Annotated in this window: 51 protein-coding genes (2 of these 51 only partly in view); 35 read left to right on the top strand and 16 right to left on the bottom strand. The window is 44.7% G+C overall.

Annotated elements, in window-relative coordinates:
* From MZ182_RS08545 to MZ182_RS08485, 13 genes are all read left to right on the top strand, one after another.
* Positions 1 to 1,103 carry the 3' portion of an isovaleryl-CoA dehydrogenase gene (locus MZ182_RS08545; RefSeq protein ID WP_248065941.1) on the top strand. 67 nt of this gene lie to the left of the window's left edge, so the window shows 1,103 of its 1,170 coding nt (coding positions 68-1,170); the start codon falls outside the window, past its left edge; the stop codon is at positions 1,101 to 1,103.
* A gap of 103 nt (positions 1,104 to 1,206) precedes the next feature.
* Positions 1,207 to 2,814 carry a carboxyl transferase domain-containing protein gene (locus tag MZ182_RS08540; RefSeq protein WP_248065943.1) on the top strand — a complete coding sequence of 536 codons (1,608 nt, stop codon included), beginning with the start codon at positions 1,207 to 1,209 and terminating at the stop codon, positions 2,812 to 2,814.
* Positions 2,815 to 2,873: 59 nt separating this feature from the next.
* A complete protein-coding gene (locus tag MZ182_RS08535; RefSeq protein ID WP_248065945.1) occupies positions 2,874 to 3,719 on the top strand; it encodes an enoyl-CoA hydratase-related protein in 846 nt (281 codons plus the stop codon).
* Positions 3,719 to 5,773 (top strand): acetyl/propionyl/methylcrotonyl-CoA carboxylase subunit alpha, encoded by a 2,055-nt coding sequence (locus MZ182_RS08530; RefSeq protein WP_248065946.1) that lies wholly within the window; start codon positions 3,719 to 3,721, stop codon positions 5,771 to 5,773. The genes MZ182_RS08535 and MZ182_RS08530 overlap by 1 nt, the downstream gene beginning before the upstream one ends.
* Positions 5,774 to 6,721 carry a hydroxymethylglutaryl-CoA lyase gene (locus tag MZ182_RS08525; RefSeq protein WP_248065947.1) on the top strand — a complete coding sequence of 316 codons (948 nt, stop codon included), beginning with the start codon at positions 5,774 to 5,776 and terminating at the stop codon, positions 6,719 to 6,721.
* Between the two features lie 68 nt (positions 6,722 to 6,789).
* Positions 6,790 to 7,494, top strand: coding sequence for a CoA transferase subunit A (locus MZ182_RS08520; RefSeq protein WP_248065948.1), 705 nt, complete (start codon positions 6,790 to 6,792; stop codon positions 7,492 to 7,494).
* Between the two features lie 127 nt (positions 7,495 to 7,621).
* Positions 7,622 to 8,278 (top strand): CoA transferase subunit B, encoded by a 657-nt coding sequence (locus MZ182_RS08515; RefSeq protein ID WP_011789601.1) that lies wholly within the window; start codon positions 7,622 to 7,624, stop codon positions 8,276 to 8,278.
* Between the two features lie 592 nt (positions 8,279 to 8,870).
* Positions 8,871 to 9,893, top strand: coding sequence for a hypothetical protein (locus MZ182_RS08510; protein WP_248065949.1), 1,023 nt, complete (start codon positions 8,871 to 8,873; stop codon positions 9,891 to 9,893).
* Positions 9,894 to 10,029: 136 nt separating this feature from the next.
* A complete protein-coding gene (locus tag MZ182_RS08505) occupies positions 10,030 to 10,632 on the top strand; it encodes a DJ-1/PfpI family protein (RefSeq protein ID WP_248065950.1) in 603 nt (200 codons plus the stop codon).
* A 38-nt stretch (positions 10,633 to 10,670) separates the two neighbouring features.
* Entirely contained in the window at positions 10,671 to 10,988 is a 318-nt protein-coding gene (locus MZ182_RS08500) for a hypothetical protein (protein ID WP_011789605.1), read from the top strand.
* Between the two features lie 192 nt (positions 10,989 to 11,180).
* A complete protein-coding gene (locus tag MZ182_RS08495; protein ID WP_248065951.1) occupies positions 11,181 to 11,939 on the top strand; it encodes a sulfite exporter TauE/SafE family protein in 759 nt (252 codons plus the stop codon).
* Between the two features lie 98 nt (positions 11,940 to 12,037).
* Positions 12,038 to 13,222 carry a PQQ-dependent sugar dehydrogenase gene (locus tag MZ182_RS08490; RefSeq protein ID WP_061782894.1) on the top strand — a complete coding sequence of 395 codons (1,185 nt, stop codon included), beginning with the start codon at positions 12,038 to 12,040 and terminating at the stop codon, positions 13,220 to 13,222.
* 101 nt (positions 13,223 to 13,323) lie between these two features.
* A complete protein-coding gene (locus tag MZ182_RS08485) occupies positions 13,324 to 13,770 on the top strand; it encodes a GNAT family N-acetyltransferase (protein WP_248065952.1) in 447 nt (148 codons plus the stop codon).
* Between the two features lie 133 nt (positions 13,771 to 13,903).
* Here the strand turns inward: MZ182_RS08485 and MZ182_RS08480 are convergent, their stop codons facing one another.
* From MZ182_RS08480 to dapA, 4 genes are all read right to left on the bottom strand, one after another.
* On the bottom strand, positions 13,904 to 16,999 hold the full coding sequence (locus tag MZ182_RS08480) for an efflux RND transporter permease subunit (RefSeq protein WP_014610400.1): 3,096 nt from the start codon (positions 16,997 to 16,999) through the stop codon (positions 13,904 to 13,906).
* Positions 16,996 to 18,081: an efflux RND transporter periplasmic adaptor subunit gene (locus MZ182_RS08475; protein ID WP_011919165.1), complete on the bottom strand. Its 1,086-nt coding sequence runs from the start codon at positions 18,079 to 18,081 to the stop codon at positions 16,996 to 16,998. Before MZ182_RS08475 ends, MZ182_RS08480 begins: the two co-directional genes overlap by 4 nt.
* A gap of 354 nt (positions 18,082 to 18,435) precedes the next feature.
* Positions 18,436 to 19,533 carry an outer membrane protein assembly factor BamC gene (bamC, locus tag MZ182_RS08470; RefSeq protein WP_011789611.1) on the bottom strand — a complete coding sequence of 366 codons (1,098 nt, stop codon included), beginning with the start codon at positions 19,531 to 19,533 and terminating at the stop codon, positions 18,436 to 18,438.
* 3 nt (positions 19,534 to 19,536) lie between these two features.
* Positions 19,537 to 20,421 (bottom strand): 4-hydroxy-tetrahydrodipicolinate synthase, encoded by an 885-nt coding sequence (gene dapA / locus MZ182_RS08465; protein WP_011789612.1) that lies wholly within the window; start codon positions 20,419 to 20,421, stop codon positions 19,537 to 19,539.
* A gap of 172 nt (positions 20,422 to 20,593) precedes the next feature.
* On the opposite strand from dapA, the gene MZ182_RS08460 reads away from it, so the two are divergent.
* Both MZ182_RS08460 and bcp read left to right on the top strand, forming a co-directional pair.
* Positions 20,594 to 21,145, top strand: coding sequence for a glycine cleavage system protein R (locus tag MZ182_RS08460; RefSeq protein ID WP_011789613.1), 552 nt, complete (start codon positions 20,594 to 20,596; stop codon positions 21,143 to 21,145).
* 3 nt (positions 21,146 to 21,148) lie between these two features.
* On the top strand, positions 21,149 to 21,616 hold the full coding sequence (gene bcp, locus MZ182_RS08455) for a thioredoxin-dependent thiol peroxidase (RefSeq protein WP_248065954.1): 468 nt from the start codon (positions 21,149 to 21,151) through the stop codon (positions 21,614 to 21,616).
* Between the two features lie 213 nt (positions 21,617 to 21,829).
* Here bcp and MZ182_RS08450 read toward each other — a convergent pair whose 3' ends face one another.
* Positions 21,830 to 22,471, bottom strand: coding sequence for a LysE/ArgO family amino acid transporter (locus tag MZ182_RS08450; protein WP_011789615.1), 642 nt, complete (start codon positions 22,469 to 22,471; stop codon positions 21,830 to 21,832).
* 114 nt (positions 22,472 to 22,585) lie between these two features.
* On the opposite strand from MZ182_RS08450, the gene MZ182_RS08445 reads away from it, so the two are divergent.
* Positions 22,586 to 23,512 (top strand): LysR family transcriptional regulator ArgP, encoded by a 927-nt coding sequence (locus tag MZ182_RS08445; protein WP_014610396.1) that lies wholly within the window; start codon positions 22,586 to 22,588, stop codon positions 23,510 to 23,512.
* 78 nt (positions 23,513 to 23,590) lie between these two features.
* Here MZ182_RS08445 and MZ182_RS08440 read toward each other — a convergent pair whose 3' ends face one another.
* Together MZ182_RS08440 and MZ182_RS08435 are read right to left on the bottom strand one after the other, a co-directional pair.
* Positions 23,591 to 24,673, bottom strand: a complete 1,083-nt coding sequence (locus MZ182_RS08440; protein WP_011919163.1) for an AI-2E family transporter — start codon at positions 24,671 to 24,673, stop codon at positions 23,591 to 23,593.
* 177 nt (positions 24,674 to 24,850) lie between these two features.
* Entirely contained in the window at positions 24,851 to 25,084 is a 234-nt protein-coding gene (locus tag MZ182_RS08435; protein ID WP_248065956.1) for a sulfurtransferase TusA family protein, read from the bottom strand.
* A gap of 115 nt (positions 25,085 to 25,199) precedes the next feature.
* Between MZ182_RS08435 and MZ182_RS08430 the strand changes: the two genes are divergently transcribed.
* From MZ182_RS08430 to MZ182_RS08415, 4 genes are all read left to right on the top strand, one after another.
* Complete coding sequence (locus MZ182_RS08430; RefSeq protein WP_041420542.1) at positions 25,200 to 26,669, top strand: M48 family metalloprotease; 1,470 nt, start codon at positions 25,200 to 25,202, stop codon at positions 26,667 to 26,669.
* Positions 26,670 to 26,786: 117 nt separating this feature from the next.
* Complete coding sequence (gene arsC / locus MZ182_RS08425) at positions 26,787 to 27,137, top strand: arsenate reductase (glutaredoxin) (protein WP_248065957.1); 351 nt, start codon at positions 26,787 to 26,789, stop codon at positions 27,135 to 27,137.
* 45 nt (positions 27,138 to 27,182) lie between these two features.
* Entirely contained in the window at positions 27,183 to 27,563 is a 381-nt protein-coding gene (locus tag MZ182_RS08420; RefSeq protein WP_014610394.1) for a DUF2069 domain-containing protein, read from the top strand.
* A 225-nt stretch (positions 27,564 to 27,788) separates the two neighbouring features.
* Entirely contained in the window at positions 27,789 to 29,738 is a 1,950-nt protein-coding gene (locus tag MZ182_RS08415; protein ID WP_248065959.1) for a hypothetical protein, read from the top strand.
* An 82-nt stretch (positions 29,739 to 29,820) separates the two neighbouring features.
* Here MZ182_RS08415 and hda read toward each other — a convergent pair whose 3' ends face one another.
* Positions 29,821 to 30,531 carry a DnaA inactivator Hda gene (gene hda, locus MZ182_RS08410; protein WP_011919157.1) on the bottom strand — a complete coding sequence of 237 codons (711 nt, stop codon included), beginning with the start codon at positions 30,529 to 30,531 and terminating at the stop codon, positions 29,821 to 29,823.
* Between the two features lie 89 nt (positions 30,532 to 30,620).
* Entirely contained in the window at positions 30,621 to 31,712 is a 1,092-nt protein-coding gene (locus tag MZ182_RS08405; RefSeq protein ID WP_248065960.1) for a DUF2066 domain-containing protein, read from the bottom strand.
* Positions 31,713 to 31,917: 205 nt separating this feature from the next.
* Between MZ182_RS08405 and MZ182_RS08400 the strand changes: the two genes are divergently transcribed.
* The gene (locus tag MZ182_RS08400) at positions 31,918 to 33,156 is read left to right on the top strand and encodes a uracil-xanthine permease family protein (RefSeq protein ID WP_011919155.1); all 1,239 of its coding nucleotides are present in this window, start codon (positions 31,918 to 31,920) and stop codon (positions 33,154 to 33,156) included.
* Between the two features lie 148 nt (positions 33,157 to 33,304).
* On the opposite strand, the gene MZ182_RS08395 is transcribed toward MZ182_RS08400, so the two are convergent.
* On the bottom strand, positions 33,305 to 33,637 hold the full coding sequence (locus MZ182_RS08395; protein WP_011789626.1) for a Grx4 family monothiol glutaredoxin: 333 nt from the start codon (positions 33,635 to 33,637) through the stop codon (positions 33,305 to 33,307).
* 225 nt (positions 33,638 to 33,862) lie between these two features.
* Between MZ182_RS08395 and sodB the strand changes: the two genes are divergently transcribed.
* The 4 genes from sodB to MZ182_RS08375 all read left to right on the top strand — a co-directional run bounded on the left by sodB (position 33,863) and on the right by MZ182_RS08375 (position 39,505).
* On the top strand, positions 33,863 to 34,447 hold the full coding sequence (gene sodB / locus MZ182_RS08390; protein ID WP_011919154.1) for a superoxide dismutase [Fe]: 585 nt from the start codon (positions 33,863 to 33,865) through the stop codon (positions 34,445 to 34,447).
* Positions 34,448 to 34,708: 261 nt separating this feature from the next.
* Positions 34,709 to 36,643, top strand: a complete 1,935-nt coding sequence (locus MZ182_RS08385) for a PrkA family serine protein kinase (protein WP_011789628.1) — start codon at positions 34,709 to 34,711, stop codon at positions 36,641 to 36,643.
* 66 nt (positions 36,644 to 36,709) lie between these two features.
* The gene (locus tag MZ182_RS08380; RefSeq protein WP_014610392.1) at positions 36,710 to 37,978 is read left to right on the top strand and encodes a YeaH/YhbH family protein; all 1,269 of its coding nucleotides are present in this window, start codon (positions 36,710 to 36,712) and stop codon (positions 37,976 to 37,978) included.
* Positions 37,979 to 37,987: 9 nt separating this feature from the next.
* Positions 37,988 to 39,505, top strand: coding sequence for a SpoVR family protein (locus MZ182_RS08375; protein ID WP_011919151.1), 1,518 nt, complete (start codon positions 37,988 to 37,990; stop codon positions 39,503 to 39,505).
* An 86-nt stretch (positions 39,506 to 39,591) separates the two neighbouring features.
* Here MZ182_RS08375 and fadR read toward each other — a convergent pair whose 3' ends face one another.
* A complete protein-coding gene (fadR, locus tag MZ182_RS08370) occupies positions 39,592 to 40,308 on the bottom strand; it encodes a fatty acid metabolism transcriptional regulator FadR (RefSeq protein WP_011919150.1) in 717 nt (238 codons plus the stop codon).
* A gap of 313 nt (positions 40,309 to 40,621) precedes the next feature.
* Here fadR and nhaB point away from each other — a divergent pair, with 313 nt between their 5' ends.
* From nhaB to MZ182_RS08355, 3 genes are all read left to right on the top strand, one after another.
* Complete coding sequence (gene nhaB, locus MZ182_RS08365) at positions 40,622 to 42,208, top strand: sodium/proton antiporter NhaB (RefSeq protein ID WP_248065962.1); 1,587 nt, start codon at positions 40,622 to 40,624, stop codon at positions 42,206 to 42,208.
* Between the two features lie 99 nt (positions 42,209 to 42,307).
* Entirely contained in the window at positions 42,308 to 42,835 is a 528-nt protein-coding gene (gene dsbB / locus MZ182_RS08360) for a disulfide bond formation protein DsbB (RefSeq protein WP_014610390.1), read from the top strand.
* Between the two features lie 166 nt (positions 42,836 to 43,001).
* Positions 43,002 to 45,611 (top strand): PAS domain-containing protein, encoded by a 2,610-nt coding sequence (locus MZ182_RS08355; protein ID WP_248066016.1) that lies wholly within the window; start codon positions 43,002 to 43,004, stop codon positions 45,609 to 45,611.
* A gap of 101 nt (positions 45,612 to 45,712) precedes the next feature.
* On the opposite strand, the gene MZ182_RS08350 is transcribed toward MZ182_RS08355, so the two are convergent.
* Positions 45,713 to 47,425, bottom strand: a complete 1,713-nt coding sequence (locus MZ182_RS08350; protein WP_248065964.1) for an AMP-binding protein — start codon at positions 47,423 to 47,425, stop codon at positions 45,713 to 45,715.
* Positions 47,426 to 47,564: 139 nt separating this feature from the next.
* Complete coding sequence (locus MZ182_RS08345) at positions 47,565 to 47,945, bottom strand: DUF6508 domain-containing protein (RefSeq protein WP_011789636.1); 381 nt, start codon at positions 47,943 to 47,945, stop codon at positions 47,565 to 47,567.
* 286 nt (positions 47,946 to 48,231) lie between these two features.
* Between MZ182_RS08345 and MZ182_RS08340 the strand changes: the two genes are divergently transcribed.
* The 3 genes from MZ182_RS08340 (at position 48,232) to MZ182_RS08330 (ending at position 50,703) form a co-directional block, all read left to right on the top strand.
* Complete coding sequence (locus MZ182_RS08340; RefSeq protein WP_248065966.1) at positions 48,232 to 48,693, top strand: EVE domain-containing protein; 462 nt, start codon at positions 48,232 to 48,234, stop codon at positions 48,691 to 48,693.
* An 85-nt stretch (positions 48,694 to 48,778) separates the two neighbouring features.
* Entirely contained in the window at positions 48,779 to 49,117 is a 339-nt protein-coding gene (locus MZ182_RS08335; RefSeq protein ID WP_248065968.1) for a hypothetical protein, read from the top strand.
* A 311-nt stretch (positions 49,118 to 49,428) separates the two neighbouring features.
* Positions 49,429 to 50,703 carry a hypothetical protein gene (locus tag MZ182_RS08330; protein ID WP_248065970.1) on the top strand — a complete coding sequence of 425 codons (1,275 nt, stop codon included), beginning with the start codon at positions 49,429 to 49,431 and terminating at the stop codon, positions 50,701 to 50,703.
* 89 nt (positions 50,704 to 50,792) lie between these two features.
* Here the strand turns inward: MZ182_RS08330 and MZ182_RS08325 are convergent, their stop codons facing one another.
* Both MZ182_RS08325 and MZ182_RS08320 read right to left on the bottom strand, forming a co-directional pair.
* Entirely contained in the window at positions 50,793 to 51,587 is a 795-nt protein-coding gene (locus MZ182_RS08325) for a TIGR00266 family protein (protein WP_011789641.1), read from the bottom strand.
* A 200-nt stretch (positions 51,588 to 51,787) separates the two neighbouring features.
* The gene (locus MZ182_RS08320; protein ID WP_115015110.1) at positions 51,788 to 52,702 is read right to left on the bottom strand and encodes a LysR family transcriptional regulator; all 915 of its coding nucleotides are present in this window, start codon (positions 52,700 to 52,702) and stop codon (positions 51,788 to 51,790) included.
* A gap of 192 nt (positions 52,703 to 52,894) precedes the next feature.
* Between MZ182_RS08320 and MZ182_RS08315 the strand changes: the two genes are divergently transcribed.
* The 3 genes from MZ182_RS08315 to MZ182_RS08305 all read left to right on the top strand — a co-directional run bounded on the left by MZ182_RS08315 (position 52,895) and on the right by MZ182_RS08305 (position 55,957).
* Positions 52,895 to 54,055: a homogentisate 1,2-dioxygenase gene (locus MZ182_RS08315; RefSeq protein WP_014610385.1), complete on the top strand. Its 1,161-nt coding sequence runs from the start codon at positions 52,895 to 52,897 to the stop codon at positions 54,053 to 54,055.
* Between the two features lie 76 nt (positions 54,056 to 54,131).
* A complete protein-coding gene (hppD, locus tag MZ182_RS08310; RefSeq protein WP_025008076.1) occupies positions 54,132 to 55,172 on the top strand; it encodes a 4-hydroxyphenylpyruvate dioxygenase in 1,041 nt (346 codons plus the stop codon).
* 161 nt (positions 55,173 to 55,333) lie between these two features.
* Positions 55,334 to 55,957: a LysE family translocator gene (locus tag MZ182_RS08305; protein ID WP_248065972.1), complete on the top strand. Its 624-nt coding sequence runs from the start codon at positions 55,334 to 55,336 to the stop codon at positions 55,955 to 55,957.
* Between the two features lie 74 nt (positions 55,958 to 56,031).
* Here the strand turns inward: MZ182_RS08305 and MZ182_RS08300 are convergent, their stop codons facing one another.
* Positions 56,032 to 57,327, bottom strand: coding sequence for a GNAT family N-acetyltransferase (locus MZ182_RS08300; protein WP_248065974.1), 1,296 nt, complete (start codon positions 57,325 to 57,327; stop codon positions 56,032 to 56,034).
* A 108-nt stretch (positions 57,328 to 57,435) separates the two neighbouring features.
* Between MZ182_RS08300 and ggt the strand changes: the two genes are divergently transcribed.
* A protein-coding gene (gene ggt / locus MZ182_RS08295; protein ID WP_248065976.1) for a gamma-glutamyltransferase crosses the window boundary here: on the top strand, positions 57,436 to 57,671 show its start. Its footprint extends 1,504 nt past the window's final position; the window shows 236 of its 1,740 coding nt (coding positions 1-236); its start codon is at positions 57,436 to 57,438; its stop codon lies beyond the right edge, outside the window.

The raw sequence follows: 57,671 nt of genomic DNA, 5'->3' as shown, positions 1-57,671 counted from the left end.
TTCAAGATTTTGCCGCGAATGAAATCGCACCGATTGCCGCGAAAGTGGATCACGACAATGCCTTTCCCAATGAACTTTGGCCTGTGCTTGGAGGTATGGGACTGCTCGGCGTAACAGTACCCGAAGAGTTCGGCGGCGCGAACATGGGCTACCTTGCCCACGTCGTCGCAATGGAAGAAATTTCCCGCGCCTCGGCCTCTATCGGCTTAAGTTACGGTGCCCACTCCAATCTGTGCGTAAACCAAATTAACCGTAACGGTAATGCCGCACAAAAAGCCAAATACTTACCAAAGCTCGTCAGCGGTGAGCATATTGGCGCACTGGCTATGAGTGAACCCAATGCGGGTTCTGATGTGGTTTCAATGAAGCTACATGCCCGTAAAGAAGGCGACCGATTCATCTTAAACGGCAACAAGATGTGGATCACCAACGGTCCCGATGCCAATACCTATGTGATTTACGCCAAAACCGACTTAACCAAAGGTGCCCACGGCATCACCGCCTTTATCGTCGAGCGCGGTTTTAAAGGCTTTAGCCAAGCGCAAAAACTCGACAAACTCGGCATGCGCGGCTCTAACACCTGCGAACTGGTGTTTGAAGAGGTAGAAGTGCCAGAGGAAAACATCCTTGGTGGCCTAAACAATGGCGTAAAAGTGCTGATGAGTGGCTTAGATTACGAACGCGTAGTGCTCTCAGGCGGACCGCTGGGGATTATGAATGCCTGTATGGATATCGTCGTACCCTATATCCACGAGCGTGAGCAATTTGGTAAATCCATCGGTGAATTCCAATTAGTACAAGGCAAGTTAGCCGACATGTACACCGGTATGAATGCCGCCAAATCCTATGTCTATAACGTGGCAAAATCCTGCGATCGCGGTGAAACTACCCGCAAAGATGCCGCGGGCGCCATTCTCTACAGTGCGGAACTCGCCACAAAAATGGCACTGGATGCCATTCAATTGCTCGGCGGTAACGGCTATGTCAACGAGTACGCGACAGGCCGCTTACTGCGCGATGCCAAACTCTATGAGATCGGTGCTGGCACCTCAGAAATTCGCCGTATGCTGATTGGCCGCGAGCTCTTTAACGAATCGAAATAAGCAGCCCAGGGCGAACGATGCATAACTCGGCTTAAGTCCTTCATGCTCCCTCGCCCAACTAAGCCAACGGATACTGAGTTACCGCTTTATAAGGACAATCAAAGTGACGCAATTAAGCAGTCGTATCAACGCCCGTAGCGATGAATTTAAAGCCAAATCCGACGATATGGCCGCCCTAGTGGCCGATCTTAAAACCAAACTCGCCAGAATCGAACTCGGCGGCGGCCCTGTGGCGCTGGAGCGTCATGTATCCCGCGGGAAATTACTCCCACGTCAACGGGTTGAAAAGCTGCTCGATGCAGGTTCGCCCTTTTTAGAACTATCACAATTTGCGGCGTTTGAAGTTTATGACGAAGAAGTGCCCGCAGCGGGCATTATCGCTGGTATCGGCCGCGTGAGTGGTGTCGAATGCATGATCATCGCCAACGACGCTACAGTTAAAGGTGGCACTTACTACCCGATTACCGTTAAAAAACACCTCCGCGCCCAAGATATTGCCAGTCGTTGTCACTTGCCTTGTATCTATTTAGTCGACTCTGGCGGCGCCAACCTGCCCCGCCAAGATGAAGTCTTCCCAGACCGCGACCATTTTGGCCGTATCTTTTATAACCAAGCGCAAATGTCCGCTAAAGGTATCCCCCAAATTGCGGTGGTGATGGGCTTATGTACCGCAGGCGGCGCTTATGTGCCGGCCATGGCGGATGAATCGATTATCGTAAAAGATCAAGGCACTATCTTCTTAGCTGGGCCGCCGTTAGTAAAAGCCGCGACCGGTGAAGAAGTCAGCGCCGAAGAACTCGGCGGCGCCGAAGTGCACACTAAAATTTCAGGTGTCGCGGACCACTTAGCCCAAAACGATGAGCACGCGTTAGAGCTTGCCCGCCGTGCAGTGCTGCGTCTGAATCATCAAAAACAAATCAACAGCCTGCTAAGCCCAGTTAAGCCACCTAAGTTTGATATCAACGAACTCTACGGCATCGTCGGCACCGACTTGAAAAAGCCCTTCGATGTCAAAGAAGTGATCGCCCGTATCGTCGATGATTCTGATTTTGATGAGTTTAAAGCCAACTATGGCGCGACTTTGGTCTGCGGTTTTGCCCGTATTCACGGCTATCCAGTTGGGATTGTCGCCAACAACGGCATTTTATTCTCAGAATCGGCGCAAAAAGGCGCGCACTTTATCGAGCTGTGTTGCCAGCGCAAAATTCCACTGCTGTTCCTGCAAAACATCACCGGCTTTATGGTGGGTAAAAAGTACGAACACGAAGGTATCGCCAAGCACGGCGCCAAGATGGTGACCGCGGTTTCTTGCGCCAATGTACCTAAATTTACTGTGATTATTGGTGGCAGCTATGGCGCAGGTAACTACGGTATGTGTGGCCGCGCCTTCGAGCCAACCATGATGTGGATGTGGCCCAATGCGCGTATCTCTGTAATGGGTGGCGAGCAAGCCGCTGGCGTATTAGCGACTGTACGCCGCGACGGTTTAGCCCGTAAGGGCGAAGCATGGTCAGTTGAGGATGAAAAAGCCTTCAAGGCGCCGATTATTGCCCAGTACGATAAAGAGGGTCATCCCTACCATGCCAGCGCCCGCCTGTGGGATGACGGCATTATCGACCCGGCGCAAACCCGTGATGTGGTGGGCCTTGCCCTGTCAGCCGCATTAAATGCCCCTATCGAAGACACCCGCTTCGGCGTCTTCCGTATGTAACGCATCTTGCGATGCCTTACGTATCACTCATAGAGGGAATAACGATGACGGGAATAACAATGACTGACACACAACACCAGCACACTAGTACTCAATCCTTAGGCAATTTGCAGCACGTCAGCTATGCGCTCAATAACGGCGTGGGCGAGTTAATTCTTAACCGCGCTGAAGTGCACAACGCCTTCGATGAGGTGATGATCAGCGAAATGATCGCCGTCCTCGGTTATTTTGCCGAGCACGAAGATTGCAAACTGCTGGTATTAAAAGCCAATGGCAAAAACTTCAGCGCAGGCGCCGACTTAAATTGGATGCGCAAACAAGCCAAGATGGATTTTGAGCAAAACCTCAATGACGCCAAAGCACTGGCTAAGCTGATGCAGGATTTAGATACCTTTCCAAAACCCACTATCGCCTTAATCCAAGGTGCGGCCTTTGGCGGCGCGCTTGGGTTAATCTGCGCCAGTGATATTGCCATCGCCACCGAGCGCGCAAGCTTCTGCTTAAGCGAAGTCAAACTAGGGCTGATCCCTGCGGTGATTAGCCCCTACGTTGCTCGCGCCATGGGCAATCGCGCCTCACGCCGCTATATGCTGACCGCAGAGCGTTTTGATGCGCAAACGGCGCTCAAACTCAATGTTATCCATGAGATAAACGACGATTTAGCGGCCGCTGCCCAACCCATTATCACCGCGCTGCTGGCCAACAGTCCGCAGGGAATGGCATGGGTAAAGACCCTACTCGCCCGCCTCGAAGACGGCGTGATAGACCAAGATACGATTGATTACACCAGCGAGCGCATCGCCCGCATTCGGGTATCTGATGAAGGCCAAGAAGGCTTAAACGCCTTTTTTGAGAAACGTCAGCCGAACTGGCACACGCCAACAGATACTCAAGGAGTTCTTTGATGTTGACTAACAGCATGTTCACTAAGCTTTTAATTGCTAACCGTGGTGAAATTGCCTGCCGTATTATCAAAACCGCGCAGGCCATGGGCGTTCGCACCGTTGCCTTATATTCCGATGCCGATAAAAATGCCCGCCATGTTGCCATGGCCGACGAATCGTTTTACTTAGGTGGCAGCGCTCCAGCGGATTCTTACCTGAAGGGCGACTTGATTATTGACATCGCCAAAAAAGCCCAGGCACAAGCCATTCACCCAGGCTATGGCTTTTTATCGGAAAACGCGGACTTTGCCCGCAAGTGTGAGGCCGCCGGAATCGTGTTTGTTGGCCCTGGCAGCGAGGCCATCGATGCCATGGGCAGCAAGAGCGCAGCCAAAGCCATTATGACGGCAGCGCAAGTGCCTTTAGTGCCAGGTTACCATGGCGACGATCAAACCGACGCCACCCTCAAGGCCGAAGCCTTAAAAATCGGCTTCCCCATGCTGATAAAAGCCGCCTACGGTGGCGGTGGCAAAGGCATGCGTATCGTCGAGAACGAAGGCGAAATTATGGACGCCATCAACTCGGCGCGCCGTGAAGCGGCCTCCTCCTTCGGTAACGATAAATTATTGCTGGAGCGTTACTTGCGCCAGCCTCGCCATGTCGAAGTGCAAGTGTTCGCCGATACCTTTGGCAATGCGATTTACCTATCGGATCGCGACTGCTCGATTCAACGTCGCCATCAAAAAGTGGTCGAAGAAGCCCCTGCGCCCGGTTTAAGCGATGAGCTGCGCGCCCAAATGGGTGAAGCCGCCGTAGCTGCCGCCAAGGCCATCGATTATGTCGGCGCGGGAACAGTTGAATTCCTGTTAGATACCGACAATCGCTTCTACTTTATGGAGATGAATACCCGTCTGCAGGTTGAGCATCCAGTGACCGAAATGGTGACCGGCCAAGACCTAGTCAAATGGCAGTTAATGGTCGCCAGTGGTCAGCCATTGCCCCTTAAGCAAGATGAAGTGCGGATCCACGGCCATTCCTTTGAAGTGCGTATTTATGCCGAAGATCCACAGAATGAGTTTTTACCCGCCAGCGGTAAGCTCAACTTTTTACGTGAACCCGAGCAAAGTAAATACGTGCGTATCGATTCGGGCATTCGCGAAAATGATGTGATCAGTAACTTTTATGATCCGATGATTGCCAAGCTTATTGTATGGGATGAGTCGCGTCCGCGCGCGCTGCAACGCCTAGTGCATGCCCTCGAGTCCTACCAAATCAGTGGGCTTAAACACAATATTGAATTTTTAGCCAATATTGCCGAGCATCCCGCCTTTGCCAAGGCGGACTTTAGCACCGACTTTATTAACCGTTACGGCGATGCACTGATTGGCAGTGCTTCGAGCGAAGCCGACACTGCGCTTGCCTTTGCCGCGCTGTATCAAGTGCTTGCCCGTAAAGAAGCGGCCAAGGCACAGGCGATTAATAGCGCCGATCCTTACTCGCCTTGGGGCCAAGTCAGTGGCTTTAGACTCAACAGCGTCAGCCAGCATACTATTGCCCTGCTCGACGATGCCCACGAGTTACAACAATTGGTGCTATTAGACTTTGGCGATCACTACCTATTATCACAGCCTCAGTTATCTCAGCCAACTGACGCAGGCCAAGTGAGCAAGTCCCTCAGTGGTGAGCTTAAGCAGGATTTACTGTTAGCCGAAATCAACGGCCATAAGAGTAAAGTGCCCGTCAGTGCTCAGGGAGATGATTTTACGCTATTTTTACCCTCAGGCAGTTATCACTTCAGGGCGGTTAAAACCCAAGTGGTTGAGGCGCAGTCCAGCAATGAAGATAAGCTCAAGGCCCCGATGAACGGTACAGTCGTCACCCACTTAGTGGAAGTCGGGGCTGAGGTTAAGGCAGGACAAGGGCTACTGGTGATGGAAGCGATGAAGATGGAATACACCATCGAAGCGCCCTTCGACGGTATCGTTACCGAGTTCTACTTTAAGGCGGGCGAGTTAGTGAGCGATGGCGCCGTGCTGCTCCATGTTGAGCCCAAAGCCCAGAGCGAGGAAGCCTAAATGTCTGCGCTGGATCTTGCGAACTTAGGCTCTACCTCGGTAAGCGCCGTCTCAGATAGCGTCAGCCTGTTCGAGATGGGTCCCCGTGATGGCTTGCAGAATGAGGCCGCCGTCCCGACAGAGGCTAAAGTCGCCTTGATTGAAGCCCTTGCCGATGCGGGCGTGAAGCGAATTGAATCCGGCAGTTTTGTGTCACCCAAATGGGTGCCACAAATGGCCGATAGCGGCGACGTATTGCGCCAAATTCGCCGTCAAGCGGGCGTGGTTTACAGCGCCCTCACCCCCAATGTCAAAGGCTTAGAGCTAGCGCTGGATGCAAAAGCTTCCGAAGTCGCTATCTTTGGTGCGGCGTCACAAAGCTTTAGCCAGCGCAATATCAACTGTTCGATTGAAGAGTCGATTGAACGCTTTATCCCGTTGATGGACATGGCAAAAGCCGCCAATATCCCAGTTCGTGGCTATGTGTCCTGCGTTTTAGGTTGCCCCTATGAAGGAGAAATTGCGGCGAGCGAAGTGGCAAGAGTGTCTGAAATCCTTTACAAAATGGGCTGTTACGAAATTTCGCTCGGCGACACTATCGGTGTAGGCACGCCGTTAAAAGCCCGTAAAATGCTGCAAGCCGTGATGGAGCGAGTCCCGGTTGAAAAGCTCGCCCTGCACTTCCACGACACCTATGGCCAAGCATTAGCCAATATTACCGCCTGCCTCGACTTGGGCGTGCGCAGCTTTGACGCCTCGGTGGCGGGCTTAGGTGGTTGCCCGTATGCGAAAGGCGCGTCGGGCAATCTGGCGAGTGAAGACTTGGTCTATATGCTCCACGGACTCGGTTTGAAGACGGGTATCGATTTAGAAAAACTGGCATTAGCGGGTTTTGGGATCAGCAAACAATTAAATCGTCTTAATGGCTCTAAAGTCGCCAATGCAATCTTGCAGGGCGCTAAAGCCTAGACTCAAGCGTCGAGGCGCTAAACATACCTAGCGCCTTGGGGACTGAATAACAGTAAAAGGACATCAAAATGGCAGGACTCAATAAAGTCGTCAGCAGCTATGAAGAAGCGTTAGCAGGCTTATCGGACGACATGACCATTATGGTCGGCGGCTTTGGCCTATGCGGCATTCCAGAAGGCTTAATCAATCAAATGGTTAAGATGGGCGTTAACGGCTTAACGGCGATATCAAACAACGCTGGCGTTGACGATTTCGGCCTTGGCTTACTGTTAAAACATCGCCAAATCGCCACTATGATTGCCTCTTACGTGGGTGAAAATGCCACCTTTGAACAGCAAATGCTCTCTGGCGAACTGAACGTGATTTTAACGCCCCAAGGCACGCTGGCGGAAAAGATCCGCGCAGGCGGCGCAGGTATTCCGGCATTTTTCACCGCTACAGGCTACGGCACGCCAGTCGCTGATAGTAAAGAAACCCGCGAAATCAAAGGTCGCCATTACGTGTTAGAAGAGTCGCTGACCGCAGATTTTGCCTTAGTGCGTGCATGGAAAGCCGATACCATGGGTAATTTGGTATTCCGTAAAACAGCCGCCAACTTTAACCCTATGATGGCGACCGCGGGCAAAATCACTGTGGTTGAAGCCGAGTTTATTGTTGAGCCGGGCGAGCTAGATCCAGATCATATCCACACGCCGGGCATCTATGTTGACCGCGTTATTCAAGGCAAGTTCGAGAAACGTATCGAGCAGCGCACGGTAAAAGCCGCGAAATAAAAGGCGCTAGCAAAACCTTGAAACACAGTTAACGCAATTGGCACTTAGATCTCTAAAGTAAAAACTAAGGGTAAAAACCTAAGAGTAAAGACCAAAGCGTCAAAGCCAAATAGAAAGGATAGATATCATGGCATTATCAAGAGAACAACTGGCTCAGCGCGTCGCCAAAGAATTAAAAGATGGCTACTATGTCAACCTCGGCATTGGCATTCCAACACTGGTGGCCAACTACATTCCCGAAGGCATGGAAGTCATGTTGCAATCGGAAAACGGTCTACTTGGCATGGGTGAATTCCCCACCGAAGACACCATAGATCCCGATTTAATCAATGCGGGCAAACAAACCGTTACCGCAGTCAAAGGCGCTTCATTTTTTTCATCGGCGGAAAGCTTTGCCATGATCCGTGGCGGCCATGTGGATTTAACCGTACTCGGCGCCTTTGAAGTCGATGTCAATGGCTCTATTGCCTCATGGATGATCCCCGGCAAACTCATCAAAGGCATGGGCGGCGCGATGGATTTAGTCGCGGGCGCCGAAAACATTATCGTGACTATGATGCACGCCGATAAATACGGCAATTCTAAGCTGCTACCCGTGTGCGAATTGCCGCTAACAGGTTACGGCTGCATTAAACGCGTCGTCACCGATTTAGCCTTTATCGAAATTAAAGATGGCGCATTCCATCTGTTAGAACGTGCGCCCGGTGTCAGTGTTGAAGAAATTGTTAGCAAAACCGCTGGCAAATTAATCGTACCAGACCATGTACCAGAGATGGTGTTTTAAGCATTCTTTAACGTGCGCAAGAAACCTATAGCGATAAGGGTTGAAACTTAGGTTAGTTTAAAGCTTTAGCCTAAAAAGTGTTGAGTGTTAACCGACGTTTTACGATACCAACAAGGCCCAGAAGATGATTCTGGGCTTTTTGTTGATTTTGGGCTTCTTATTGCTTTTGTCATCCCCGCGAAGGCGGGGAACCATAAGTAAAATTCACCACCAGCTTGTCCACTACAAACCTTGTTTTTTTGTGAGCTTTTGTAATCTAGGAACTTTTCGAGAGCTTATCGCCATAAACAGCACTAATGCTCTGGCGACTCGCCGTAAACCCATCCTTGGGGGCTCAACGAAAAAGTCCCTTTTTCCGATAGTCGCCAACGCAAGAGTGCGGTTTACTCCCCATCCCAGCATATTCAATAATGAACAATGTCGCGCATTAAACTGATAACACCATATGTTAGCAAGGTTCTTTGCTGGCGAATGTGTGTTCACCATCGCTACAACGGAGTCGCTTAATGCTTGCTTCAAAAATGCTACAGATAGTCATATTTGGCGCCGTTACGGTAAACTTGCCGCAGCCTAAATAATAAGGATGCTCAAGATGTTAGCCAAATTTCTCAATAAGCGCAGTCGCAGTCGTAAACATATGCGCGATTATGCCAAAAACGTCTTTGAATATGACCAGTATTTACTGACCGATTATATCGACAGTGGGATGACAGATGGTTTCGAGAGAGTGAAACAATATCGTGAGTTTGATGAGGATTTTCGCCAGTGGGAATTATTTGGAGCTGAGTTTGGTGTACCCGAGTGTCATTGGGGCTATGTAGCCCAACTTACCTATATTGAATCGGGCTTGCTTGAGCCTAAGCCGCTTATGTGCTCGCTTGCTTACGGTTATTTTGCAACCGCCATTGAATACTATAAATATTGCTCATCGATAGAAAAAACTGGCGGGATAGCAAACGCTATGTGGTCTACAATCAGCGTGTTTCGGCTTGTGCTGATGCTGTTAGCTGGGCTTAAAAGCGAGGCGGACGAGCTGTACCACGCTGATGCAACCGCGCGGCGTTCGGGCTGGATTGTTCGCTCCCATGGCTTTATTGGCGATTTTTTGGTGCTGCTGTATGGCCGTTATCTGGGGCATATCGAGCCGCCTTTTACCACTGAAGTGCAAGTGACACTGCGAAAAACGGCTCCTTTCCCCTATGCGTCATTTTTAGATAACTGGGATACACAGGATATCGAATTTATCAGCACTATGCTGCAAACCCTCTGCGATGATCAGGTAGAACAAGCGATCATCGGGGATAAAAAGTGTTTTTTTGAGTTCCACAATGGACATCTATCATACATACCCTTGACGGCGTTAATGCTGCTGAAACTGCGATCCCTTAGGGGTTTGCCTAACCCACAATTCAGTCATCCAGCCTTTGGCGATATCACAGCTTTGTTTGAACAAGTCTGCACAGCGTTTAGCGACTATGTCGCAGCAGAGAAGATCCTGCGGATTGAAGATGCTGCCGATGAGGTGTTAACCAACACATTAACCAGAATGCAAAGCCAAGATTTTGATGCCCATGCTATTTTCGCCAAGCGACTGCCATCGTTTAGTGCTGGTTAAGATTTTGATTAACCAAATTTTCATAAAAAATGGATAACCAATAAAATCATGATTCTATTAATATTGAGGACCCAAGGCTTAAGGTTGAGCATATTCAAGCCTTAAGTCATCCACAATACAAGCCAGAGGAAAGCTTATGTACCAGATTGCGATTGTGATATTTGATGAATTTACCGATATCGATTTCTTCTTAATGCGCGATATTCTCGGCCGTACAAAAACAGATTGGACAGTAAAAGTACTCGGAACAAAGCCTAGCCACAGGTCGAGTTTGGGGATGACGGTTGCAACCGATGGTCATGTGGCCGAAGTCGCTGATGCCGACGTGGTATTATTCAGCAGTGGTTACAAAGGCGTACCTGCGGCACTTGCTGATACTGAGTTTATGTCCGCCCTTAAATTAGATCCCACACGACAATTGCTTGGGAGTATCTGCGCGGGGTCATTCTTCTTTGCCAAATTAGGGCTACTCGACAATCTCTCGGCAACGACTCACCCCGATGCAAAACCTGCCCTAGTTGCCATGGGCGTCGATGTAGAAGACTGCGCCCTCGTGATTAATGGCAATATTGCCACTGCGGGCGGCTGCCTTTCCTCACTCTATTTAACGGGTTGGGTTGCGGAGCGTTTATTCGACAGTGCGAAACGCCGCGAAATTCACAGGCAGCTTATTCCTGCTGGGCAAACAGATATTTTTGAAACATTAATCCAATCCTCCATCTCCGCGGCCATTCGTTAAAAGTGATGTAGATACTCTCGATGAATGAAAAGGATCCCATGATAAAACTTAAAAATCTTCTCGAAGCTATAAAAGCCGAGCATCAAATCACCACCCAGAATGAGCTTGTGGCTTTGCTGTCGCAAAATGAATTACTCATTCAGCAAATCCAAACTGCCGATGCGCAGCATTGGGTGCATTTTGCCAAGAATACCTTCGATGGTTGGTATTGCATTCGAACACCTATGCTCAGTACCTTTCATGTTTATTACCAAGAACGTGGACAAAACTGTTGGGGAGAAGATGTTTTTACCGAGCAAAGTGCAGCCATCGCTGCGGTTATTTTTATGTCTGGCATTTGGGATCAAGTCCCCTAGCACTAAGCAAGTAAAAGCCTGCTCACTCATCCTATATCTTCACCTTCACGAATGGCGATATGTAACGAATCATTACGCGACTTTCAATATCGAAATCATCCTGTTAGGGTGAGTGCTTAGATTGACTCATAATAACAGACACATTTTTAGCGCTCTGTTTAACTCTCTCATTGCCCAAAAGGAGCGGTATCTATGGACTGGCTTATGATTGCACTCGCTGGCTTTTTAGGCGGCATGCTCAATGCAGTTGCCGGTGGTGGCAGTTTTATTACCCTTTTAGCGTTAGTGTTTGTCGGGGTTCCACCGATTGCGGCGAATGCCACGGGGACTGCCGCGCTACTGCCCGGTTATATCGCCAGCGCATGGCGTTTTAGAAAGGATATCGAATATCCGGCGAGTCTTAGCCTTAAGGATCTGATCTTAATTGCTTTAATCGGCGGCAGTATTGGCGCAGGTATTTTGCTGACCACCAGCGAGCAAGTCTTCGCAAAACTGATCCCTTGGCTGATTCTACTGGCCACCGCGGCCTTTATTGTTGGCCCTTGGTTGCTCAAACGAAGAATCACTGAGCAAGGCGAAAACACCTCTACGCCAATGTTAAGCCCGATAATGGCACTAATGCTACTAGCGGCTGTGTGTATCTATGGCGGTTATTTTAATGGTGGCTTAGGTATTATTCTGCTGGCGAGTTTTGGTCTAATGGGGCAAACCAATCTACATGGGATGAACGGGCTTAAAAATCTGATTTCTGCCCTGCTTACCACGATTGCAGTGGTGATTTATGCGGCAGGAGATGCTATCGATAGCCAGTATCTGTTGCTGCTTGCTGTTATGGCAATTATCGGTGGTTATGTCGGCGCGGCAATGGCTTATCGTATTTCACAGCCCCTGTTACGCGGTTTTATTGTGATCGTCGGTCTAGCGATGGCGCTCGGCTTTTTTATCCGCTAACGATGCCTCCAGTTTAACCGTTTTCGATTCAACTGTTGGCAGGTTATTTGCCCTTAAATGACTGACTTGTTACTCTGAACCCTCACTGAGGATGAATAATGCTTTTAGGGAGATTTATGAAACTGAGTACCTTGCCGCTAAGTACCTTAATCCTTGCTTTAGGTTTGGTGATAAACTCACCCATGATTTTCGCCCAATCCGTTGATACAAAAACCATTAGCGTCAAAACAGAAACGGGTCATATTCAAATAAAAACCATCGCAGAAGGGTTAGAAAATGTCTGGGGTATGGCATTTTTACCCGATGGCAGTATGCTCGTGACTGAACGTGCCGGAAGGATGCGCATTGTCAGTGCTGAAGGCAAAGTCGGTGAACCCTTAACGGGTTTGCCACCAATAGTTGCCAAAGGTCAAGGCGGTTTGCTCGATGTGGTGCTTGCGCCCGATTTTGCCAGCAGCAAAAAAATCTATTTCAGTTATGCCGAACCCGGTGAAGGCAATTTAGCCTCTCTCAACAGTACCGCAGTCAGTTTTGCCACGCTCAATGGTAATAAACTTGAAAACCTTACCCGCGTTTTTAGTCAGCAGCCCAAAATCAACAGCAACCATCATTTTGGTTCTCGTTTAGTGTGGGCGCCTGACGGCACACTGTTTATCACGCTTGGCGATCGATACAGCGAAAAAGAGCGCGCCCAAACATTGGATAATCACCTTGGCAAAGTCGTGCGTATTCATGCCGATGGTTCTGTGCCTAAGGATAATCCCTTCGTCAATACGGCCGGTGCCTTGCCGGAGATCTGGTCCTATGGCCACCGCAATATGCAAGGTGCGGCAATACATCCCGTTAGCAGCACATTGTGGACGGGCGAGCATGGGCCGCAGGGCGGCGATGAGCTCAATATCGACCAAGCGGCTAAAAACTATGGCTGGCCCGTGATTACCTATGGGGAAAATTATGGCGGCGGCAAAATCGGCGAAGGCACCCACAAGACGGGGATGGAGCAACCCGTCTACAAATGGGTACCCTCAATTGCCACGGCGGGCTTTATGTTTTACACAGGTGATAAATTTCCACAGTGGCAAAATAATATTTTACTCGCCAGCCTAAAGGAAAAAACACTGGTGCGCTTAGTGCTTGATGGAGAAAAAATTATCAAAGAAGAACGGCTGCTGAAAACCGAATTAGGACAAAGATTACGCTCAGTCGTACAGGGGCCCGATGGACTGATTTATCTGGCGACCGACGAAGCTAAATCAACAATCTATCAGTTATCGCCGCAATAATATGAATGAATAGAATCCATGGATGGAATAGTTGCGCGATAAAAATCACTACAGACAAAAATCAGGAACATCTCTTTTTTTCTGGCATAAATGACTAAGGAATGGTGACGAGCTCACTTCAGATTAGACAAGCTGAGAGACAAGATCTTAGGGCAATAGAGAATTTACTACTGCAGCTTGGATATAGTTCGACTCAAGAACAGTTACAAATGTACCTAGAAAAAAGTGAAAGAACGGATGAAATCTATATAGCCGAGGAAGAAGGTAATATTATCGGCCTGATAAGCTTACTCTTTTTTGATTATTTCCCTGCCCAGCAACAGATTTGCCGAATCACCGCACTGATTGTAACACAGGCCTGTAGAGGGTTGGGTGTGGGAACGCAACTGATAAACTTTGCCAAAGCAAGGGCGAATGAACAGGGTTGTCACCAGCTTGAGGTCACAACGTCCATGCGACGGGAAAAGACCCAAGCCTATTATGAGGCCATCGGCTTTGAGAAAACCTCTTTTCGTTATATTCACACTATCGCCCATGCCGATAGCTAGCAACCTTAACGTAGAACAAACAGACCACTCCAAGAGTTAAGATAAAGAGTCATTAAAACAAAATAGGCGCTTAAGTTATCTTAAACGCCTATTTGTTAAGGATTAAACTCTTTAAAAACTTAGGTTATTACAGTTAATCTTCAGCCAGTTCCTTTTCTAACTGCTGGGCAATGGCCTCTGGTGAACCGCTGTTTCGGGCAAAGAAACCATAGGCCGTTGGGATCACAAAGATAGTGAATAAGGTCGCCAACAAAATGCCCGATAGCACAACAACACCAATCACAAAACGAGTTTCAGCACCCGCACCGACGGCCATCACAAGGGGAATCGCTCCCGCGGCAGTGGTAATGCCTGTCATCAAAATTGGCCGTAATCTTTGGCTCGCCGCTTGGATAATGGCGCGGTCAAAGTCGACACCTTTATCCCTTAATTGGTTCGCGAATTCGACAATTAAAATACCATTCTTGGCGGCTAGCCCTACCAGCATAATAATGCCTATCTGGCTGTAAATATTGAGACTTTGCCCCGTAAACCACAAGCCCGCTAGCGCACCAACCGTTGCCAGCGGCACAGTTAACATAATCACTATGGGGTGAATATAGCTTTCAAACTGTGCCGCTAACACTAAGAATACGATGCCTAAAGCGAGCAAAAACACAAAATACATGGAGTTACCCGATTCTTGATAATCGAGGGATTGCCCCTTGTAGCTGATCACCGCTTCCGCCGGCAAGTAAGCACGCGCCATCTGATTAAGATCATCTAATGCAGCACCTAGACTATAACCATCGGCCAAACTGGCCTCGATTGTAATAGCTCGCATACGGTTATAACGATTGAGCGAACTGGCATCGGCAAACTCTTCCACTGTCACTAAGTTGGAGAGTGGAATAAGTTCTTTACTGCGCTCGGAACGCACATAGATATTTTGCAAATCTGCTGCGGTATTTTGGTTATTGCGTTCACCTTCGACAATCACGTCATATTCTTCACCATCACGCATAAAGGTAGTGACTAAGCGTGAGCCTAACATTGACTCTAACGTACGACCAATATTAGCAATCGACACCCCAAGACTGGCGGCTCTATCACGATCAATCACCACTCTAAGCTGTGGCTTAGTCTCTTTATAGTCATGGTCAAGCCCGAGTAACATGGGATTTTCTGCGGCTTTTTCCATCATAATGTCACGCCAGCGAGCGAGTTCCTCGTAGCTTGGTCCACCAATTACAAATTGCACGGGTTTACCCACTCCACGGCCAAAGGCTTGACGCATCACTGGAAATGCCTGCACACCCGCAAGATCGGCAAGACGTTTATTGATATCGACAATCACTTCTTTAATCGGGCGGCGCTGTCCCCAATCTTCCAATACCACAATGGCCATACCGTTAGAAAAATCGGCAGCGCGACCAAATCCGCGGGGAGCTCTAATGAGTAAGCGTTTGATATCACCAGCATCGACCAGTGGCATTAAACGGTTTTCGACTTCGGTCATATAGGATTCGATATACTCGTAACTCGCGCCCTGTGGACCGTTTACCATTAAGAATAATGAACCTCGATCTTCTTGGGGTGCAAACTCCTGTGGCACCTTTTGCACAAGGAAGAAACTGCTCCCCAATGCACATAGGACAAGCACTGACATCAATAACGGCTTTGCCATCGCTTTTTGTAATGAGGTTTGATAACCACGGGCAATACTTGCCATGATGCCATCGACTTTACGTACCAACCATGAGTCTTGCGTGGCAGGTTTAAGCAATTTAGAACACATCATTGGACTTAGCGTTAAGGCAACAATACTGGAGAAAATCACCGCCGCGCTCATCGCCACAGCAAACTCTTTAAAGAGTTTACCTAAGTCCCCTTCAAGGAAAGTGATCGGCATAAATACCGACACCAGCACTAAAGTTGTGGCAATCACCGCGAAGGCGACTTCTCGCGCACCGAGATAAGCGGCTTTAAGGGGGGAATCGCCCTCTTCAATCCGTCGATGGATGTTCTCTAACATCACAATCGCATCGTCCACTACCATACCGATAGCGAGGATCATTGCTAATAATGTTAATAGGTTAATCGTGTAGCCCAGTGCATATAGCACGATAAAAGTACCCAGCAAGGATACAGGTACCGTAATCGCGGGGATCAACATGGCGCGTGCACTACCCAGAAATAAATAAATCACAATAATCACTAAGATCATGGCGATAAACAGGGTTTGGTACACTTCCTTAATCGAGGCTTCAATAAACACTGAACTATCGTAGCTGCGTTTAATAGACATACCCGCGGGGAGTGTTGGGTTAATTTTATCGATCAACGCATTAACGGCGCGGGCAACTTCAAGGGTGTTAGCCGTCGACTGTTTTGAGACACCTAACCCTATCATGGCCTCTTTATTACCGCGGAACATAATACGCTCTTCTTCAGAGCCGATTTCGACCTTAGCGACATCCCCCAGTTTGACGAGATAACCATCATCCCCTTGAGTAAGCACTAAATTGGCAAAGTCTTCAGCGGTGCGATAACTCCGCTCTAAACGTACAGTAAAATGCCGCTCTTTCGATTCAATCGAACCTGCAGGTAACTCGACGTTTTCGGCTCTTAGTGCCGCCTCGACATCCGCCACGGTAAGGCTACGCGAAGCAAGGGCTTGTCTGTCGAGCCAAATGCGCATTGCGTAAACTTTCCCCCCGCCGATACGGATCCTCGCCACGCCATCGACCACGGATAAACGATCAGACAGGTAACGATTGGTGTAATCGGTCAATTCGAGGGTCGTCATATTATCCGAGACTAGATTGAGCCACATGATAACTTCATCACCACCATTGGCTTTTTGCACTTCTGGGGGATCGGCTTCCTCTGGCAAGTTATCGAGTAATCCTGAGATTCTGTCGCGTACATCGTTAGCCGCATCTTCAATATTTCGGCTGATATCAAATTCTAATGTTACCGAAGAGCGACCATCGCTACTCGATGAGCTGACATGACGAATACCTTCTACGCCACTGATCCTGTCTTCAATCAGTTGGGTGATACGGCTCTCAACCACTGCGGCACTGGCGCCACGGTAATTGGTTTCTATGGAAACAATTGGCGGGTCGATATTAGGATATTCCCGCAATGGCAACTTATCGAAAGAGACGAGACCAAAAGCAACCACAAGGAGACTAATGACAGATGCAAAAACCGGTCGTTTAACCGAAAGATCAGTCAGTATCATACGCTTGGCTCCACATCAGCATCTGTGGATAGATAGCTAAACTTTTCAGCTAATTGAGTTGTGACCTTATCGCCTGGGTGCACTTTTAACAGCCCACGTATGACGACTTTCTCACCGGATGTCACACCATCGAGAATTTCAACCCAGCCACGGGTACGAATACCAATAGTCACTTGTTTACGTTCAATCACATTATCGCTATTGACGCTATAAACGAAATGATTACTCTGCAAAGGGATAATGGCAGATTCAGGTAACATCAAGGCATCACGGCTGCGTTTAATTAGTTTGACCTTCATTAACATGCCAGGTAATAAACGCAGATCGGGGTTCGGTATTTCAGCACGAACTATCACAGCCCGTGTCGTTGGATTCACACGGCTATCTATGGAGGTCACAATGCCATTGAAGGTTTCATCAGGAAATGCGATAGCAGTGGCTTCCACCAATTTACCAGGGCGTAACTCTTGAATAAAACGCTCAGGGACAGAAAAATCTAGTTTAATCTTAGAAATATCATCAAGTGTTGTAATTTCAGTTCCGGGTGTCACTAAGCTGCCCACGCTCACTTGACGTAAGCCTAAACGGCCATCAAAAGGAGCCAAAATGCGGCGATCATTAAGTGATACTTGTGCCTGTTCAAGCTCAGCACGGGTAGTATCTATCAGCGTTTGCAGACGATCTCGCTCTAACTCCGCCACAGTACGGCTCGTCACTAGCGAACTAATACGATTTAATTCCCTTTTATTATCAGTCACTTTTACTTGAGCAGCTTTCACTTTGGCAATTTGCTCTGCATTTTGTAGTTGTACGAGCAAATCCCCTCTCTTAACGATATCACCATCATCAAAGTTAAGTGACATCACCATATCGGTCACCTTAGGCGTGATAGTCACAGATTCATATGCTTTGTTAGTGCCAATCGCTTCCACTTCATCGCGTACAGGCGCAATTTCTGCAGTGGCTATCACGACATTTGGCACTAATTTCACCTTAGCTTGTGCTATCTCTTGGGGTTGCATTGCTTGATATCCAAACCATGCTGACGCCAATATGGCGATTATTAGAATAATTTTTTTCATCGGGCTTCCAAATGATGTCTCGCATTAGTGACGGCTAGTTTACCCACTCGTATCATTGCATCAATACGTTTTACTTTTTCTTACAAATTACGCCAACTGCTTAAATAATGTATAAACACCTTATGTTAGTGATAAACATGGCTAACGCATCGGAATGCAGTGCGCTAAATGCACAACAAAGAGATTAACACTGCCATTGAATTACTTTTTGAGATTTTAGACTAAAACCATGCTAAAAATATTGATATTTAGAGGGAACATGCTGAATCGCATTTTAGTAAGTGTCAACGCTATTTAGGACGGGTAAGGCAACAAAAAAGGGCGAATAATCGCCCTTTTTGTTTTTATAGAACATTAGCGTAGCTTACGTTCTTCTCTCATCAAATCTGTCAATGATTGGTTGATATTAGACACAACATCATTCGCTAATGGTTGGTCATCACCATCACGTAGGAATAATTTGGTCTCTTCAGGTGTATCACCATCTTCCAGCAGTAAACGATAACTGCCCTCTTTTAGCGATACCTTGTTACTGCTCCAGAGCGAACTCCAGAAACCCGAATTATCCGTAAACTTGATGAAGTACAATCCTTTCGTACTATCCATATCGGCAATTTCAAACCCCATTTCAGGGAGTACGATACGCAAACGATCCCACACTTGCTTATAAGGTGCTTTAGCTGACCAATAGGCGGCTCCCGCCTCTGGTGTCACTAGATCAACATTGATCCCTAATGTTTGCTTTAAGCGATTGGCTTGGATTGCTTGCTCACGTTTAACGCTCATATAAGCGATAGCGCTGTTAAGCATATCAATGGTGTATCTTTGTTTATCTTCACCACTTAATAACACTTCTTGGGCTTTATCGTCGTAAAACTCTTCATGTTCAACTAAGTGAATAACGATACTTGCCGTACGGCCATGTGGACGGGTTTCCACATCGAAACGATAGCGTTGGCGTAACAGATAGACTTTATCCGCCCCCCACAGGCTCGATTCAATCACTTCACGGCTTTCGATCCAGTCGGTTTCGATATTGCTCTTATCAAAATCACGGCTACGAACAGGGATCGCTTGCTTTGCTAAGAAACCATCTAAGTTAGCAAAGATCTCTTGCTTTAGGTCTGCTGAATTGTCGATAGACTCAACCACGATTTTGATATTATCGCTACCCTCTTCAACATGGGTACCTTCAGCCATTGGCAGTACTTGCAATGGTGGACGAATATCAAGGGTTTTACCAATAAGCGCAGTATTCGCTTTAGCGCCTAACGCTGGCACTTCATATTCTTTATTGTAAGGTGGCGTCTTTAATCCCTCTGGGATTTTAAGCATTGGCGCTTGCTCAGCCTGAACATAGTCATCGCCACCGTTTGCTTGACGACGTTCAAGTGGTGAGGAACAGGCCGCAACGGCAGCGACTAAGATCAGTGGGGTGACTTTCTTTAACATTAATTATTTAACCTCTATCTGGGCACGAGTCATTGCATCTATCAACAGACCATGACATTGCTCAGAAAGTTCAGTCAAAGGTAAACGAATATGGCCACATTTAATCAATCCCATACGATGGGCAGCCCATTTAACAGGGATCGGGTTCGCCTCACAGAAAAGCGTACTATATAAGCCTCGCAGTGGCGTATCTAGGCTCAAGGCCAATTCAGCATTACCTGCAAGAGCTGCGTCGCACATAGCTTTAAAGGCTTTGGGAACTATGTTATTGGCCACAGAAATCACGCCATTACCGCCGAGTAGCAAAAACTCTCTGGCTGTTGCGTCATCACCGCTGTAGAGCTTGAAATCATTACCACATAATTCCCGCAGACGTTTTACCCTAGCGATATCACCTGTGGCTTCTTTTACACCAATAATATTGCTCACACCGACGAGTTCTGCGACCGTTTCTGGCTGCATATCAACTGCAGTGCGTCCTGGTACGTTATACAGAATTTGAGGAATATCAGTGCTCGCAGCTACGGCTTTGTAGTGGGCAATCAAGCCCTTTGGCGTTGGTTTGTTGTAGTAAGGTGTTACACCTAACATACCTGCGACACCCACTTTAGATAAAGATTTAGTGAGTTCGATGGCTTCCGCTGTCGCATTGGCGCCATTACCACCAATAACAGGAATGCGGCCTGCAGCAAATTTAACGGTTTGTGCAACCACGGTAACATGCTCAGACATGGGCAGAGTCGCTGACTCGCCGGTCGTGCCAACGGCCACAATGGCATCTGTGCCTTGGTCTATATGGAATTCGACTAATCTTTCAAGACTTGCAAAATCTATTGAGCCATCACTGTTCATAGGCGTGATTAAGGCTACGATGCTTCCGTTTATCATCTGACTTTCCCCAAGATTTCAGGATTCGCTATGGTACTGATGCCAACCATTAATGACAAGCATTAACGGGGATCTCAAATTGATTTAGTTATGGTAGCATTACATCCCGCACAAAAACTCGGCTTTAACTCTGAGTTTTCGCTCTATGATATCGAAAAAGTGAGGAAAATTCATGACCAACTTCCTGGTCGTAACCGCAATGGGCTTAGACCGCCCTGGACTCGTAAGTAAACTAGCTCGCCTTGCCAGTGACTGTGACTGCGATATCGTCGACAGCCGTATGGCATTATTTGGTAACGAATTTACCTTAATCATGATGTTGTCAGGTTCGTGGGCATCCATAACGAAAATTGAAAGTATGCTCCCGAGTCTCAGTGTTGAGTTGGAACTGATGACAGTAATGAAGCGCACCTCTAAACATACGCCGCAAAATTACCTTTCGCGTCTTGAAGTGCGCTTTACGGGTAAAGATCAACGCGGCACCATGAAATGCATTACTCAGTTTCTTGCCGACCGCTCCCTAGACTTAGCGGCAGTCCGCTCCTTCTCTGAAGAACTCGAAAATGGCGAGCAAACTCAAACCATTTCATTAACCATCAATATTCCTGAAAAAGTTGAACTAGAAAAGCTCGAAAAGAGTATCTATCAACTCTCCGATGAGATGGCACTGGATTGCACCATTAGACGTATGGAAGGCACGACCTCAAGAAACGACAGAGGATAATAGATGAACACCTTAATCGCTGGCGCCAAAGCGCCACTTTTTACCTTACAAGATCAACAAGATAATCCTGTTTCACTGCAGGAATGTTTAAAAAAAGGCCCTGTTTTAGTGTATTTTTACCCTAAGGCTTCAACCCCAGGCTGCACAGTGCAAGCCTGCGGTTTACGTGATAGCAAAGCTGAACTCGACAGTCACAAAGTAACCGTGCTTGGAATCAGCCCAGATCCTGTGGCTAAATTAGCCAAGTTTGCTGAAAAACAATCACTTAACTTTACCTTGCTGAGCGATGAAGACCACAGTGTTGCCGATGCGTTTGGGGTATGGGGCGAGAAGAAATTTATGGGCAAAATCTATGATGGAATCCATAGAATAAGTTTTCTTATCAATCCCGATGGCACTATTGCCCATGTGTTTGATAAGTTTAAAACCAGCGATCACCATGATGTCGTATTAGCGCAAATATCCAACTAAATTTATGGCGCTGATCCAATTTTCAATGTTTCAACGACATTAAAACCTCATCTTGCAGCGCAAATAAACAGCAATTAAGAGAAAAGGTCCTTAAATTAAGGACCTTTTTCATGAAAAATTTTCACCTTATTCAAATACAACCCAAGTCAAAATGGGAAAAACGAAGCCAGTTCGGGCACATACCAGTTCGGGCACATATCCACTTAATGACAACTAAAATATCATGTGTAATGATGAAAAAACGGATAAATAAGGCCAAATAATTGCCGCAGCAATACTCCACATCGTTAACCAAATAAAGCGGTCTAGGTAACGCCATGCTGCGGGACGACTAAAAATAGGTGCAAGTAAACGCGCTCCAAAACTTAAGCTAAAAAACCAAATAAATGAGGCTAATACCGCGCCAGCACCAAACCAAGGCCGAGCAAAATCATCAAACTGTGTGCTAATGCTACCCAGTAAAACAACGGTATCTAAATATAAATGTGGGTTAAGAAAACTGATCCCGAGTGTCGTCAGAATGGCTTTTCTTAGGGTATCGGCATTCTCAGCTTTATCCATTTCCATCCCCTTATCGACAAAAGAGGCCTTTAATGCATTGGTGCCATACCAGAGTAAAAATGCCGCACCACCAAAACTTGCCACATGCTTAATTATCGGAAATGTCTCAATAATATGTCCAAGCCCAGCCACACCTGCGGTGATCATTAATGCATCAATAACAGAACAGAGTAACGCAATGGGTAAAGAATAAGTGCCTTTAATCCCCTGCTTTAGCACAAAAGCATTTTGTGCACCCACGGCAATAATCAAACTCCCACCAATTCCCATACCCTGTATAAATGCCGCTTGCATAACTACCTCTTATGTTTGAAGAAGGCGCAAGCATAGTCAAAACAACAAAATTAATATAACTAATGTTTTTTATGTATCATAAGTAAAATTAATAATGATTAGACTGGAATAATGATGTTGGAATACGCCAATCTTAAAGCACTTGCTGTCGTTGTCTCTGAAGGTGGCTTTGAGCGTGCCGCTAAAGTGCTGCATATCACGCAATCGGCTGTCTCACAACGCGTACGGCAGTTGGAGGAAAGAGTCGGTCAATCCCTACTGATTCGCTCAAATCCTGTCGTGGCAACACCGACAGGCAAACGCCTATTACGCCATTTTTCACAGGTACAACTATTAGAAAGTGAGTTAAGGGCTGAATTAGATGCCGATGATCCTAATCACCCCACAACGGTCCGCATCGCGGTAAATGCAGACAGTTTAGCAACCTGGTTCTTACCCGCGCTTTCAGGCATGTTTAGCCGCCGTGCTTGGCTCTTGGAATTAATTGTCGATGATGAATCTTACACCCACCATTTACTTAAAAACGGTGAAGCTGTGGGCTGCGTAACAACGACAGAGAGCCCTATGGCAGGTTGTAGCAGTGAATTTTTAGGCACGATGGAGTATCTCTGTGTGGCAACGCCCGAATTTGCCGCCCGTTATTTTAGTAAAGGCAATACTGCAAATCTCCCCAATAATCCAATGATGCTCACCCCTGATCAACTCACTAAGGCCCCAGCGGTTGTCTTTTCCACTAAGGATAAACTCCATGAAAAGTACCTTGCTAAGTATTTTCAGATGACACCAGGACAATGGTGGCAGCACACCATTCCTTCATCAGAGAGCTTTTTAGAAGCCATTAACTTGAGTTTAGGCTATGGTCTTGTTGGACATTTACAAGCTAAGCCATTAATAGATAAAGGTGTATTGATTGAACTCACACCTAACTGTCGCATGCCTGTACCCTTGTTTTGGCAACATTGGAATATCAAAGCCAAACAAACGACCTTAGTGTATCGTGCTCTGGCGGCCACGGCGCAGCAACATTTATTGCAAACCTAATATTCGCCATGTAATAACAATAAAAAAACTGAGCACTTAGGCTCAGTTTTTATTGAACAAAGGTAAGTGTATCTGGCATTAATTGCTGGGCGCAGGTACGGGCTCTTGAATTTCCGTTTTAGGCCAAGCATTGATCACCGCTTTAACGAGTGAGGCTAACGGAATCGCAAAAAAGACGCCCCAAACGCCCCATAATCCACCAAAAACTAACACTGCTGCAATAATGATCACTGGGTGTAAATCCACCGCATCCGAGAATAAAATGGGGACAAGCAGATTACCATCAAGGGCTTGGATAATACCGTAACCTAGCATTAAATAACCAAATTCGGAGGTAAATCCCCATTGGAAAAATGCTACTAAGGTAATAGGTAATGTCACCAGCGTTGCACCAACATACGGAATGAGTACAGATAAACCCGTTAATACGCCAAGCAGTGCTGAGTAACGCAACCCCATAAATGCAAAAAATATGTAACTCGCAACACCTACAATCACAATTTCAATCACTTTGCCGCGAATGTAGTTAAAGATCTGTTGATTCATCTCAAACCATACTTGACGCGCTAATTGACGATTTGCAGGGAAAAACCGTTTACTGCCACGAATAAGTTGGTCTTTATCCTTTAAAAAGAAAAACACTAATAAGGGCACTAAAATCGCATACACCATAAGGACCAATAAAGAGGCGGAATAACCAATAATCTGCTTTGCAATATCAAGCACATGCTGGGTATCGAGCATCTTCTTCAACTCGGCAACCATCACATTGAGTTGTTCAGGATTGATAAACTGTGGATATTGGTTTATCAAGGCCTGCAAGGTTTGTAAGCCTTTGTCTATCATGTTTGGCAAATCAGCCATTAAGCTCACACCTTGACGCCAGACACTGGGAATCAGTCCGAAGGTTAAGAGCATAACCACCCCTAAAAAGAGCACCAACACCAGTGACGCGCCCATAGTACGGTTGATGCCTAATTTGAGCATTTGTGCAACAGGCCACTCCAGCAAAAATGCGAGTACCAATGCCACGAGCAAAGGCGCCAGCAATCCCCCTGCAAAGTAAATTAGCAATGCAAGACCGATTAATATCGCCATGAGGGTCACAGCCTGAGGATCACTAAAGCGTTCCTGATACCAGCGGGTGAAAACAGTAAGCATGGATTTATTCCAATAGTCGTGGTGAGATTAAATATTCTGAAAAGTGTTTAGCCTATGCTAAGACTATTTCAAATGCGAACTAAGACTATCTCAAATGCAAAATAGTGTCATGCAATTGAAAATCAAGAACTCCATTAGGCTGTTTTTGGGCCAGATTGAAACATAAATCCACCACCATTATCCCTGAGATAAATCAACTTTCATTATGATTAATGCTAACTGTGCTGCATCATCACGCAGCACTTCGACCCTATGCCCCTGTTTTTTTAAATACACGGGAACATCTCGCCTTGAACCTGAGTCAGAGAGTAAAATATGCAAGGTTTCGCCAGCATCCATAGGCTTCAAGGCAAGTTTGACTTTGACCAAAGGAATTGGGCAGCGAAATGGCGTTAAATCAATAAAAATCATAATGAACTTGCTATGAACGAACTTGGGCTATTATCCTAAGTTGCAATCCAAACTACAAGCTAAGTGCAGTATCTCTGCCTTTAGTTGAGATAATGACAAGAAATAAAGGATCCACTTGCGTAACTTGATGTTTTTAACTCGATGTAAACCCTTTGTCGCTGGTGCACTTTCATTGATGTTGCTAACTAGTGCGGCAAAAAGTTTTGCAAACAATGATTTACCTGACTTGGGTACGGCTGCAGTGAATACCTTCAGCCTCGAAAAAGAAATGATTTACGGTGATGCCTATATGCGTGTCATTCGTTCATCGGCACCAATGCTTAATGATCCTGTATTAAGTCAATATCTTACCGAGCTTGGCAACAAATTAGTGGCCCACGCCACTGGGGTAAAAACCCCCTTTTACTTCTTCCTGTTGCAAAATGATGAAATTAACGCTTTTGCTTTCTTTGGTGGACACGTTGCAGTCCATACAGGGCTTTTCCTTAATGCCGATAACGAAAGTGAACTGGCATCCGTATTAGGCCATGAAATTACCCATGTCACTCAACGCCACCTTGCTCGTTCACTCGAAGCACAGCAAAAAAGTGGCCCAGCCACAGTTGCGGGATTACTGGGTGCCATTCTCCTAACTATCGCCGTTCCACAGGCGGGTATGGCCGCCCTTGCAACCACCCAGGCAATGGCAACACAATCCAAAATTAACTACACCCGATTGCATGAAAAAGAAGCGGACCGTATTGGTATGCAAATTTTGGTGGATGCAGGCTTTGACCCTAATGCCTCTGCGGATTTTTTTGGTAAATTAGCAAGCCGTTATCGCTTTACCACAAAGCCACCACAAATGTTATTGACTCACCCCTTACCTGAATCAAGGATCACTGAAGCCCGTAACCGTGCTGAGCAATATCCCAAACGCTATGTGCCCGATAATCTTAACTTTCAACTTGCCAAAGCGCGTATTCAGGTACGATTTTCAAGTTACAGTGACGATGCAGTGCTAAGCCTGTTTGAAACTCAATTGAATAAACAAACTTATCGTTTTAAAGAAGCGGCTCTCTATGGCAAAGCCTTAGCACTTTTTAGGCTTAAGAAGTTTGATGAAGCGGAAAAGATCATCGATGACTTATTAAAAATTGATGATAACAATTTGTTTTATATCGACACTAAGTCCGACTTATTCACAGAGAAGAAAGATTACGATAAGGCCATAGCAATGCTTGAAGCTCAGCGAAAAATGAAACCGACTTCTCAGGTAATTAATATTAACCTTGCCCATATTTATATCGAAGCTGATCAAGCAGCAAAAGCTGTACCCATATTAGAAGATATTATTTTCCTTGATAAACAAAACCAATTACCTTACCAGTTGCTGAATATGGCCTATAAAAAGATTGGCAATCAGGCACTGGAATATGTTTCCAATGCCGAGTTAATGGCCTTAGGTGCAAATTACAAAGGGGCAATCGATCAACTGAACTTTGCCTATCGCGCATCGGAAGGTAATCAACTGCAACTCGCACGGATTGAAGCACGTATTCGCCAATTTAAACAAGCAGATAAAGAACTGGATTCACTAAAATAGTGGAAAAACATCCCCTTTAACCTTGCCAAAAGTGCCCCGAACAACCTGACGGGGCACCTATTTCTCTGTTATTATCCGCGCCATGATTATTTCAGCCTTTATAGAGCCTCTAATACGATGACCCAAGCGACGATTTACCATAATCCCCGTTGTTCTAAAAGCCGTGAGACCCTCGCACTACTTGAGCAACAAGGCTGTGATATTCATGTGATTGAATATTTAAAAAATATGCCAACAGCGGCAGAAATAAGCCAAATTTTAGCCAAACTCGGGATCAATGCCCGTGAGTTAATGCGCACCAAAGAAAATGAATACCAAACATTAGGGCTTAGTGATCCATCGCTTAGCGAAGCACAGTTAATTGAAGCTATGGTCAACAACCCTAAACTCCTTGAGCGCCCAATAGTGCTTGCAAATGGCTACGCGGTAATAGGTCGTCCACCAGAAAATGTGCTTACTATTCTGTAATAGATGCCCCTGATCCGATCGCGATTTTCAATCTTAGGTAATGCCATGACATCAAATACCCTTCTTATTCTTAGCCGCTTTGGCTATCTTGCACTGGTGCTGCTCCTTGGCGGTTGGTTTATCGGTCAAAGCGTTAATGGCGAATATACTTTATTATTCAGCTTATTATGGCTAATACCTTTGTTATTACCTATCAGAGGTGTCATAAAAGGCAATCCCTATACCTATGCTTGGGCAAGTTTTATTTTATGCCTATATATGCTGCATGGACTGACCCTACTGTATGTCACCACTGATGCCTTCGCATTTGCATTAATTGAAGTCTTGTTAATTGGTGTATTACTGATCACCTTTCCTTTCTATGCACGGCTTCGTGGCCGAGAATTGGGTTTAGGTTTGAAGAAAAAATCTGCTAAAAACCAATAGCTCCAGCCCACGTGACCTAATTCAACTTACAATGTTAATCATTAAGGCGCGGCATAATCTGGGTCGCGCCCTTATCCCCAACCTCACCTTTTTAACATCGACTATACTTTTCATCGCTTTTTGCAACTTAATAGCCGTGCTATAGTCTTTGAGCCTAGAATGTACAATCTACAAATAAGCGAAAAATCTAATCGTTAAAGTGAGTTAGCATTGGAGCATAGGATTATGGGGATATCAGATTCGATTCGTTTGTATGGAATAATCGCCTGTATTATTGCACTCAGTGCATGTGGCGGTGGTGATGGTGACAGCAGTAGTGGTGATATTACGCCACCCACGACGAATCTACCACGCTGTACGACCTTATCAGCCCCTTTAATCACAACCACCTCATCCTCTATTCGTTTTCAAACAGAAGCGCAATATATTGTGGGCCAATCGAGTGTCATTATCGCCAATATTGAAAACCGTGATAGCCAAAATCTTCAGTTTCGCTGGCAACAAATAGAGGGGCCAAGTATTCCATTAGTCAGTCAAAATAGTCCCGTATTAGCCTTTGATATTCCCTTAGCGGGTAGCTACCGCTTCAGCCTGAATGTCACTGGCAATAATGTAGATGTGACAGGAGAGATAGGGATTAATGCTGAAACAGCCTCCCAAGCATTACTCAATGTTAGGCAAGATCATCAAGTGGTTAAAGGCAATAATGTGAGTTTAAGACTTGAACAACAAGGGGGATTAACTGCAGCAAATATTTCTTGGTGTATTGGGTCAGGGCCAGATTTAGCCGTCGATCTATCCAATCCCTTTAGGCCACTCTTTACTGCACCGAATGTGACTCAGGATACATTAATTAAGCTCGTCGCTAATGCAAATATCAATGGCATTCAACTGAGTGACGATGCCTTTATTTTGACAACCGCCGCGCCAAACATCAGTTCTTCTTATTTTAAAACCCCGATTGCCCGAACCCATGCCTATAATCCAACCTCACCCTATGCAAAGGTGCTCACACAATGCGTTTACTCAAATCAACTCAATCCACCCTGTACCATTAACCAACTTCCTCTGATAGGCCAAATCTCAGAGGAAGTGAATATTGATAGGATCCTTGATCGGGTCTTAGTGTCACACGATTGGATGGGTGATAACTTTGCGCGCTTCTTACGAGAAATGGATCCAACTAACGACTTTGCACGGCTATTGCAATCGGTCACGGCGATAGTGATAAGTTACGACATTCGCCCCTCTTTCTACTGGGTAGCAACAGGCGCAATTTATCTTGATCCTGATGCTCTGTGGCTAACACCAGGCCAGCGAGATACCATTAATGAAGTGCCTGATTACCGCAGTAATTATGGTAATGATTTGAATTTTATCATGCCATGGCGTTATGTTAAAAATAACCAATATGCTTCTATTGGTATCCCTATTACCACCCGAGCCAATCGAACTCTTGCACAAATCAATGCTGATCTTGCTTCCTTACTTTACCATGAGCTTGCCCACGCAAATGATTTCTTCCCACGCAGCGTTCACGCCTCACTGACAGGCCCAAGATTATTGGACGACTATTACCGTCGAGATGCAAATAAGAGCTTAATATCAGATCAAGTTAGTCGACTTTATCCATTAAATAGTCTCGAAATGGTTGGCCTTGCTAAGGTGAGTTTTGCAGGAGAAAGAGCCAATCCAACGCAAAAAGCCTACCAAGCTTCTGATGTTAGCGATTTCTTCTCAAATGATACTGCTAGTGATTTTTACGCTTATTCCAGTACGAGAGAAGATACAGCAATGCTGTTTGAAGAGGCGATGATGAGCTATCGCTATCAAATATTGCGAGATGTTGCCGTCGCCAATAAACCCGCAGAATTAACGGCAGATACGCTTATTGTGGATTGGGGGCAAAGGGGGAGAATTGGTGAAAGCAGCCTAGACGATCGAGCGGCATTAGTCATAAATGAGATATTACCCGAGCTTGATGGAAGAAACTTAATAGCTAGCCTGCCCGAACCTATTGCAATGCCACAAGGCCAGAGTTGGCGCCAAACCTTAGCAATATCGCCAACGAACATCTTGTTAAAAGGTCAAAATAATGCCCCAAGTAACAATCCCCCGCTCGATGAACCTGAGATCCGCTTAAGTGGCGACAGACATCGTCATCCATTGCATTAGTATACTGAAATGCTGATAACAAAAAGCCCGTATGTACCTGCTACGGGCTTTTATATTTTTAAAAATAAATACTTAAATGTATTTAAAGATGCAGCATCTCTTTGGCAAAAGGGATCGTTAGCTTACGTTGATGTACCAACGAGGCTTTATCTAGCTTATCTAAAACATCAAATAAGGTACGTAAGTCCCGTGCCATTCTGTTCAATAGAAAGCGTCCAACGTCCTCTGGTAATTGTAACCCTCGCATAGCAGCTCGGCGCTGTAATGCCGCCAGCTTCTCATCATCAGCCATGGGTTGTAACTGGTAATTTAAGCCCCACTGCATACGAGAGACCAGATCTGGTAATAAAAAACCTGCCTCCGCGGGAGATGAGCTACCACTGACCACTAAAGCACAATTTTTATGCTCTGCAACACGGTTATAGAGGTCAAAAATCGCCTCTTCCCATAAGGGGTGTCCGGCAATGGCATCAACATCATCGATACAAACTAAATCTAGCTGTTCTAATCCTTCGAGTAGCGCAGTTGAAATACTGGCATGAATGCCCAGTGGAATATAAAAACTACGACGGTCAAGTTCATTAGCATGGGCACAGGCAGCATGCATTAAATGGGTTCGACCAGATTTAACTGGCCCCCATAAATAAATTGCGGCTTCACCATTACCCTCGGCATTGGCTCTGAGCTTTTGAATAAGTTCATCATTACCCGCTGCAGGGTAATAACTATTAAAGGTTTCATCATCTGGTAAATACACAGGTAATGAGAGTTGCAGAGGTGAGTTCAAGGGCACTCGGACGTCTCAATATCAATACAAATTAGCTAAATACAATATAAAACGGGCATCATATGATCACAATTCCCGTTTTACCGACTAATGGCTTAAGGTAGTCGCCATTGGTAAACAGGTTTGCTCGACTCATGTTGCATAGGGCTAAATTCACCTGACATTGCTGGCGTAACCACCGAAATACGAGGCTCAAGGCTCAATAGACGCTCAAGATCGGTTTCTGAGCCAAACAAATCTAATGAAAATGTGGCTTTATTGCCTTGAATTCGAGTCAATGTGGCATTTTTAATCGCACTAAGTTGCTTTAAATATTTTTCAATTTCAACCAACTGTGCCATTTTCTCTATATTAACAAAAGTTACGCTTGCGCCAACTCGCGTTCCCGTATCAGCAATCGCATACTTAGAAAAATAATAATCTCCCAGTGCAGCCATCATTGCTGTTATCGCCTGCGATGTATTTTCCGCTGTACCATTAAAGCTAAAAAGCGGTGGTGTTAAAGAATCAATTGTCGCTTTAGTGTAGAGATTTAAACGGTAACGAGCTTGATTACCTACAGCATCAATTGCCACTAAAGCTAAAAAGTCCGCTTGATAACGACCTGAAACGGTCGCCACTATATCGGCAAACATCCCTTTAACATCGTTAGGGTTAATCCCCATAAGCTCATCTAAATCTAGGATAGGCAATAATACGGGAATACCGCGCGCATCAGAGAAAGTAGTAAAGACTTGGCGTTCTGGTAATGGCGAAGAATCGCTTAATAAAATCGTATCGCCTTCTGCTGGCATCGCAACCCAAAATAATGTTAAAGGTCGCTGCGTGCCCCATACAGGTAACTGTGCTTGGCGCAGCAATGCCACCACTCGCCGATGCTCAAAGTTAGCTCTTAACAGCAATTGGCCATTCTGTTCAAGATAACCATATTGACTCAGCAGCCCATCGGGATTGGCAAGTTGTGATTGGATAACACTATTCTCAAGTGAACGTGCGGTTCCTGTATTTTTCAGTATCACTTGCTCCAATGCCGTGCGTAATGCTTTATTTCGTTCAGGCACGGCACGAGAGGATACAGGCACATCGGCCTCATCTAATTTACTCACTTCAACAGCATAAAGGCCATTAACCGTGAATAAGCAGTATAAAAACGCAATTAAGCTCGGCTTCAATAGAAATTTCAGCATCTTTGAGTAGTTAAGGTAACGTCAGATAGGGCAAATTGTACCATAGTTAGCGCCTTAAGCGAGTCTTGGCAAAATTTAGCCTTAACCATTGGCTGGGAAATGCTAAACAGTGATCCACCCCCATAAAAGTGAACATTTTATTCTGTCTGAATTTCAACAAACTGATATCATCTGGCGGTTTACCCTAAATTAACGAGAATAATAAATGAGACGACTCACCATCCCCCTACAGGGTGCACAAATGCTATTTGTAGCTTTTGGTGCCTTAGTATTGATGCCACTACTGACTGGGCTCGACACCAGTGTCGCCCTATTCACTGCCGGTATCGGTACGCTACTGTTCCAATTGATTACTAAACGTCAAGTGCCTATCTTCCTTGCTTCCTCCTTCGCTTTTATTGCCCCCATTCTTTATGGTGTGCAAACTTGGGGGATACCATCCACCATGGGTGGGATCATGGCAGCAGGTGTCGTTTATGTACTGCTCGGTGCACTTGTCAAAGTACGTGGTACCGACTTTATCCATAAGCTATTACCGCCAGTGGTGGTTGGTCCTGTAATCATTATTATCGGTCTTGGATTAGCCCCCGTTGCCGTTAATATGGCATTAGGTAAGAGTGGCGATGGTAGCTTGACGTTAGTTGCCACCAATACTGCGTTATTTATTTCGCTTGCATCGCTTTGTACTACTATCGCAGTGGCAATTTTTGCGAAAGGATTACTGAAGGTGATGCCGATTTTAGCTGGTATTGTCGTAGGTTACGGCTTAAGTCTTGCCTTTGGTATTGTTGATTTTGCCGTAGTGACCGCTGCAAGTTGGATTGCCATTCCTAAATTTGTCGCGCCAGAATTTAACTGGCATGCCATCGCCTTTATGATCCCCGTAGCCATTGCACCTGCGGTTGAACATATTGGTGATATTTTGGCCATTTCAAATGTCACTGGTAAAGATTTTATGAAAAAACCAGGCCTTCATCGCACACTGACTGGCGATGGCGTAGCAACTATCGCTGCTGCAGCCTTTGGTGGCCCACCTAATACTACCTATTCAGAAGTCACAGGCGCAGTCACATTAACCCGTAACTTTGATCCTAAAATCATGACTTGGACCGCGATTACTGCGATTACCTTAGCTTTCGTTGGTAAGTTAGGTGCTCTCATGCAGACTATTCCGGTTCCTGTTATGGGCGGCATTATGTGTTTACTCTTTGGGTCTATCGCTGCGGTGGGTCTCAATACCTTGATCCGCAATCATGTGGATTTATCAGAGGCGCGCAATTTGAGTATTGTTGGCGTAACACTCGTATTTGGTATTGGAGGGATGGCATTTGGTATTGGCTCATTCAGTCTAACTGGCATCAGTTTGTGTGGCATTGTGGCCATCACAATGAACTTACTCTTACCCGTAACGAAGCACCCGAAACCGGATGTAGCATCACATTAGATACCGCTAAATCTATAAGTTGTCTATGTGACTCCCAAATAGCTAGAGTCGCTGTAGCCATAGACTCATCCTTGATGTGACTGAATTTAAGAAATAAAAAAGCCGCTGTGGATCTCATCCACAGCGGCTTTTAAATACGTGTTAACGCTTATTCTGCCGTTTTGTACTTTTCAGCAGTTGCTTTTATTAATGGTTGTAGTTCGCCCTTTTGGAACATGTCCACCACGATATCACAGCCACCAATCAACTCGCCTTCAATCCACAGTTGTGGAAACGTCGGCCAGTTTGCATACTTAGGTAACTCTGCACGAATATCAGGGTGCTGAAGAATATCCACGAATGCAAACTGCTCGCCACAGTTAATCATAATCTGTGCTACCTGAGATGAAAAACCACAGCTCGGTAACTTAGGTGAACCTTTCATATAAACAATGATAGGGTTTTCGGCGATCTGCTGCTTAATTTTCTCTACTGTTTCCATTTTAATTCCTAAGTACGATGACATTGACTCAATGGCGCTATTGTACGACAGCTAAGTTCAGAACAAAATCCCACAGTTTGTAAGGTTATGTCGACATTTGATTTTTCGATGATGCCTATCTAATCAATTAGCGAAACAATGATTCACATCACAAATTTTATCGGTACAATAGTGCCTAGTGAGCACGTTTAAGAAACGATAACCTAAGACCATGGAGAGATACTAATGGCTTTCGAATTACCCGCATTACCATATGCAAAGAACGCACTAGAACCACACATTTCTCAAGAAACCATTGAATACCACTACGGCAAGCATCACAACACTTATGTTGTTAAGCTAAACGGCTTAATCGAAGGAACTGATTTCGCAGACAAATCTTTAGAAGAAATCATCAAAACTTCTACTGGTGGTGTATTTAACAACGCAGCTCAAGTGTGGAACCACACTTTCTACTGGAACTGTTTAGCACCTAACGCTGGCGGCGAGCCAACAGGTCCTGTGGCAGATGCCATCAATGCAGCCTTCGGTTCATTTGAAGCATTTAAAGCCCAATTTACCGATTCTGCTGTGAATAACTTCGGTAGCGCTTGGACTTGGTTAGTGAAAAAAGCCGATGGTACTGTGGCTATCGTTAACACGAGCAACGCCGCAACACCACTGACTGACAGCACAGTCACGCCAATTCTGACCGTTGACGTATGGGAACACGCCTACTACATCGATTATCGTAACGTGCGTCCAGACTATTTAGCCCACTTCTGGCAATTAGTGAACTGGGACTTCGTGAACCAAAACTACGCGGGTTAATTGATTTAACCCCTGTCAGCGAATTCCAGTAAAAAGAGCCTTTTGAGGCTCTTTTTTATGCCTTTATTACCGCCATCCCTACACCTAATAAGTCATATCCCCCTCACCGCTACAAGTGCAACAATTGCGTTTGCAACTATTTGTTATTGTTTTATTTGATATTTTTTGACATTGATAGTGAATTTGTGTCTAAGATTAGTGTAGGAGATTAGTTAGTCTGTTCTCCGTTCCATAACATCACTGGCGTTTCAGGGGGTTTATATGGGCATTTTCGAGCATTACCAAAAGCGCTATGAACAAAAACTCGATGAAGAATACACTTTGCAGGAGTTTCTTGAGATCTGTAAGGAAGATCGCAGCGCTTACATGTCAGCATCAGAGCGGCTACTGCTCGCCATTGGTGAAGCTGAAGTTATTGATACAGCTAAAAATCCAACACTTAGCCGCATTTTTTCTAATCGTCTAATTTCACGTTATCCCGCTTTTAAAGATTTCTTCGGCATGGAAGATGCCATTGAGCAGATCGTGGCTTATCTTAAGCACTCAGCCCAAGGCTTAGAAGAATCCAAACAAATTTTATATCTACTCGGCCCTGTGGGTGGTGGTAAATCATCACTTGCAGAAAAGCTCAAATCCTTAATGCAAAAAGTGCCCATTTATATATTAAGTGCCAATGGGGTGCGTAGTCCTGTAAATGATCATCCCTTCTGCCTGTTCGATCCCGATGAAGATGGACAGTTATTGAAGGATGAATTTAATATTCCCACCCGTTATTTAAAAACCATCATGTCACCTTGGGCTGTCAAGCGGCTGCACGAATTTGGTGGCGATATTTCTAAATTCCGTGTGGTAAAAGTCTATCCATCAATTTTAGACCAAATCGCTATCGCTAAAACGGAACCCGGGGATGAAAACAACCAAGATATTTCATCTTTAGTGGGTAAAGTCGATATTCGTCAACTTGAACATTTCTCCCAAGATGACGCCGATGCCTATGCTTATTCAGGTGCATTGTGCCGTGCGAACCAAGGGATGATGGAATTTGTCGAGATGTTTAAGGCGCCCATTAAAGTGCTACACCCTCTGCTGACCGCAACCCAAGAAGGTAACTATAACGGTACAGAAGGCTTATCGGCCCTGCCCTATAGTGGCATTATTCTGGCGCACTCTAATGAGTCAGAATGGTCAACCTTTAAAAACAATAAGAATAATGAGGCCTTCCTCGACCGAGTGTATATCGTCAAAGTACCTTATTGCTTACGGGTTTCAGAAGAACTACAAATCTATCAAAAATTACTGCTCCACTCTGAGTTATCAAAAGCGCCCTGCGCTCCAGGTACGCTTGAAACACTCGCGCAATTTAGTGTGTTATCACGCATTAAAGCGCCAGAAAACTCATCCATCTACTCTAAAATGCGGGTTTATAATGGCGAAAGTCTGAAAGATACCGATCCTAAGGCTAAGTCGTACCAAGAATACCGCGATTATGCAGGTGTTGATGAGGGGATGAATGGTTTATCAACACGATTTGCTTTTAAAATCCTGTCGCGGGTATTTAACTTTGACCACTCGGAAATCGCCGCCAATCCGGTACATTTGTTCTATGTACTCGAGCGCCAAATAGAACAAGAACAGTTCCCAAATGACACGGCTGAGCGTTATCTCGAGTTTCTAAAAGGCTACCTAATCCCTAAATATGTCGAATTTATTGGTAAAGAAATCCAAACCGCTTATTTAGAGTCTTATTCTGAGTACGGTCAAAATATCTTCGACCGCTATGTCACCTATGCCGACTTTTGGATCCAAGATCAGGAATACCGCGATCCAGAAACAGGCCAACTGTTCGACCGCGCCGCCCTTAATGCAGAGCTTGAAAAAATCGAGAAACCCGCGGGGATCAGTAATCCTAAGGATTTCCGTAATGAAATCGTCAACTTTGTCCTGCGTGCCCGTGCCAACCATGAGGGCAACAATCCCCTCTGGACCAGCTACGAGAAACTTCGCACTGTGATCGAGAAGAAAATGTTCTCCAACACAGAAGATTTACTCCCCGTAATTTCCTTTAATGCCAAAACCTCGAACGACGATCAACGTAAACACGATGATTTTGTCAATCGTATGATGGAGAAAGGCTATACCAAGAAACAAGTCCGACTCTTGTCTGAGTGGTATTTACGGGTACGTAAATCTTCTTAAACTTGCGCTAACTAAGTAAAGGGCTTTGGTGTTGCCAAAGCCTTCGCTGGGTTTTGGGAGGTGCGTATGGCGAACTTTATCGATAGACGGTTGAATGCGAAAGGAAAAAGCACAGTCAACCGCCAACGCTTCATCAATAGATATAAGCAGCAAATTAAAAAAGCCGTCAGTGATGCCGTCACGCGTCGCAGTGTAACGGATGTAGATAAAGGCGAAAAAATCAGTATCCCAACGCGGGATATTAGCGAACCTATGTTTCACCAAGGCAAAGGCGGTGTCAGGGACAGAGTCCATCCTGGTAATGACCAATTTACCCGTGGCGATAAAATTGACCGACCACCCGGTGGTGCAGGTGGCGGCTCAGGGAAAGGTGATGCTTCCGATTCTGGTGAGGGCAACGATGACTTTGTATTTGAAATATCTAAAGATGAATACTTAGAATTGCTTTTCGAAGATCTAGAACTGCCTAACCTACAAAAAAACCGCCTTAATAAATTGGTGGAATATCAGGTTTATCGCGCCGGATTTACCAACGATGGCGTCCCCGCCAATATTAATATTGTCCGCTCCCTACGTTCATCACTGGCACGCCGTATTGCAATGTCGGCCAGTAAAAAGAAGCAATTAGCGGAATTAGAACAAGAGTTGGCAGAACTTGAGAATATCCCAGGAACTCAGGCAGAGCGGCTCCTCGATTTAAAGGCTCAAATAGAGGTACTTAAACAAAAAATTGCGAAAGTCCCATTTATCGATACCTTCGACTTACGTTTTAACAACTTTAGTAAACGAGAAATTCCATCAAGCCAAGCCGTCATGTTCTGTTTGATGGATGTGTCTGGTTCTATGGATCAGGCAACTAAAGATATGGCAAAACGCTTCTATATCTTGTTATATCTGTTCCTTACTCGCACCTATAAAAACTTAGAAGTGGTTTACATTCGTCACCATACTCAAGCCAAAGAAGTCGATGAACACGAATTCTTCTACTCCCAAGAAACAGGCGGAACGATTGTTTCAAGTGCTTTAAAACTGATGCATGAAATACAGCAGGCACGTTATCCCGCCGATGAATGGAATATCTATGCGGCCCAAGCCTCAGACGGCGATAACTGGGCAGATGATTCTCCCACCTGTCGGCAGTTATTAGAGCAAAAAATTCTGCCGTTAGTACGCTACTTTAGTTATATCGAAATCACCAATCGCGCCCATCAAACACTGTGGCGAGAATATGAATCCCTAGAACAACACTACGACAACATAGCAGTGCAGCATATACGTCAAGCCGAAGATATTTACCCTGTATTTAGAGAATTATTTAAGAAACAGGCGGTTTAAGGGGGCAGTATGGGGAAAACGACATCAAGAACACGATTGAGCGATGGTCCAGATTGGAGCTTTGAGCTGCTACAGGATTATCTCAAAGAAATCGAAAGGGTGGCGGCAATTTACAAGCTAAACACCTATCCAAATCAAATTGAAGTCATCACCGCCGAACAAATGATGGATGCCTACGCAGGAATAGGTATGCCGATTGGTTATACCCATTGGTCATTTGGCAAACGCTTTATTGAGACAGAACAAGGGTACAAACGCGGGCAAATGGGGCTAGCCTATGAAATTGTGATTAACTCTAACCCTTGTATTGCCTATTTAATGGAAGAAAATACCATTACGATGCAAGCATTAGTGATGGCTCACGCGTGTTTCGGACATAACAGCTTCTTTAAAAATAATTATTTATTTAAAACTTGGACAGATGCCAGCTCAATTATCGATTATTTGGTTTTTGCCAAAAACTATATTAGCGACTGCGAGCAAAAACATGGAGCCGAACAAGTTGAAAGCATTATTGACTCCTGCCACGCCTTAATGAATTACGGTGTAGACCGTTATAAACGTCCATCGGAAATCTCTTTTCGAGAGGAACAAGCAAGACAAAAAGAGCGTGAGGCGTACCTTCAAAGCCAAGTGAATGATTTATGGCGTACTATCCCAACTCAGCAACAGGATTTATCCCAAACCAAAAAACGACACTTCCCCTCCGAACCGCAGGAAAACATTCTCTATTTTATCGAAAAAAATGCCCCTCTACTTGAGCCATGGCAAAGGGAAATCATTCGCATCGTTCGTAAAATGGCGCAATATTTTTATCCACAAAAACAAACTCAAGTAATGAATGAAGGCTGGGCCACCTTCTGGCACTACACGATTTTAAATCACTTATACGATGATGGTGTCGTGACCGACCGTTTTATGATGGAGTTTTTACAAAGCCATACAGGCGTTGTTGCGCAGCCTGAGTATAACAGCCGCTATTACAGCGGTATTAACCCCTATGCCCTAGGTTTTGCCATGTTCACCGATATCAGGCGAATTTGTGAAGCACCAACCGATGAAGATAAAGTATGGTTTCCTGATATCGCGGGCAGTAATTGGCTTGAGACGTTACATTTTGCCATGCAACATTTTAAGGATGAGAGTTTTATTAGCCAATATCTTTCCCCAAAAGTCATTCGCCAATTTAAATTATTTGGCATTCATGATGATGAAAAACGCAGTTATCTTTCTGTATCAGCAATTCACGATGAACAAGGTTACCGTGATATTCGTCAATTACTTTCACAGCAATATAACTTGTCAAACATAGAACCTAATATCCAAGTACACCATGTTGAAATAAATGGCGATAGATCATTAACCCTAAGATATGTTCCAAGCAACGACATTCCGCTTGCCAATAGCTATCACGAAGTGTTGAAGCACCTACATCGACTCTGGGGATTTAATGTTACCCTTGAGCAACAAAGTGCCGATGCCAGCATTAATGTGTTAGCAACTTGTCCAAACAATACGACATCCTAATCATGCCGCAAATAATAAAGCCGTCTTCAAATAAAGACGGCTTTTAACTTTGTGTTACAAAATAGCGCTCTCGCCTATCTTGATCGTTAATTGTCTTGGGCAATGGACGCTGGCATATCATCCCGAAGCTGTAACCACATTTTGCCACTATTTATACCGTAGGTACGCATTAGTGCTGGGACATCCGTATAATTTTTTGCTTTCGCGAGCACTTCTAACTCTTTATAGAAGTTTAATGCCAATAATCGCGCTTCAGCGCTGCTAAAGTAATAACGACCAACTCGGCTATATAATCCTTTAAAGCCATTTAAAATCAAAACGTAAAGAGGATTTCCTGATGAAAACGCTAACGTGTGATGCAATAAATAGTCATACTCAGCAAAAGATTCTGCGGTATTTTCTAGTTGGTGAATTTTAGCTAATACGTCGACCGCTGTTTCTGGATTATAACGCAAAGCACCACGGAAATAGATCGCGCTGACATTCGTTCTTGCAGATAGCAGTTGGTCAACTAATACGGGAAAACCTTCAGGATTAAGATCGGCAATCGTCTCAAGAATATTAAGCCCCGACGTTTCCCAAAAATTATTGACCCGTGTTGGTTTGCCATGTTGAATTTTCAACCAGCCATCACGGGCTAAGCGTTGAAGCACTTCACGTAGAGTGGTGCGAGTGACACCGATCAACTCGGAAAGCTCACGTTCAGCCGGTAAAATGGACCCTGGTGGAAATTTATTTTCCCAAATAGATCTCACTATATATTTCTCTGCAAAACTTGCAGGTCCCTTGGCATTGATAATCATCAGCCCACTTATCCAGTTGTTGTGCATCGTAATGGGCACTGATCATACCAGAGCGGCAAAAAATGAAAACCATTGACTGAGTCCCGACGCTTTTGGACGGTATAAATATCACATAAGTGCTCAAAAAATAGACCGCAATCAACACCTATTGCGATAAATTTGCAGATTAGCTCCGCTTTTTTAAATCTTGGTTCCGGTATGACATTACATTAGCATTCTCTTTCAGCTAGACTGTTTTCCCAAACACGAGTAAACACAAATCACACGTGCCAATTTTTCAACCTTTTTCAACATAATTAGAAGAGAGGATGCTATGCCGTTGACAATGAGTCAGGCGTTTATTGGAAACTTCCTAGGGAATTCTCCTAAGTGGTACAAAATCGCGATACTGTCTTTTTTAATCATTAATCCAATACTCTTTTTCTATGTCAGTCCTTTTGTGGCTGGTTGGGTATTAGTACTTGAGTTTATTTTTACCTTGGCCATGGCATTAAAATGCTATCCATTACAACCCGGTGGTTTACTGGCCATTGAGGCTGTGGCTATCGGTATGACTTCTGCAAACCAAGTGCTGCATGAAATAGAAGCAAACCTTGAAGTGTTATTACTACTGGTCTTTATGGTTGCTGGTATTTATTTCATGAAGCAATTGCTGTTGTTTGCTTTTACCAAGATTATTACCAAAGTACGCTCCAAAATTTTAGTCTCATTAATGTTCTGTCTAACCTCTGCATTTCTATCTGCGTTTTTAGATGCCTTAACCGTTATTGCGGTTATCATTGCCGTTGCAGTGGGTTTTTACGCGATTTACCACAAGGTGGCATCCGGTAAAGATTTCTCTGCTGTACATGACCATACCTCAGAAAGTAATAATCAATTAAATAACAGTGAGCTCGAGTCATTCCGAGGATTTCTACGTAATTTATTAATGCATGCAGGTGTTGGTACCGCCTTAGGTGGCGTGTGTACTATGGTTGGTGAACCACAAAACTTAATTATCGCCGCCCAAGCTAACTGGCAGTTTGGTGAATTCGTTGTTCGCATGTCTCCTGTGACAGTACCAGTACTGATCGCAGGTATTCTGACTTGCCTACTCGTGGAGAAATTCCGTATTTTTGGTTATGGTGCCAAACTCCCTGATGCAGTTCATAAAATTCTTTGTGATTATGCTGCCCATGAAGATGCACACCGTACCAATAAAGATAAGATGAAGCTTGTCATTCAAGTATTAGTAGGTGTGTGGTTAATTGCAGGCTTAGCGTTGCATTTAGCTTCTGTTGGTTTAGTGGGTTTATCGGTGATTATTTTAACCACAGCTTTCAACGGTATCACCGATGAGCATGCTCTGGGTAAAGCCTTTGAAGAAGCACTTCCATTCACTGCACTATTGGCAGTATTTTTTGCTGTTGTTGCCGTCATTATTGATCAACATTTATTTGCGCCAGTCATCCAATGGGCATTGAGTTATGAAGGAAATACCCAATTAGTTATTTTCTATATTGCTAACGGTTTACTTTCAATGGTGAGCGATAACGTGTTTGTGGGTACGGTTTATATCAATGAAGTCAAAGCAGCCTTGATTGATGGTCAAATTACCCGTGATCAATTCGATCTGCTCGCTGTTGCAATTAACACTGGTACTAACCTACCTTCTGTAGCGACACCCAATGGACAAGCCGCGTTCTTGTTCTTACTCACCTCAGCATTAGCGCCACTGATTCGGTTGTCTTATGGCAGAATGGTGTGGATGGCTCTACCCTATACAATCGTACTGTCAGTTGTAGGTGTATTAGCTATTGAGACAGGCTTCTTAGAGCAAGCAACGCAATACTTCTATGACTCGCATATGATTTTTCATCACAGTGCTAAAGACGTTATCGCCCCCCTGACAAGTCACTAACTCAGGTCTAAGCATTGACTGAACTTTATTAAATCAGTAGAGTCGAAAAAAAACGCCCCAATGATTGAGGGGCGTTTTTCGTTGATATGGAGCTCACATTTGACAGCACTTACTCGCTTTGCCCATTCTCGCAGTTCTTGGTTCCTTCTCACTGGCACCGCTATTGGCTTAGAAGCCGCTGCACTGTATTTTCAGTATGTGATGAAACTCGATCCCTGTGTCATGTGTATCTATCAAAGATTAGCTGTATTTGGCATTTTGGTCGCAGGTTTGATAGGAATGACAGCCCCTAAGTATCGTCTGATACGAATATTAGGAGCGAGCTGTTGGGCCGTGAGTGCCACTTGGGGATTAAAATTAGCTTTAGCGCTAGTGAATATGCAAAATAACCCTTCCCCTTTTGCTACTTGCTCATTTTTACCCGAATTTCCAACTTGGATGCCATTACACGAATGGTTTCCTGCGGTAATGTTACCAACAGGCATGTGTACCGATTTACCATGGCGTTTTATGGATGTCACCATGGCAGAATGGATGGTTGTCGTCTTTAGCACTTTCCTCGTGATTTGGTTACTGTTTATCGTGCCAATTCTAAGTGGCTCCACTAAACCTTCTCTTTATAAATAACGGTTTCCGTTGGCAGGCAAATTTGCCTGCCTTCCAATAAAATTTTCTTCTTAAATCAACCATTATTACCTTCTTTATCCCACTGATTTTGATATAGACCAATAGCAAAAGACTAAAAAGACGCTAAACTGGCTCAATGAAAAGTGGTATTCGGAACTCTGTGATGATGGAAAAAAAGTCAATATCTGAGCCACAGACCCCATTGACCCAATGGCAAAATAGCTTGCCGTTTAAATTTAGTCTTGTCCAACTTATCATCGCGAGTATTTTGATTTTTAGCACAGCTTGGGTCATGTTACGCATTCAAAATCAGCAAATAACAGAACAGCAGGCAGTACTAAATCAGAATCATGGACAGATTGTTATTGCAAAATTGCAGGAAATGACCTCTCAAGTCGAAAATCTTGTCAATGCAATTGCCAGTATCGCTAAGTTATATCGCTATGACCATGAGCAACTCAGTAAGACTATCCCCACTTTGCTTGCGCTTGAAAATCAAAAGGATGTGATATCCGGCGGCGGTATTTGGCCCGAACCGAGTGCCTTTAATCAACAAAAGTTTCGCAATAGTCTCTTTTGGTCGCGTAATATTCACGATGAGCTCATTAAGATAGATACCTATAATGATGACGCGTTCCCAAGTTACCACACAGAAGCATGGTATCGCCCCACACGTTATTTTCCCTCAGGAAAAACCTTTTGGTCTAAATCTTATATCGACCCAAGCACACAGGAACCAATGATTACAGCCTCGGGTGCTGTCTGGATGGACCATCAATTTATAGGCGCAGCAACGGCCGATATCAGTTTAGAAAAACTCAATACGCTACTGCGTAATGCAATGACGGATATCAGTGGTTATGTGATAGTGCTTGATTATCACAATCAGGTATTAGCTTATCCGCGTGGGAAAAATCATGCCGCGATCTTGGACCAAGCAGCAAACTCGTTGCTGACATTTAATGATCTGACAAAACAGCACCCAAACTTTGATCCACTTGCATTAGCCCTAAATACGGCTGACAGTGCCTTTGTGACTAAAGCTATTGCTGAACGTGTGTTTACCCAAGAACAAATGGATAATCTCACCCGTTTAACAGCAGACAATGAACGCAAAATGCTCACCGCAATTGTTAATAATAATGCTCGCAATCATTTCACAACCCCTCAACTGCTTGCATCGGTTCCCTTAGCGACAGATCCAATACTCAACACCCCAGCATTAGCATCTATCTTTTTAATGCCCAATACCTACTGGAAGATATTGGTCGTGACACCCATTGCTCCGCTGCAGGATACAGCCAAACATTTAGTTGAAAAAATAGGAATATATTTAGTTTTAATTCAACTCATTGGGTTAATTATCTTGTTTATATTGCAACATAGGTTAATCATTACCCCAATCATGAAAATGGTTGAAGCATTAAAACGTGACGATCCTACTGCCATCGAATTTAAGGCTAAACAACGTCACGATGAAATAGGCTTACTGGCAAAAACATTACTCTCACGCACTCAGCAACTCGATGTCGCCATGGCAAGCCTTGATGCAAGCAATCTCGCCCTAGAACAGCAATTGAAAACTCAGCAACTATTCCAACAAGAATTAAATCACCATAAAGAACAATTAAGATCCCTACTTAAATTTTCTAAACACCTCATTTATATTAAAGATTTAAGTGGTAAATACACGTTAGTTAACGATAAATATTGCGAAGTACTTGGGATTGAACGCAGACGAATTATCGGTGTGTCTGACTTTGAATTGTTTCAAAGTCAATTAGCACAGACATTTCAAAAAAATGATCAGCGAGTCACCCAAAACCAAGATGCCATTCATTTTGAAGAATCAATTCCGACGCCTCACGGATATCAGGTCTATCAAATGACAAAATTTGATATCAGGGATGATGAAGATAATTCTATTGCCGTTGGTGCTATCGGTTTCAATATGGATCTCAAAAAACGCCAAGAACAAGAGCAAGAAAAACGATTCCAGAACCAAGCTGCTCACCTACAAAAGCAACAGAGTAAAATGCAGATAGTCAACGATGAGAATAATGCTCTGAAACAACAGCTTGCTGAGTTTAACAAAGCGTTCGAGATGCAATTCCAAATCAACCTAAGCAAAGCACAAAGCCAAAAGCTAATGCAAAATTTCCTTGCTGAAGTCATCACGCAAATAATGCAAGAACAAGATCGCTTACTTGCACAAATCTGTCAGACACAAGCCAATGGGGGTGATGAATCTCAAATTGCCATTACTGACATGATGACAGTCCAAGCAAAAAGGCTTAGGCACATAGCACAACTTTTTAACGCGCATCAAAATGATGTCAGGCCATTACATTTAGCGCTGTTTATGCGCCAATTACTGGATTTATTACAAGTACAGTTCATTCGCGCTAATGTCACTGTATGCTTAACATGTGATGAAAACCTGATTATCGATGGCAACTCATGGCAATATCTGCAACTCTTCTATCGGCTACTCAACAACACACTCAATCATGCCTTTAAAAACCATCATCAAATACGGGAAATCACCATTCATCTTCAAAGAAATGCTAATGAACTCCAAGTGGAACTCACTGATAATGGAATTGGTATGACAGACCAACAACTTTCACAGTTACAGCAAAATATGGCACAAAATCTCTGCCTAGGGACACTCACTTGCTTAAATTTATGGATGAAAAATGACCTAAAAGGACAACTCACCATACAAAGTGAGCTTAATAAAGGGACTAAAATTCTCTGCCGTTGGCCATGTTAGGACTAAACCAATATTCAAGCCGCATATGCGGCTTGATCGAATGGAATGAATGGTAGACGTGACCTATAGATATAAAAAAATGGTCAAATCTACATTGCCCATTACTGATTGATATCTTGGTATAACTCTTGATACATCAACTCACGCATTTTAAATTTTTGGATTTTACCCGTCACCGTCATGGGATACTGTTCCACAAACTTGATGTAACGCGGCACCTTAAAATAGGCGAACTTCTCGGTCAAAAAATGACGAATATCAGCCTCTGTAATGATCGATCCTGAACGCACTTTGATCCAGGCACACACTTCCTCGCCATATTTATCGCTTTGCACCCCGAATACCGCCGCATCCTGCACATCTTTATGGGTGTAGAGTTTCTCTTCAATCTCACGGGGATAAATATTCTCGCCACCGCGGATGATCATATCTTTAATGCGCCCCACAATTTGCACATAACCTTGCTCATCCATTTGGCCAATATCGCCCGAATGTAGCCAGCCGGCGCTGTCTATAGTCGCAGCCGTTTTTTCTGGGTCATTCCAATAACACTGCATAATGCAATAACCACGACTACAGACTTCACCGGGTTGATTAATTGGCAGCACTTCGCCAAATTCATCGATGATTTTGACTTCGGTATGGGGTAAAGCACGGCCAACGGTGAGCACCCGTTTCTCTATTGGAGAATCAATTTCGGTAATATGATTGAGCGGACTACACTCCGTCTGCCCATAACCAATCAGTACTTCTTTCATATACATCAGATTTTGTACTCGGCGCATCACTTCTTCTGGACAAGTTGCCCCTGCCATCACGCCGGTACGTAATGAACTCAAATCAAAACGCGTAAACTCTGGATGTTCAAGCTCAGCAATAAACATAGTTGGTACACCATGTAATGCGGTGCAACGCTCTTGCTCAATCACTTGCAATGTCGTCAGTGGATCAAAGGATTCTCCGGGGAACACTGCAGCTGCGCCTTTGGCTAAGCAGACTAAACTACCGAGTACCATGCCAAAACAATGGTACAAGGGAACTGGAATACAGAGTTTATCGTGGCAGGTAAACTTCATTGCCTCGGCCACTAAATAGCCATTATTCAATATGTTATGATGAGATAGGGTCGCACCTTTCGGACTACCCGTAGTGCCAGAGGTAAACTGGATATTAATCGCATCGTACGGGCTTAATTCCTTAGCAATACTCTCGAGCATCACCTTATCATCGTCAGTAATATCGATAAGTAAGTCATCAAAGTTCAACATCCCGGTAGACTTCTCTTTGCCCATACGGATCACAAATTCAAGTTCAGGTACAGCTTTAGCCTGTAATTTACCCGCAGGACAAGAGGTTAGCTCAGGCGCTAATTCATATAGCATCTCAAGATAATTACTGGATTTAAACTTATCAGCACAAATTACAGCGCGGCAACCCACGTTACTCAGCGCGTATTGCAACTCTTCAGGACGATAGGCAGGATTAATACACACCATGATGGCGCCAATTTTAGCGGTTGCAAATTGTGTTAAACACCACTCGATATTGTTTGGCGACCAAATCCCTACCCTATCACCGGGCTTAATTCCGAGTGTTAATAGTCCTGTGGCGAGCGCATCGATTTTGGCAAGATATTGGCGGTAATTCCAGCGGATATTCTGATGTTGTACAACAATGGCGAGTTGGTCTGGATAAGTTGCCACTATATCATCAAGATATTGGCCTATGGTTTTTTCAATGAGTTTCGGTGAGGAACCACCACGAAACTCACTATATTGTAATGGGGTTATTGCTTGACGTGTTGAAACAGACATTTAGGCCTCCGTGCATTTATTGTTATGGTTAGCAAGCTTAAAACTAACCAATCCACGGATCAGGTCACAAGTAAAAAAGCCCTTTATTAGACTAAAGAGTAAGGCAGGCGATGAGATAACTGTCGATTAAAACATGACGTTAACGACTAATAAACGCTAAATGAGCACTCGATTTAGGAGTATTTAAGCTTTGTAAGCGCTCAACAATGGCCAGTAAAACCCCTTGTCGCCGCATATTTTCTAATACACCTGGGCTAAAAACCTCCAATCGAGTCATTGCCGTTAAGAGCAGCTTACACTGTGAAATACTCGCATCACGAATGTAGGCAGGTTTATCAACCAAGTAGCTGTTGTTATACCAATAATCCCAAGTGAAATTTGCCAATAACCAGCCCTGAGTTTTCAGATCATGGATAAACTCCAACATACGTTCATGGCTTAAGATCACATCACCCGCAGTAAAATCCTTAAGATATTTAGTGTATAAACCACAATCAGTCTTCATTGTTAACGTGTCCATAGCATACCTCTTCGGTTATGGTTATCGCAGATCTAATAAGATTGACACTTTGCCTAATACGTAACGTAAAATTGCATACGGCAAACCACAAACAAGTACAAACAAGTTAGTTACAGAGTAAGTTGTGCTATCTGAACGGTAACTTAATCAAGTAAACAATTAAGCCCAATGCAACATTGTGTATTTCAAGCCTATTTAGGGGATATGGTTATTGGCTGGAGACAAAAATTAAGATAAGTGCCGAGAATTAAAGCTGTTAACAGATAAAATTAGCGAAGGAAGCAATATGAACTACTGGCTTATGAAATCAGAACCCGATGAGTTTAGCATAGATGATCTCAAGGCTTGTCCGAACCAAACTGAAGCTTGGTATGGGATACGCAACTATCAGGCACGTAATTTTATGCGCGATGGGATGCAGATTGGCGACAAGGTATTTTTTTACCACTCAAGCTGCAAAGTACCTGGTATTGTCGGTATCGCTGAAGTCGTGACCCATGCTTATCCAGATAGCACCGCCTTCGATCCAGAATCGACATATTTCGACCCTAAATCAGATCCCTCCAAACCAAGATGGCTTAGCATCGACATCCGCTTTGTCGAAAAATTTGACCATATAATCCCTTTAAGTCTCATTAAAAACATGCCGCAACTAACAGATATGTATCTTGTATCTAAAGGTTCCAGACTGAGTATTCAGCCAGTAACCGCCGAACAATGGCAAACTGTGCTAATGTTAACCCGCTGAACTCTATACTCAGCCATATTCAGCTAGGGTTCATTTAACATAGCCTATTGTCATCGCATCAATTCAACGTCTCTTGGGAGCAAATATGAATAAATTCACTTTGATGGTGATTGGTGGAATCGCGCTCAGTTTTATCACGTCCATAAACGCCTTTGCAAAAAATGAGTATGAACAAGACAAGCAAGGTAAAGGGCTACCACAAGGGCTACAGAAAAAAGTTGATCGCGGAGAACCTCTCCCTCCCGGTTGGCAGAAAAAACTCCGCCGTGGAGATATTCTCGAACTGGACATTTATAACCGAGGACGCATTGTCGTGCCGTTAGATAAGGATGGCATTGTGAGTATCCAAATTGAAGGCGCATTGATTAAGCTAGATGATAAAACTCGTACCATCCTCGATATAGTCAATGTCATTACCTATTAATCCACACTGCAATACACGCCCTCGTTATATGCTCAGGGCGTGTTAATCTTCAACCAAGCAAATATCAGCAGACTGACAATGTCTAATGATTTTCTAAACACACCCCATTCACAACAAGATAACATGTTGATTTTTATCAATCATTGACAATCTACCTCTAGGTCTCAAGTCACCTAAATGCTACACTCTCAAGGCGCAAAAGGCTGCTGAATACCGTTGATAATACGACCAAAATACATTTACTCAGCTAATAAATGCCCCTATTACACACTTTACTGCGAAACGCTTTTTGTCGTTTCAGCTGGATATTGATGATGAAAACCACGCCACTGCAACGGGTTAAACAGGCCATTATTGCTGGATTTTGGGCATCACTCGCCAGTATTTCAATAGGCTTTCTATTTAAACTCTGGCTAGCACAATGGGTTGCCAAAACCGATCTGGCGCTCTATCACACGGTAATCGATATTATTTCGCTGTCGCTAATCCTGATGACAGGATTTCGCTCTTCTATGGTGGTGACCTATTCACAAACCAAACAAGATGTGGATATCACCAATATTTTCCGTTATAGCCTTATTGCTATGGTGTTGTTGACATGGGGTCTAGTATTACCTTATATCAAACACAAACTTCAGCTTAATGTAGAATATTTTCAATTGGTTGGGATTATTCTGAGTATGGGGTTCAAGGTCTATTTTACCAACCAAATCGCTATGTACCGACTCTATGCCATCTCCAATCGTGTGACTTGGCTAGAACCACTCGCACAGGTGATGAGTTTTTTATTGTGCTTCTATGGTCTACAACAAACTGCAATCGCGTCACTCTTTTACAGTATGACTTTATCATCACTCATCGTAGCCCTATATATGTACTTAAAACGGCGCAGGGATATAGCCACCCCACCCTTAAGTGCAGTGCATTTTGATACAGAACTACGCAGCTTTATGAAAAAAAGTCTAACAGCATCCATGGAGGCAGGTGCCAGTATCTTGATGATTTACATCACAGTACTGTTGACTATTGCCTATTTCAGCATAGATGAACTGGGTGATTTCCAAGTGGTGGTTCGGCCGATGATCACTTATCTCACCCTACTTTTCGTCTTCCCTATATACCGTTTTGTGCTGCCTGAAGTCGCAGTATGTGTACGAGAAAAACGCTTTGACGAAGTGCAAAAAATTAAATCATGGCTGACTAAAATGTCATTGTGGATCAGCGGAGTGTTTTTCATCACTATGGTATTCGCGAGCGAGCCATTAGTCGCGTGGTTATTCCCCGAGCAATACATTAAAGCGGCACCCGTATTAATGCATTTCTCCATGTTTTTTATATTTATGATGCTCAATGGCTACCAGCTAGCCTATATCAAAGCCCATGGCTATTTTACCCAGAGCTTAATGATCCGTATTTTGGGGATTATCGTGCTAGTAGGTACTTTCTATATTTATCGCTTACACACGGAAAATGTGGTTGCTGTAATCTTAGCCCTCGGTACAGGATATTTAATGATTTATCTGGCGGCTAAATGGGTGGAAAGACGTATAAAACGACTCAATAATGTTAACAGCATCGCCAGCTAAATGAATCATCCTAGATGTGTATTAAGATGACTCATTTAAGCTGATACTTAACTCCTTGAGCCTAAATCAAAACATATTAATTATTGCACTCAACGTCCATCAATCATTCGACCAAGACCACCAAGTACAGAGCCTTCACCACGATCACTTCCTCCTGCCGATGGGGCATGGGCGATAATACGATCCGCCATACGTGAGAACGGTAAGCTTTGCAGCCAAACCGTTCCGTGACCTTTTAAGGTTGCTAAAAATAAGCCTTCACCGCCAAAGACCATAGACTTTAATGAGCCTGCGCGCTCGATATCGTAATCAATCCCTGGTGTAAATCCAACCAAGCAACCAGTATCAACCCTTAAGGTTTCACCTTTTAGTTCTTTTTTCACTAAGGTGCCACCTGCGTGTATAAAGGTCATGCCATCACCTTGTAGGCTTTGCAAAATAAACCCTTCACCACCGAAAAAGCCTGTGCCTAAACGGCGATTAAATTTCATTGTCACACGTGTGCCTAAAGCCGCCGCTAAAAAACTGTCCTTCTGACAGATAAGCTCACCACCATATTCGGCTAAATCAATCGCAAGGATAGTGCCAGGATAAGGAGCGGCAAAAGCGACTTTGCGCTTTTGGTTGCCTTGGTTGGTAAAGTGAGTCATAAAAATGCTCTCACCCGTTAGCACCCTTTTACCCGCCCCCATCAGCTTGCCAAAAAAGCCGGATTCGGGTTCAGATCCATCACCCATTTTGGCTTCAAAACGAATATCTTGCTCTAGGTAGTTCATCGCCCCCGCTTCAGCAATCACAGTTTCATTTGGATCGAGTTCTACTTCAACCAACTGCATACTGTGGCCGATTATTTCATAATCCACTTCGTGACAACGTCTAGACATACTGTTCCCCTTATTAACTGTCAGTTCCTTGTTATTACGCTTTATATTGAACTCGATGGACAACTTTGTTGATATCGTGCCCCCAATTTCACTTTGAAAATAAGCCACTTTGAAAATAAGCCTTAATGTATGACATAAAATGTCAAAATGCGATTATTTTATGTAGGGCGTTATTTCACAACATCATAAACGGCGATTTATCATCCCAAACCGACACCATTAAACTGCTCTGCTTTATCAAACTCCTCTAAAATCAATTTAGTAAAGAGTTGTCCCGCTCGGCCTAATGGACGTTCTAAGGTCGAGACAAGTTGCGGGATAAACGTAAAGCGGCTGCCACCGACAAAGTCGATTTCAACTAACTCACCCTTAGCCAGTTCTTCTTGCGCTAAAAAGTCCGGCAACCAGCCAAAACCTAAGCCTTTCAACAAGGCATTCTTTTTCATAATGAAACCTGAAAGATAAAACACTTTATCGCCGCCAAATTGTAGTTCATCACGATAACTTTTATTGGGTGAAGAGTCTTCGATAGTCAATTCCACATGCTGCTGCAGCTCAGACAAACTAATTTTACGAATAACAGCTAAAGGATGCGAAGCACTTGCCACTAATACGCTAGTGATGGCTGGCAGAGGCTGCGGATGATAATAGGGGCCAGTGCGATAATCTTTCACTAACATCAAGTCGGCATTATCACGTTCGAATCTGTGTTGTACGCCACCTAAAAACTCCATATTAAGCTGAATTTTAGTGGGGATCTGATGTTCAGCCATGCGTTTTAAAGCCGTCATAATTGGTTCCATCGGTAAGGCACCGTCTATCACGAGCTCTAGCTTTGGCTCCCAACCTTCGCTGAAGCGACTGGCAAGATGTTCAATGTTAGCAAGGTGTTGTAGTAATCTTTGCCCCTCGGCTAAAATCACACGGCCCTCTTGCGTCAGCTCAGCGCGATATTGTTCACGGCTAAAAAGCGGTACACCTAAGTGCTCTTCCAACTTTTTAACTTGATAACTCACCGCCGATTGCGCCTTGTGTAACCGCTCCGCCGCCTTGGCAAAACTGCCCTCTTCCACCAGCACTTGCAGCACATTAAAAGCATCAATATCGATGCGCATGGTCACTCCTTGGCTCTAATGAGAATGTCACGGAAACACTACGATTCGTAAAGATTAGAATACCATCTATTTTTTAGATTGAGACAACGGATTTATTATTCTTTTTTTTGTTGATCCAAGCAACTAAATTGATAACAAGATCACATAACAATAACGATATACAACACTGATCAAACAAGGACCTCTTTAGCCATGCCATTTTATGTAAAACAGGGGCAGATCCCCCATAAGCGCCATATCGCATTTGAAAAGGAAAACGGTGAGCTTTACCGTGAAGAGTTGTTCTCAACCCATGGCTTTTCCAATATTTATTCCAATAAATATCACCACAACATGCCCACCAAAGCATTAGAAGTGGCGCCCTACAGCCTAGGCCACGGTGCCAATTGGGAAGACTCGCTGGTCCAAAACTATAAACTCGATTCCCGCGATGCCGACCGTGAAGGTAATTTCTTCAGCGCCCGTAACAAGATTTTTTATAACAATGATTTAGCTCTCTATACCGCCAAAGTCACCGCCGATACCGACGAATTTTACCGTAACGCCTATGCCGATGAAGTGGTTTTTGTCCACGAAGGCGAAGGCACACTCTACAGCGAGTACGGCACGATTAAGGTCCAAAAGTGGGACTATCTCGTGATCCCACGTGGCACCACTTATCAGCTTAAATTCAACGAGTACAGCAATGTGCGACTTTTCGTCATCGAGTCATTCTCTATGGTGGAAGTGCCTAAGCATTTCCGTAACGAGTATGGCCAGCTGTTAGAATCGGCACCTTATTGCGAGCGCGATTTGCGTGTGCCCACATTGCAAGATGCTGTGGTTGAGCGCGGCGCCTTCCCCTTAGTGTGTAAGTTTGGCGATAAGTACCAACTCACCACACTTGAATGGCATCCCTTTGATTTAGTGGGTTGGGATGGCTGCGTTTACCCTTGGGCATTCAACATCACAGAATACGCACCCAAGGTAGGCAAAATACATCTCCCCCCTTCTGATCACTTAGTCTTTACCGCCCATAACTTTGTGATTTGTAACTTCGTGCCACGCCCCTACGATTTCCACCCGAAATCGATTCCCGCGCCTTATTACCACAACAATATAGATAGCGACGAAGTCTTGTATTACGTCGATGGCGACTTTATGAGCCGCACGGGCATTGAAGCGGGTTATATGACCTTACATCAAAAAGGTGTGGCCCATGGCCCGCAACCGGGTCGCACCGAAGCCTCGATTGGTAAAAAAGAAACCTATGAATATGCAGTGATGGTGGACACCTTCGCCCCACTGAAATTAACCGAACATGTACAAAATTGCATGAGCAAAGACTACAACCGCTCTTGGCTAGAAGACTAGCCCCAAGCCACCAGCACTCCCATGCGGGAGTCATTAGAGTGACGGCGTGTTGCACTAAAATAACGAGGAAAACATCATGGCAAGCGAACTCAATCCACTGGGCTTATTAGGTATCGAATTCACGGAATTCGCCAGCCCTGATACTGATTTTATGCACAAAGTCTTTATCGACTTTGGTTTTTCACTGCTGAAAAAAGCCAAGCATAAAGACATTCTGTACTACAAACAGAATGATATTAATTTTCTGCTCAACACTGAGCGCGAAGGGTTCTCAGCTAAGTTTGCTAAATCCCACGGCCCAGCCATTTGTTCTATGGGCTGGCGGGTAGAAGATGCCGGCTTTGCCTATCGTGTTGCCGTTGAACGTGGTGCAAAACCCGCCGATGATTCCAACAAAGATCTGCCTTATCCTGCGATTTACGGCATTGGCGACAGCTTAATTTATTTTATCGACACCTTCGGTGCAGATAACAATATCTATGCCACTGATTTTGAAGATTTAGATGAGCAAATTATCACTCAAGAGAAAGGCTTTATCGAGGTCGATCACTTAACCAACAACGTCTACAAAGGCACAATGGAACATTGGGCTAACTTCTATAAAAATATTTTTGGTTTTACTGAGGTGCGTTACTTTGACATCAGCGGCGTACAAACCGCGCTAGTGTCCTACGCCCTGCGCTCACCCGATGGCAGCTTCTGTATCCCGATTAACGAAGGTAAAGGCAACGATAAAAACCAAATCGATGAATACTTGAAGGAATACAATGGCCCAGGTGTGCAGCATTTAGCCTTCAGAAGCCGTGATATCGTTAAATCCTTAGATGCGATGGAAGGCAGCTCAATCCAATGCCTAGACATCATCCCTGAATACTACGACACTATTTTCGATAAAGTGCCGCAGGTCACAGAGGATCATGAGCGCATCAAACATCACCAAATTTTGGTGGATGGTGACGACACGGGCTATTTGCTGCAGATATTTACTAAAAACCTGTTTGGCCCGATTTTCATCGAAATTATCCAACGCAAGAATAACTTAGGTTTTGGTGAAGGCAACTTTACTGCCCTGTTTGAATCAATTGAACGGGACCAAATGCGCCGCGGCGTTCTATAAATATCATCCCGTCCATAAAAACGGTACGCACTGCGTACCGTTTCTGTTTTTACGCATAGCAAAAATCCATTTGATGAAGCGGTTTAAACAAGCCCATTGGCTATGCTAAGCAATTTCATTACACTATCGGCCTTTTAATGTTGACTTAAGACTGACCAACGATGCCTGATTTTGCCTTACTCGCTGTGTTTATCCCGACTTTTTTCTTTGTTTCTATCACGCCTGGCATGTGCATGACACTCGCCATGACGCTAGGTATGAGCATAGGTGTGCGCCGCACGTTATGGATGATGTTAGGTGAACTCATTGGCGTAGCATTAGTCGCCACAGCCGCCGTGATGGGGGTTGCCAGTATCATGCTCAACTACCCCGAAGTATTTCAAATCTTTAAGTGGGTTGGCGGAATTTATTTAGGCTATATCGGCGTACAAATGTGGCGCGCCCGCGGCAAGATGGCCATGCTAAGTGATGGCGATACTAACCCCAGAGCCAGCAATTTTACCTTGATCTCCCAAGGTTTTATTACTGCTATTGCCAATCCTAAAGGTTGGGCATTTATGGTGTCGCTACTGCCGCCTTTTATCAATGCCGAGCGCGACGTCGCGCCGCAGCTCCTCACCTTGCTGAGCATTATTATGGTGACCGAATTTACCTCAATGCTCGCCTATGCCAGCGGCGGTAAAACCCTCCGACTCTTCCTGAGCCGTGGGGATAATATTCGCTGGTTAAACCGGATTGCAGGCAGCCTAATGATAGGTGTAGGAGTTTGGTTAGCCATGAGCTAACGATTTGAACTAACCGCTTAAATATAATCCGCTCGTCCTAAAATGAGCCCAATAAAGTCCCGTTAACTCGGTCTTTATGAAGGCTCTTTTTTGTAGGGCAACACATCCTGCATCTGCGCCATATATTGCTGCATTTGCTGTGTTTCTTGCTCAACAAAGTCAGCAATCGCCGTCTTAAATCCCAAATGGGCGATGTTATGGTAGGAATACATTGCTACGGGCTCAAAGCCACGCAACACCTTATGCTCACCCTGCGCGCCCGCATCAAATATATGGAATTGATGTGCAATACAGTATTGAATGCCTTGGTAATAGCAGGCTTCAAAGTGTAAGCCGTCGAGTTCGACCGTTGTGCCCCAATAGCGGCCATATAAACATTTCTGCCCTTGAGTATTCTCACCTTTGAGGTACAAAGCGCCTGCGATCATCTCGCCCTTTGCATCTTCTACCACTAACAGTAGGATGTGATCAGCTAATTGCGCCCCCAACTGCTGAAAAAATGCGGGAGTTAAATAACCTCGATGTCCAGAGCGTTTAAGGTAAGTTAATTGATAACATTGGATAAAAGTCTGCCATTGCAATTCAGTTACCCGCTCACCTTCGACAAATTCAAACTTGAGCCCAAAAGGCTGTAATTGTGCCCGTTCCTTCAGGATGTTTTTACGCTTACGTGAGCTAAAGTGTGATAGAAAATCATCGAAATTCCGATAATCACGGTTGTACCAATGGAACTGTGTGCCTAAGCGTTTAACTAGCTGTGTAGATGAAGCCCCAAACAAAGGCATTTGCGCTGGCGCAACAAACAGACTGTGCCATGAGGAAATTTGAATTTCTCCCGTCCCATGCATCAACCGTTGATCCAATGCCCTCAGCATTAATTCGCCAATGCGTGTTTGCTCAATATTTTCCAATTCAGGCGTAATACCTATGCGGGGCCCTTGCACTGGCGTAAAAGGGATGGCATTCACCCATTTGGGATAATAATCGAGCCCATGGCGCGCATAGGCTTCGGCCCATGCCCAATCAAACACATACTCGCCATAGGAGTGAGACTTTTGGTATAAGGGCATAACGGCGATAAGGGATAACCGATTAAAATGCTGCGCAGTTTGCCCGCTTATCAGTGCACCTTCCGTTAACGGTGATAAGCCTTTATCCTTAAAAGCGACATCATTTAAGGTATCGCCCGCGTCAAACACACATAAATGTCTTGGTATCCAACCCGTTGCAACACAGGCTGAGCGGCTTTGCTCTAACGCTAAGAGAAACTCGTGGCGACAAAAGGGATTTACTGTCCCCATTACGGTATTCCATGCTTGTGGTGAAATATCCGATATTGAGTTCGCAAAGGCCAAGATAAGCGGTTTCATTGGGTAAATTATCGTCCTTTAATGATGTGAACAAGTATACGAGGTTGCAATTAAGCCTAATTCTCGGCACATTGCATAGTCATAATGAAAATAAATTCAGGATTAAGTATGCGTTCCGCAAGAACTTTTAGACCTCTTTTTCTCATCGTCGCGATGGCTTTGCCCTTGTTATCCTCTCCAAGCCTCTACGCAGATGAAGCGCCTATTTTCAGCCAAATGGCAACGGCACAACCCGTATGGGCCAAACATGGCATGGTCGCCAGCCAAGAAACACTCGCCAGTCGTACTGGCGTTGAGATCCTAAAACAAGGCGGTAATGCAGTTGATGCCGCCGTTGCTGTAGC

The organism is Shewanella sp. JNE2 (assembly GCF_023159115.1).
In the GTDB taxonomy this organism is placed as follows: domain Bacteria; phylum Pseudomonadota; class Gammaproteobacteria; order Enterobacterales; family Shewanellaceae; genus Shewanella; species Shewanella putrefaciens.
This window is presented reverse-complemented; position numbering and strand designations above follow the sequence as displayed.

Excerpts from the sequence above, each read along its gene's own strand:
- MZ182_RS08530 (WP_248065946.1), top strand. The coding sequence starts at position 3,719 with ATGTTGACTAACAGCATGTTCACTAAGCTTTTAATTGCTAACCGTGGT.
- MZ182_RS08440 (WP_011919163.1), bottom strand. The coding sequence starts at position 24,673 with ATGCTTACTGTTTTCACCCGCTGGTATCAGGAACGCTTTAGTGATCCT.
- MZ182_RS08500 (WP_011789605.1), top strand. The coding sequence starts at position 10,671 with ATGATAAAACTTAAAAATCTTCTCGAAGCTATAAAAGCCGAGCATCAA.
- MZ182_RS08305 (WP_248065972.1), top strand. The coding sequence starts at position 55,334 with ATGCCTGATTTTGCCTTACTCGCTGTGTTTATCCCGACTTTTTTCTTT.
- MZ182_RS08520 (WP_248065948.1), top strand. The coding sequence starts at position 6,790 with ATGGCAGGACTCAATAAAGTCGTCAGCAGCTATGAAGAAGCGTTAGCA.
- MZ182_RS08515 (WP_011789601.1), top strand. The coding sequence starts at position 7,622 with ATGGCATTATCAAGAGAACAACTGGCTCAGCGCGTCGCCAAAGAATTA.
- MZ182_RS08450 (WP_011789615.1), bottom strand. The coding sequence starts at position 22,471 with ATGCAAGCGGCATTTATACAGGGTATGGGAATTGGTGGGAGTTTGATT.
- MZ182_RS08395 (WP_011789626.1), bottom strand. The coding sequence starts at position 33,637 with ATGGAAACAGTAGAGAAAATTAAGCAGCAGATCGCCGAAAACCCTATC.
- MZ182_RS08480 (WP_014610400.1), bottom strand. The coding sequence starts at position 16,999 with ATGATACTGACTGATCTTTCGGTTAAACGACCGGTTTTTGCATCTGTC.
- MZ182_RS08445 (WP_014610396.1), top strand. The coding sequence starts at position 22,586 with ATGTTGGAATACGCCAATCTTAAAGCACTTGCTGTCGTTGTCTCTGAA.
- MZ182_RS08535 (WP_248065945.1), top strand. The coding sequence starts at position 2,874 with ATGACTGACACACAACACCAGCACACTAGTACTCAATCCTTAGGCAAT.
- MZ182_RS08355 (WP_248066016.1), top strand. The coding sequence starts at position 43,002 with ATGGAAAAAAAGTCAATATCTGAGCCACAGACCCCATTGACCCAATGG.
- bcp (WP_248065954.1), top strand. The coding sequence starts at position 21,149 with ATGAACACCTTAATCGCTGGCGCCAAAGCGCCACTTTTTACCTTACAA.
- MZ182_RS08330 (WP_248065970.1), top strand. The coding sequence starts at position 49,429 with ATGATGAAAACCACGCCACTGCAACGGGTTAAACAGGCCATTATTGCT.
- MZ182_RS08420 (WP_014610394.1), top strand. The coding sequence starts at position 27,183 with ATGACATCAAATACCCTTCTTATTCTTAGCCGCTTTGGCTATCTTGCA.
- MZ182_RS08490 (WP_061782894.1), top strand. The coding sequence starts at position 12,038 with ATGCTTTTAGGGAGATTTATGAAACTGAGTACCTTGCCGCTAAGTACC.
- dapA (WP_011789612.1), bottom strand. The coding sequence starts at position 20,421 with ATGATAAACGGAAGCATCGTAGCCTTAATCACGCCTATGAACAGTGAT.
- MZ182_RS08315 (WP_014610385.1), top strand. The coding sequence starts at position 52,895 with ATGCCATTTTATGTAAAACAGGGGCAGATCCCCCATAAGCGCCATATC.
- MZ182_RS08340 (WP_248065966.1), top strand. The coding sequence starts at position 48,232 with ATGAACTACTGGCTTATGAAATCAGAACCCGATGAGTTTAGCATAGAT.
- MZ182_RS08300 (WP_248065974.1), bottom strand. The coding sequence starts at position 57,327 with ATGAAACCGCTTATCTTGGCCTTTGCGAACTCAATATCGGATATTTCA.
- MZ182_RS08495 (WP_248065951.1), top strand. The coding sequence starts at position 11,181 with ATGGACTGGCTTATGATTGCACTCGCTGGCTTTTTAGGCGGCATGCTC.
- MZ182_RS08505 (WP_248065950.1), top strand. The coding sequence starts at position 10,030 with ATGTACCAGATTGCGATTGTGATATTTGATGAATTTACCGATATCGAT.
- MZ182_RS08400 (WP_011919155.1), top strand. The coding sequence starts at position 31,918 with ATGAGACGACTCACCATCCCCCTACAGGGTGCACAAATGCTATTTGTA.
- MZ182_RS08320 (WP_115015110.1), bottom strand. The coding sequence starts at position 52,702 with ATGCGCATCGATATTGATGCTTTTAATGTGCTGCAAGTGCTGGTGGAA.
- arsC (WP_248065957.1), top strand. The coding sequence starts at position 26,787 with ATGACCCAAGCGACGATTTACCATAATCCCCGTTGTTCTAAAAGCCGT.
- sodB (WP_011919154.1), top strand. The coding sequence starts at position 33,863 with ATGGCTTTCGAATTACCCGCATTACCATATGCAAAGAACGCACTAGAA.
- MZ182_RS08460 (WP_011789613.1), top strand. The coding sequence starts at position 20,594 with ATGACCAACTTCCTGGTCGTAACCGCAATGGGCTTAGACCGCCCTGGA.
- MZ182_RS08415 (WP_248065959.1), top strand. The coding sequence starts at position 27,789 with ATGGGGATATCAGATTCGATTCGTTTGTATGGAATAATCGCCTGTATT.
- nhaB (WP_248065962.1), top strand. The coding sequence starts at position 40,622 with ATGCCGTTGACAATGAGTCAGGCGTTTATTGGAAACTTCCTAGGGAAT.
- MZ182_RS08375 (WP_011919151.1), top strand. The coding sequence starts at position 37,988 with ATGGGGAAAACGACATCAAGAACACGATTGAGCGATGGTCCAGATTGG.
- MZ182_RS08405 (WP_248065960.1), bottom strand. The coding sequence starts at position 31,712 with ATGCTGAAATTTCTATTGAAGCCGAGCTTAATTGCGTTTTTATACTGC.
- hppD (WP_025008076.1), top strand. The coding sequence starts at position 54,132 with ATGGCAAGCGAACTCAATCCACTGGGCTTATTAGGTATCGAATTCACG.
- MZ182_RS08525 (WP_248065947.1), top strand. The coding sequence starts at position 5,774 with ATGTCTGCGCTGGATCTTGCGAACTTAGGCTCTACCTCGGTAAGCGCC.
- MZ182_RS08350 (WP_248065964.1), bottom strand. The coding sequence starts at position 47,425 with ATGTCTGTTTCAACACGTCAAGCAATAACCCCATTACAATATAGTGAG.
- MZ182_RS08385 (WP_011789628.1), top strand. The coding sequence starts at position 34,709 with ATGGGCATTTTCGAGCATTACCAAAAGCGCTATGAACAAAAACTCGAT.
- MZ182_RS08335 (WP_248065968.1), top strand. The coding sequence starts at position 48,779 with ATGAATAAATTCACTTTGATGGTGATTGGTGGAATCGCGCTCAGTTTT.
- MZ182_RS08380 (WP_014610392.1), top strand. The coding sequence starts at position 36,710 with ATGGCGAACTTTATCGATAGACGGTTGAATGCGAAAGGAAAAAGCACA.
- MZ182_RS08325 (WP_011789641.1), bottom strand. The coding sequence starts at position 51,587 with ATGTCTAGACGTTGTCACGAAGTGGATTATGAAATAATCGGCCACAGT.
- MZ182_RS08485 (WP_248065952.1), top strand. The coding sequence starts at position 13,324 with ATGGTGACGAGCTCACTTCAGATTAGACAAGCTGAGAGACAAGATCTT.
- fadR (WP_011919150.1), bottom strand. The coding sequence starts at position 40,308 with ATGATTATCAATGCCAAGGGACCTGCAAGTTTTGCAGAGAAATATATA.
- bamC (WP_011789611.1), bottom strand. The coding sequence starts at position 19,533 with ATGTTAAAGAAAGTCACCCCACTGATCTTAGTCGCTGCCGTTGCGGCC.
- MZ182_RS08345 (WP_011789636.1), bottom strand. The coding sequence starts at position 47,945 with ATGGACACGTTAACAATGAAGACTGATTGTGGTTTATACACTAAATAT.
- MZ182_RS08510 (WP_248065949.1), top strand. The coding sequence starts at position 8,871 with ATGTTAGCCAAATTTCTCAATAAGCGCAGTCGCAGTCGTAAACATATG.
- MZ182_RS08435 (WP_248065956.1), bottom strand. The coding sequence starts at position 25,084 with ATGATTTTTATTGATTTAACGCCATTTCGCTGCCCAATTCCTTTGGTC.
- MZ182_RS08475 (WP_011919165.1), bottom strand. The coding sequence starts at position 18,081 with ATGAAAAAAATTATTCTAATAATCGCCATATTGGCGTCAGCATGGTTT.